The organism is Frankiales bacterium, assembly GCA_016125335.1.
Classification (GTDB): Bacteria; Actinomycetota; Actinomycetes; order S36-B12; family CAIYMF01; genus Longivirga.
Genome location: WGLY01000003.1, coordinates 57,307 through 114,314 on the forward strand (window position 1 = coordinate 57,307; position 57,008 = coordinate 114,314).

General features: G+C 74.6%; 53 protein-coding genes and 2 pseudogenes (1 of these 55 running past the window's edge). 40 read left to right on the forward strand and 15 right to left on the reverse strand.

Going from position 1 to position 57,008, the window contains the following annotated elements:
* The 4 genes in view from GC157_02050 to GC157_02065 are tightly spaced (each overlapping or abutting the next) and all read left to right on the forward strand, a layout consistent with a single transcriptional unit that may run on beyond the window.
* On the forward strand, positions 1–1,800 hold the 3' portion of the coding sequence (locus GC157_02050; protein ID MBI1376255.1) for a nitrite/sulfite reductase. Its footprint begins 171 nt before the window's first position; 1,800 of the gene's 1,971 nt are visible here — the last part of the coding sequence; its start codon lies beyond the left edge, outside the window; its stop codon occupies positions 1,798–1,800.
* Positions 1,518–2,510: a phosphoadenylyl-sulfate reductase gene (locus GC157_02055; protein MBI1376256.1), complete on the forward strand. Its 993-nt coding sequence runs from the start codon at positions 1,518–1,520 to the stop codon at positions 2,508–2,510. The genes GC157_02050 and GC157_02055 overlap by 283 nt, the downstream gene beginning before the upstream one ends.
* On the forward strand, positions 2,507–3,760 hold the full coding sequence (gene cobA / locus GC157_02060; GenBank protein MBI1376257.1) for a uroporphyrinogen-III C-methyltransferase: 1,254 nt from the start codon (positions 2,507–2,509) through the stop codon (positions 3,758–3,760). The genes GC157_02055 and cobA overlap by 4 nt, the downstream gene beginning before the upstream one ends.
* Positions 3,757–4,416, forward strand: coding sequence for a sirohydrochlorin chelatase (locus tag GC157_02065; GenBank protein ID MBI1376258.1), 660 nt, complete (start codon positions 3,757–3,759; stop codon positions 4,414–4,416). The genes cobA and GC157_02065 overlap by 4 nt, the downstream gene beginning before the upstream one ends.
* A gap of 20 nt (positions 4,417–4,436) precedes the next feature.
* Here the strand turns inward: GC157_02065 and GC157_02070 are convergent, their stop codons facing one another.
* The 5 genes from GC157_02070 to GC157_02090 all read right to left on the reverse strand — a co-directional run bounded on the left by GC157_02070 (position 4,437) and on the right by GC157_02090 (position 9,005).
* The gene (locus GC157_02070; protein ID MBI1376259.1) at positions 4,437–4,640 is read right to left on the reverse strand and encodes a hypothetical protein; all 204 of its coding nucleotides are present in this window, start codon (positions 4,638–4,640) and stop codon (positions 4,437–4,439) included.
* 253 nt (positions 4,641–4,893) lie between these two features.
* Positions 4,894–5,790: a phenylalanine 4-monooxygenase gene (locus tag GC157_02075; GenBank protein MBI1376260.1), complete on the reverse strand. Its 897-nt coding sequence runs from the start codon at positions 5,788–5,790 to the stop codon at positions 4,894–4,896.
* 120 nt (positions 5,791–5,910) lie between these two features.
* Complete coding sequence (locus tag GC157_02080; protein MBI1376261.1) at positions 5,911–6,102, reverse strand: hypothetical protein; 192 nt, start codon at positions 6,100–6,102, stop codon at positions 5,911–5,913.
* Between the two features lie 69 nt (positions 6,103–6,171).
* Complete coding sequence (locus GC157_02085; protein MBI1376262.1) at positions 6,172–6,645, reverse strand: hypothetical protein; 474 nt, start codon at positions 6,643–6,645, stop codon at positions 6,172–6,174.
* 167 nt (positions 6,646–6,812) lie between these two features.
* Positions 6,813–9,005, reverse strand: a complete 2,193-nt coding sequence (locus tag GC157_02090) for a prolyl oligopeptidase family serine peptidase (GenBank protein ID MBI1376263.1) — start codon at positions 9,003–9,005, stop codon at positions 6,813–6,815.
* An 85-nt stretch (positions 9,006–9,090) separates the two neighbouring features.
* Here GC157_02090 and GC157_02095 point away from each other — a divergent pair, with 85 nt between their 5' ends.
* From GC157_02095 to solA, 8 genes are all read left to right on the forward strand, one after another.
* On the forward strand, positions 9,091–11,007 hold the full coding sequence (locus tag GC157_02095; GenBank protein ID MBI1376264.1) for an ABC transporter substrate-binding protein: 1,917 nt from the start codon (positions 9,091–9,093) through the stop codon (positions 11,005–11,007).
* A gap of 11 nt (positions 11,008–11,018) precedes the next feature.
* Positions 11,019–12,053, forward strand: a complete 1,035-nt coding sequence (locus tag GC157_02100) for an ABC transporter permease subunit (GenBank protein ID MBI1376265.1) — start codon at positions 11,019–11,021, stop codon at positions 12,051–12,053.
* Positions 12,054–12,088: 35 nt separating this feature from the next.
* A complete protein-coding gene (locus tag GC157_02105) occupies positions 12,089–12,976 on the forward strand; it encodes an ABC transporter permease subunit (GenBank protein MBI1376266.1) in 888 nt (295 codons plus the stop codon).
* A complete protein-coding gene (locus GC157_02110) occupies positions 12,976–13,968 on the forward strand; it encodes an ATP-binding cassette domain-containing protein (protein ID MBI1376267.1) in 993 nt (330 codons plus the stop codon). Before GC157_02105 ends, GC157_02110 begins: the two co-directional genes overlap by 1 nt.
* Positions 13,965–14,966 carry an ATP-binding cassette domain-containing protein gene (locus GC157_02115; protein ID MBI1376268.1) on the forward strand — a complete coding sequence of 334 codons (1,002 nt, stop codon included), beginning with the start codon at positions 13,965–13,967 and terminating at the stop codon, positions 14,964–14,966. Before GC157_02110 ends, GC157_02115 begins: the two co-directional genes overlap by 4 nt.
* A 111-nt stretch (positions 14,967–15,077) precedes the next feature.
* Entirely contained in the window at positions 15,078–16,715 is a 1,638-nt protein-coding gene (locus GC157_02120) for an NAD(P)-binding protein (GenBank protein ID MBI1376269.1), read from the forward strand.
* 12 nt (positions 16,716–16,727) lie between these two features.
* Complete coding sequence (locus GC157_02125; protein MBI1376270.1) at positions 16,728–17,876, forward strand: Rieske 2Fe-2S domain-containing protein; 1,149 nt, start codon at positions 16,728–16,730, stop codon at positions 17,874–17,876.
* Positions 17,873–19,033 carry an N-methyl-L-tryptophan oxidase gene (solA, locus tag GC157_02130; GenBank protein MBI1376271.1) on the forward strand — a complete coding sequence of 387 codons (1,161 nt, stop codon included), beginning with the start codon at positions 17,873–17,875 and terminating at the stop codon, positions 19,031–19,033. The genes GC157_02125 and solA overlap by 4 nt, the downstream gene beginning before the upstream one ends.
* Positions 19,034–19,052: 19 nt before the next feature.
* Here the strand turns inward: solA and GC157_02135 are convergent, their stop codons facing one another.
* Entirely contained in the window at positions 19,053–19,652 is a 600-nt protein-coding gene (locus GC157_02135) for a TetR family transcriptional regulator (protein ID MBI1376272.1), read from the reverse strand.
* Positions 19,653–19,693: 41 nt separating this feature from the next.
* On the opposite strand from GC157_02135, the gene GC157_02140 reads away from it, so the two are divergent.
* Together GC157_02140 and GC157_02145 are read left to right on the forward strand one after the other, a co-directional pair.
* Entirely contained in the window at positions 19,694–20,857 is a 1,164-nt protein-coding gene (locus GC157_02140) for a Rieske 2Fe-2S domain-containing protein (protein MBI1376273.1), read from the forward strand.
* Positions 20,719–22,095, forward strand: coding sequence for an MFS transporter (locus tag GC157_02145; protein MBI1376274.1), 1,377 nt, complete (start codon positions 20,719–20,721; stop codon positions 22,093–22,095). Before GC157_02140 ends, GC157_02145 begins: the two co-directional genes overlap by 139 nt.
* A 72-nt stretch (positions 22,096–22,167) precedes the next feature.
* Here the strand turns inward: GC157_02145 and GC157_02150 are convergent, their stop codons facing one another.
* Complete coding sequence (locus GC157_02150; protein ID MBI1376275.1) at positions 22,168–24,207, reverse strand: CocE/NonD family hydrolase; 2,040 nt, start codon at positions 24,205–24,207, stop codon at positions 22,168–22,170.
* Positions 24,204–25,286 carry a S58 family peptidase gene (locus GC157_02155; protein MBI1376276.1) on the reverse strand — a complete coding sequence of 361 codons (1,083 nt, stop codon included), beginning with the start codon at positions 25,284–25,286 and terminating at the stop codon, positions 24,204–24,206. Before GC157_02155 ends, GC157_02150 begins: the two co-directional genes overlap by 4 nt.
* A gap of 65 nt (positions 25,287–25,351) precedes the next feature.
* Between GC157_02155 and GC157_02160 the strand changes: the two genes are divergently transcribed.
* The 7 genes from GC157_02160 (at position 25,352) to GC157_02190 (ending at position 35,370) form a co-directional block, all read left to right on the forward strand.
* On the forward strand, positions 25,352–26,428 hold the full coding sequence (locus GC157_02160) for a histone deacetylase family protein (GenBank protein ID MBI1376277.1): 1,077 nt from the start codon (positions 25,352–25,354) through the stop codon (positions 26,426–26,428).
* Positions 26,429–26,474: 46 nt separating this feature from the next.
* Positions 26,475–27,089, forward strand: coding sequence for a GNAT family N-acetyltransferase (locus tag GC157_02165; protein ID MBI1376278.1), 615 nt, complete (start codon positions 26,475–26,477; stop codon positions 27,087–27,089).
* Between the two features lie 94 nt (positions 27,090–27,183).
* Positions 27,184–28,140 carry an ATP-binding cassette domain-containing protein gene (locus GC157_02170; GenBank protein ID MBI1376279.1) on the forward strand — a complete coding sequence of 319 codons (957 nt, stop codon included), beginning with the start codon at positions 27,184–27,186 and terminating at the stop codon, positions 28,138–28,140.
* Complete coding sequence (locus GC157_02175; GenBank protein ID MBI1376280.1) at positions 28,137–28,937, forward strand: hypothetical protein; 801 nt, start codon at positions 28,137–28,139, stop codon at positions 28,935–28,937. Before GC157_02170 ends, GC157_02175 begins: the two co-directional genes overlap by 4 nt.
* Before the next feature lie 202 nt (positions 28,938–29,139).
* Complete coding sequence (locus GC157_02180) at positions 29,140–32,811, forward strand: multifunctional oxoglutarate decarboxylase/oxoglutarate dehydrogenase thiamine pyrophosphate-binding subunit/dihydrolipoyllysine-residue succinyltransferase subunit (GenBank protein MBI1376281.1); 3,672 nt, start codon at positions 29,140–29,142, stop codon at positions 32,809–32,811.
* A gap of 149 nt (positions 32,812–32,960) precedes the next feature.
* Positions 32,961–34,694 carry a DNA polymerase I gene (locus GC157_02185; GenBank protein ID MBI1376282.1) on the forward strand — a complete coding sequence of 578 codons (1,734 nt, stop codon included), beginning with the start codon at positions 32,961–32,963 and terminating at the stop codon, positions 34,692–34,694.
* An 85-nt stretch (positions 34,695–34,779) separates the two neighbouring features.
* Positions 34,780–35,370: a hypothetical protein gene (locus GC157_02190; protein ID MBI1376283.1), complete on the forward strand. Its 591-nt coding sequence runs from the start codon at positions 34,780–34,782 to the stop codon at positions 35,368–35,370.
* 125 nt (positions 35,371–35,495) lie between these two features.
* Here the strand turns inward: GC157_02190 and GC157_02195 are convergent, their stop codons facing one another.
* A complete protein-coding gene (locus GC157_02195) occupies positions 35,496–35,954 on the reverse strand; it encodes a hypothetical protein (protein ID MBI1376284.1) in 459 nt (152 codons plus the stop codon).
* 157 nt (positions 35,955–36,111) lie between these two features.
* On the opposite strand from GC157_02195, the gene GC157_02200 reads away from it, so the two are divergent.
* Genes GC157_02200 through GC157_02210 form a run of 3 tightly spaced genes read left to right on the forward strand, consistent with a single transcriptional unit; the run spans position 36,112 to position 38,732 of the window.
* A complete protein-coding gene (locus GC157_02200; protein MBI1376285.1) occupies positions 36,112–36,792 on the forward strand; it encodes a response regulator in 681 nt (226 codons plus the stop codon).
* Positions 36,793–36,795: 3 nt separating this feature from the next.
* A complete protein-coding gene (locus tag GC157_02205; protein ID MBI1376286.1) occupies positions 36,796–38,133 on the forward strand; it encodes a HAMP domain-containing protein in 1,338 nt (445 codons plus the stop codon).
* Entirely contained in the window at positions 38,130–38,732 is a 603-nt protein-coding gene (locus GC157_02210) for a hypothetical protein (GenBank protein ID MBI1376287.1), read from the forward strand. Before GC157_02205 ends, GC157_02210 begins: the two co-directional genes overlap by 4 nt.
* Positions 38,733–38,777: 45 nt before the next feature.
* On the opposite strand, the gene GC157_02215 is transcribed toward GC157_02210, so the two are convergent.
* Positions 38,778–39,752 carry a zinc-binding dehydrogenase gene (locus GC157_02215; GenBank protein ID MBI1376288.1) on the reverse strand — a complete coding sequence of 325 codons (975 nt, stop codon included), beginning with the start codon at positions 39,750–39,752 and terminating at the stop codon, positions 38,778–38,780.
* On the opposite strand from GC157_02215, the gene GC157_02220 reads away from it, so the two are divergent.
* Entirely contained in the window at positions 39,734–40,474 is a 741-nt protein-coding gene (locus tag GC157_02220) for a GNAT family N-acetyltransferase (protein MBI1376289.1), read from the forward strand. The two genes, GC157_02215 and GC157_02220, sit on opposite strands and share 19 nt — an antisense overlap.
* Here GC157_02220 and GC157_02225 read toward each other — a convergent pair.
* Entirely contained in the window at positions 40,471–41,811 is a 1,341-nt protein-coding gene (locus GC157_02225) for an NAD-dependent malic enzyme (GenBank protein MBI1376290.1), read from the reverse strand. The genes GC157_02220 and GC157_02225 overlap by 4 nt on opposite strands.
* Positions 41,812–41,856: 45 nt before the next feature.
* Positions 41,857–42,129 carry a S26 family signal peptidase gene (locus GC157_02230; protein MBI1376291.1) on the reverse strand — a complete coding sequence of 91 codons (273 nt, stop codon included), beginning with the start codon at positions 42,127–42,129 and terminating at the stop codon, positions 41,857–41,859.
* Positions 42,130–42,291: 162 nt separating this feature from the next.
* Between GC157_02230 and sodN the strand changes: the two genes are divergently transcribed.
* Positions 42,292–42,693: a superoxide dismutase, Ni gene (gene sodN, locus GC157_02235; protein ID MBI1376292.1), complete on the forward strand. Its 402-nt coding sequence runs from the start codon at positions 42,292–42,294 to the stop codon at positions 42,691–42,693.
* Positions 42,694–42,778: 85 nt separating this feature from the next.
* Here sodN and GC157_02240 read toward each other — a convergent pair whose 3' ends face one another.
* A complete protein-coding gene (locus tag GC157_02240; GenBank protein MBI1376293.1) occupies positions 42,779–43,672 on the reverse strand; it encodes an NAD-dependent epimerase/dehydratase family protein in 894 nt (297 codons plus the stop codon).
* Positions 43,673–43,769: 97 nt separating this feature from the next.
* Here GC157_02240 and GC157_02245 point away from each other — a divergent pair, with 97 nt between their 5' ends.
* A complete protein-coding gene (locus tag GC157_02245) occupies positions 43,770–44,396 on the forward strand; it encodes a TetR family transcriptional regulator (protein MBI1376294.1) in 627 nt (208 codons plus the stop codon).
* Between the two features lie 5 nt (positions 44,397–44,401).
* Here the strand turns inward: GC157_02245 and GC157_02250 are convergent, their stop codons facing one another.
* Positions 44,402–45,793: an amidase gene (locus GC157_02250; GenBank protein MBI1376295.1), complete on the reverse strand. Its 1,392-nt coding sequence runs from the start codon at positions 45,791–45,793 to the stop codon at positions 44,402–44,404.
* A gap of 195 nt (positions 45,794–45,988) precedes the next feature.
* On the opposite strand from GC157_02250, the pseudogene GC157_02255 reads away from it, so the two are divergent.
* The 8 genes and pseudogenes from GC157_02255 to GC157_02290 all read left to right on the forward strand — a co-directional run bounded on the left by GC157_02255 (position 45,989) and on the right by GC157_02290 (position 50,938).
* Positions 45,989–46,258 (forward strand): annotated as a pseudogene (locus tag GC157_02255) (DUF2510 domain-containing protein).
* A 40-nt stretch (positions 46,259–46,298) separates the two neighbouring features.
* Positions 46,299–46,910: a hypothetical protein gene (locus GC157_02260; GenBank protein ID MBI1376296.1), complete on the forward strand. Its 612-nt coding sequence runs from the start codon at positions 46,299–46,301 to the stop codon at positions 46,908–46,910.
* A gap of 80 nt (positions 46,911–46,990) precedes the next feature.
* Complete coding sequence (locus GC157_02265; GenBank protein MBI1376297.1) at positions 46,991–47,536, forward strand: GNAT family N-acetyltransferase; 546 nt, start codon at positions 46,991–46,993, stop codon at positions 47,534–47,536.
* 9 nt (positions 47,537–47,545) lie between these two features.
* Positions 47,546–47,935: an anti-sigma factor gene (locus GC157_02270; protein MBI1376298.1), complete on the forward strand. Its 390-nt coding sequence runs from the start codon at positions 47,546–47,548 to the stop codon at positions 47,933–47,935.
* Entirely contained in the window at positions 47,932–48,924 is a 993-nt protein-coding gene (locus tag GC157_02275; GenBank protein MBI1376299.1) for a SigB/SigF/SigG family RNA polymerase sigma factor, read from the forward strand. The genes GC157_02270 and GC157_02275 overlap by 4 nt, the downstream gene beginning before the upstream one ends.
* A 246-nt stretch (positions 48,925–49,170) precedes the next feature.
* Positions 49,171–49,350, forward strand: a pseudogene (locus GC157_02280) (hypothetical protein).
* 107 nt (positions 49,351–49,457) lie between these two features.
* Positions 49,458–50,396, forward strand: a complete 939-nt coding sequence (locus tag GC157_02285; protein ID MBI1376300.1) for a diacylglycerol kinase family lipid kinase — start codon at positions 49,458–49,460, stop codon at positions 50,394–50,396.
* A gap of 284 nt (positions 50,397–50,680) precedes the next feature.
* Positions 50,681–50,938, forward strand: coding sequence for a WhiB family transcriptional regulator (locus GC157_02290; protein MBI1376301.1), 258 nt, complete (start codon positions 50,681–50,683; stop codon positions 50,936–50,938).
* 78 nt (positions 50,939–51,016) lie between these two features.
* Here the strand turns inward: GC157_02290 and GC157_02295 are convergent, their stop codons facing one another.
* Positions 51,017–52,456: a PAS domain-containing protein gene (locus GC157_02295; protein MBI1376302.1), complete on the reverse strand. Its 1,440-nt coding sequence runs from the start codon at positions 52,454–52,456 to the stop codon at positions 51,017–51,019.
* A 113-nt stretch (positions 52,457–52,569) separates the two neighbouring features.
* Here GC157_02295 and GC157_02300 point away from each other — a divergent pair, with 113 nt between their 5' ends.
* The 5 genes from GC157_02300 to GC157_02320 all read left to right on the forward strand — a co-directional run bounded on the left by GC157_02300 (position 52,570) and on the right by GC157_02320 (position 56,968).
* Positions 52,570–53,394 (forward strand): GNAT family N-acetyltransferase, encoded by an 825-nt coding sequence (locus tag GC157_02300; protein MBI1376303.1) that lies wholly within the window; start codon positions 52,570–52,572, stop codon positions 53,392–53,394.
* A gap of 33 nt (positions 53,395–53,427) precedes the next feature.
* Complete coding sequence (locus GC157_02305) at positions 53,428–55,107, forward strand: acetolactate synthase (GenBank protein MBI1376304.1); 1,680 nt, start codon at positions 53,428–53,430, stop codon at positions 55,105–55,107.
* Between the two features lie 578 nt (positions 55,108–55,685).
* Complete coding sequence (locus GC157_02310; protein MBI1376305.1) at positions 55,686–55,946, forward strand: DUF3761 domain-containing protein; 261 nt, start codon at positions 55,686–55,688, stop codon at positions 55,944–55,946.
* Between the two features lie 25 nt (positions 55,947–55,971).
* Positions 55,972–56,688: a uracil-DNA glycosylase gene (locus tag GC157_02315; protein ID MBI1376306.1), complete on the forward strand. Its 717-nt coding sequence runs from the start codon at positions 55,972–55,974 to the stop codon at positions 56,686–56,688.
* Entirely contained in the window at positions 56,675–56,968 is a 294-nt protein-coding gene (locus GC157_02320; protein MBI1376307.1) for a hypothetical protein, read from the forward strand. Before GC157_02315 ends, GC157_02320 begins: the two co-directional genes overlap by 14 nt.
* Positions 56,969–57,008: the final 40 nt, after the last annotated feature.

The window sequence follows — 57,008 nt, forward strand, 5'->3', positions numbered from 1 at the left end:
TCGTCCGGGCTCCTCCCCCTGCTGACCCCCGGTCGGTGGGGGACGTCGTGCCGCGCGCCGCCGGTCGTCCTCGCCCCGAGGAGACGACCGATGAGCATCGACACCACCGCAGACCCGCCCGCGCAGGCGCCCGGCGCCGCCCGCTCCCGGGCCGCCCGCCCCCCGCGCGGCGAGGGGCAGTGGGCGCTCGGCTACGCCGAGCCGCTCAACGCCAACGAGCGCCTGAAGAAGGACGACGACGGGCTCAACGTCCGCGCCCGGATCGAGAACGTCTACTCCCGTCAGGGGTTCGGCTCGATCGACCCGAGCGACCTGCGCGGCCGCATGCGGTGGTGGGGCCTCTACACCCAGCGCCGGCAGGGGATCGACGGCGGCCGCACCTCGTCCCTCGAGCCGCACGAGCTCGACGACGAGCACTTCATGCTCCGCATCCGCAGCGACGGCGGGATCCTCTCGGCCGAGCAGCTGCGTGCGGTCGCCGACGTCTCGCAGCGCTACGCCCGCGACACCGCCGACATCACCGACCGGCAGAACGTGCAGCTGCACTGGGTCCGGATCGAGGACGTGCCGGCGATCTGGCAGCGGCTGGAGTCCGTGGGCCTCACCACCGCCGAGGCGTGCGGCGACACCCCCCGCGTCGTCCTCGGCTCGCCGGTCGCCGGCGTCGCGGCCGACGAGATCCTCGACGGGACGCCGGCCATCCGCGAGATCGTGCGCCGCCACGTCGCCGACCCGCGGTTCTCGAACCTGCCCCGCAAGTTCAAGTCGGCGGTGTCAGGCTCGCCCCGCCAGGACGTGGCCCACGAGGTGAACGACCTCTCGTTCGTCGGTGTCGTGCACCCCGAGCACGGCCCGGGCTTCGACGTCTGGGTGGGCGGCGGCCTGTCGACGAACCCGATGCTGGCGCAGCGCCTCGGTGCCTGGGTGCCGCTCGACGAGGTGCCCGACGTCTGGGCCGCCGTGGTGTCGGTGTTCCGCGACTACGGCTACCGCAGGCTGCGCACGCGCGCCCGCCTGAAGTTCCTCGTGCAGGACTGGGGGGTCGCCCGGCTGCGCGAGGTGGTCGAGCAGCAGTACCTCGGCCACCGGCTCGTGGACGGACCGGCCGCGCAGCCCTACGCCGGCCGCCGCGACCACGTCGGCGTCCACCCGCAGCGCGACGGGCGGTGGTACGTCGGTGCCGCACCGACGGTGGGCCGGGTGAGCGGCACCGTGCTGGACGGGCTCGCCACCCTCGCCGAGCGCCACGGCTCCGGCGAGGTCCGTCTCACTGCGCAGCAGAAGCTCGTGGTGCTCGGCGTCGGGGACGACGACATCGAGCCGCTCGTCGCGGGGCTGCACGCGCTCGGTCTCGAGGTGCGTCCCAGTGAGTTCCGCCGCGGCACCATGGCCTGCACCGGCATCGAGTTCTGCAAGCTGGCGATCGCGGAGACCAAGGGCAACGCCGCGCGGCTCGTGGCCGAGCTCGAGGACCGGCTGCCCACGTTCGACCGGCCGCTGTCGCTGCACGTCAACGGATGCCCCAACTCCTGCGCGCGCATCCAGGTGGCCGACATCGGGCTCAAGGGCATGCTCGTCCCCGGCCCGGACGGCGAGCAGACCGAGGGCTTCCAGGTGCACCTCGGCGGCGAGCTCGGGCCGGAGGCCGGCCTCGGGCGCAAGCCGCGCGGGCTCAAGGTGACCTCGGCCGAGCTGCCCGACTACGTCGAGCGCGTGGTCGGGCGCTACGTCGAGCAGCGCGACGACGACGAGTCCTTCGCGCAGTGGGCCCGCCGCGCCGACGAGGAGGCCCTGACGTGAGCACCCTCTCGCTGCACCGGCGCCAGGACCTCGCCCGCGACGGCGCCGCGCTCGTCGCGGACCTCGACGACCCCCGCCGTCAGGCCGCCGCGGCGCTGCGATGGGCCGTCGAGACCTTCGGCGAGGGGTTCGTCGTGGCGAGCTCGATGGCCGACGCCGTCCTGGTGCACCTCGCGTCGTCCGTGGCACCGGGCGTGGAGGTGCTCTTCCTCGACACCGGCTACCACTTCGCCGAGACGCTCGGCACGCGCGACGCGGTGGCCACCGCGTACCCGGTCGAGGTGAGCACGGTCCTGCCGCTGCTGAGCGTCGAGCAGCAGGACGCCCGGTTCGGGCCGGACCTGTGGGCCCGCGACCCCGACGCGTGCTGCGCGATCCGCAAGGTGGAGCCGCTGGAGCGGGCGCTGTCCGGCTACGCCGCCTGGGCCAGCGGGATGCGTCGCGACGAAGCGGTCACCCGTCGGGCGATCGACGTCGTCGGCTGGGACGCGCGCCGCGGGCTGGTGAAGCTCAACCCCCTCGCCGCGTGGACCGAGGACGACGTGGCGCGCTACGCCGACGAGCACGGCGTGCTGGTGAACCCGCTGCGTCAGATCGGTTACGCCTCCATCGGGTGCGAGCCGTGCACACGGCCCGTGGCGCCCGGCGAGGACGGCCGGGCCGGCCGGTGGGCCGGCACCGGCAAGGTCGAGTGCGGGCTGCACGCATGACCGCCTCGACGCGCGCTCCCTCCTACCCCCTCGTGCTCGACCTGGCCGGCCGCCGCGTGCTCGTGGTCGGCGGCGGCCCGGTGGCGGCGCGCCGGGCCACGGCCCTCGTGGCGGCCGGGGCCGTCGTCGAGGTGGTGGCGCCGTGGCTGTGCGAGCCGTTGGCCGCGCTCGTGGCCGACCGCGCCGTGACCTGGCACCCGCGCGAGTACGCCGACGGCGACATCGACGGCGCGTGGCTCGTGCACACGGCCACGGGCGAGCCCGGCACCGACGCCGCGGTGGCGTCGGCCGCCGAGGCCGCGCGGGTGTGGTGCGTGCGCGCCGACGACGCCGGCTCCTCGGCCGCGTGGACGCCAGCCGTGGCCCGCGCTGCCGACGGCGTGCTCGTCGCGGTGTCCGGCGGCGGCGACCCCGGGCGCGCCCGCGCCCTGCGCGACGCGGTCGCCGCGGCGCTGGACACCGGGACGCTGCCGCTGCGCGCGACCCGCCCCCGCCGCGCCACCGGCCCGGGCACGGTGCACCTCGTGGGCGGTGGCCCGGGCGACGCGGGCCTGCTCACGGTGCGCGGCCGGCGGCTGCTGGCCCTGGCCGACGTCGTGGTGGTGGACCGCCTCGCACCGCGCGGGGTGCTCGAGGAGCTCGGCCCGCACGTCGAGGTGGTCGACTGCGGCAAGGCCCCTGGCCACCACCAGCTCACGCAGGACGAGATCAACGACCTGCTCGTCGATCGGGCCCTGCGCGGTCTCGACGTCGTGCGGCTCAAGGGCGGCGACCCGTTCGTGCTGGGCCGCGGCGGCGAGGAGGCCCTGGCCTGCCGTGCCGCCGGCGTGCCGGTCGAGGTCGTGCCGGGCGTGACGTCGGCGGTGTCCGTGCCGGCAGCCGCAGGCATCCCGGTGACGCACCGCGGGATCGCGTCGTCGTTCGCGCTGGTGTCGGCGCACGACGGGATCGCACCGGTGGAGGCGGCGGCCGCGCAGCACCCGGCGTCGACGACGCTCGTGCTCCTCATGGGGGTGCGGCTGCTGCGCGACTCCGCGACCGCGCTGGTGCGGGCGGGTCGCGACGCGACGACGCCGGTCGCGGTGGTCGAGCGGGGCTGGACGTCGCGGCAGCGCACCACCGTCGGCACGCTCGCCGACATCGCCGACCTCGCCGCGGCGCGGGCGGTCGAGTCGCCCGCGGTGGTCGTCGTCGGGGACGTCGTGCGCCTGCGCGCGACGCTGGGCGCGTTCGCGGACGAACTGTCGTGACCGCCGGGGTGCTGCTCGCCCACGGGTCGCCGGACCCGAGGTCCGGCCACGCGGTGCGCGACGCGGCGGACCGGCTGGCCGCGCTCCGCGGCTCCGAGGTGGCGGTGGCGTTCCTCGAGCACGACCGGCCGACCCTGGCCGAGGCCGTCGCGCCGCTGGAGGGGCCGGTGGCGGTGCTGCCGCTGCTGCTGTCCTCCGCCTACCACCTGCGCGAGGACGTGCCCGCGGCCGTGCGCGCCGCCGGGCGGCCGGTGCACGTCGCGGACGCCGTGGGTCACCCGCCGGACGTGCTCGACCTGCTGCTGCGCCGGGCCGCCGCGCCAGCGGTGGTCGTCGCGGCCGGCACCCGCCGGCGCGCCGAGCGCGAGGCGTTCGCCCGTGCCGTGGCGGCGGCGTCGCGACGTACCGGCGTCGTGGCGCGCGCGGCCTTCGCGACCGGTCCGGGTCCGCGCCTCGACGACGCCGTGCCGGGGCGCGCCGTGGTGCCGTGGCTGCTGGCACCGGGCCGGCTGCTCGACCGGGTGCGGGACTGCGCCGCCCGGCACGAGCAGCCCGTCGTGGGCGACGGGCTGCTCGCGGAGCCGGCGTTCCTGGCGGTGCTCGACGGGCGCCTCCAGGACGCGTCCGTAGCGCCTCGGGCCGGCGTCGCGTCGTGACGCTCCGCCTCCCGCGCGGGTCAGGCGGGGACGGTGGCCATCGCCGACACCCAGAGGACGAAGGTGCCCACGGCACCGGCGCCCAGGGCCGTCGCGCGGCGCAGCCACGCGGGGTGCCAGTCCGCGCCGGTGTGGCGGGCGGCCACGACGGCGGCGGTGACGCTGCCAGCGACGAGCACGATCAGGAGCAGTCCGAAGACCAGGTTCAGCGCGATGGAGCTCATGGGGGGTCAACTCCTTCGGTTACGCCGTTGTCGGCGCGTTCGACGTTAGGCAGGTGTCGTCGCGCTTCCGGCCGGACCTGACCCAAGGATCGGCGAAGAAGGGGGACAGATTCGTCGGTGGGCGCGCGATCCCTTGCTACCGAAGGGAGATGGGCGCTCGGTCGGGACGCGGTCTGAAGCGGGTGAGAGCCGCGCCGACCGCTCGGAGCCACCCGGACGGCGTACCGCGCCACCCGGACGGAGCAGCGGTGCGTCAGACGCCGACGGGGTGCTCGTGGCGCAGGCGCTCGATGCTCTCGTCCGTGGCGGAGTCGAAGAAGCCGCCCACGACGTCGACGACCTCGCTCCACGACCGGGCCGCGAACAGGATCGGCTGGTAGTGGGTGATGTCGTAGGTCTGCACGCCCATGCGCGCGATGTCGACCGGGCGCAGGTCCGCCTCGACGAACTCCTCGATCTCGCCGTACGACGACAGCAGCCCGGCCCCGTAGGCCTTCGGGCCGTCGGGCTCGTGCACGACGCCGAACTCCAGCGAGAACCAGAACACCTTCGACACGAACTCCAGCGCGTCGGCCGACTCCACCCGGCGGGCCGCGCGGCCGGCCGCGACGTACAGCTCGGCGAAGGTGGGCTCGGCGAGGGTGATCGCGTGGCCGAGCACCTCGTGCACGACGTCCGGCTCCGGGGTGTACAGCGGCACGGAGTGGTGGCGGATGTACTGGGTCGACCAGAAGGACCGGTCGGCCAGCGACCCGTAGAACTCGCGCAGCGGCACGAGCCCGGCCGCCGGCAGGTAGGTGAACCCCGTGAGCGGGGCGAGCGCGGCCGTGACGTCGGTGAGCTGCGGGATGTGGTCCGTGGGCAGCTCGATGCGCTCGCGGCCGGCGCGCGCGGCGGCGCAGGCGAGCCGCTCGTGCTTGCGGGCGAGCTCGGCGCTCACCACGCGCCACACCTCGTGCTCCTCGTCGGTATACTCCGCGACGGGCATGGGCCGCTCGGGGGTCCAGTCCAGCGCCAGCGAGGCGATGGTGTTGCGGCGCGCGCGGTACTCGGGGTCGCCGACACCGGGGTGGTCGGAGCCGAGCTCGACGACGACCTCGCCGCCCTCGGTGGTCACGACGGGTGCGTACAGCTGGCCCTCGTTGAACATCCACCTAGGGCAGCATCACCTGACCTGATGCTCAACACCTGGCCGACACGCTGGACAACCTGACCAGCCATCGAGGCTCTCCCGGCGTGAGTTGCGCAGCCGTGGCCGGAGCGGCGGCCGTCACCTGTCGTCGGTCGCCGGCCCCCCGTGCCCGGCCAGGCACCACGGCGTGCACAGCGGGCCGCACGGCTCGGGGACGACCACCGCCCCCGCGCGGCACAGCCGGGGGTCGGAGTCGAGGTCGAGCGGGTCGCGGCGGCACAGGTCGGCCAGGGCCGGCCGGCCGGCGGTGCGGGTGCCGCTCGCGTCCACGGGCCGAGTGTGGCGCGCCGGAAGCGGGGCGAGAAGGGGATTCGGCCGGATACGCCGCGGCCCGGCCGGTCAGGCCGGGCCGTGGTGTGTGGCCAGCGCCGCGGTCGACCCGGCCGCCAGCGCGTCGGCCACGTGGCCCAGGCCCGCCTCGATCGTGGCCCGGTAGCCGTCCTCGGGCAGGGCGTCGAGCGCCCCGCGCGCGAGGGCGAGGTGCTCGCGGGCGGCGGCCTCGTCGCCGAGCCGGCGGTGGTCGTCGGCGAGGTTGAGGTGCAGCGAGGGCAGGAAGCCGCGCACCTGCAGAGTGGAGTGGTAGGCCCCGGCGCGCTCGTCGGTGAGATCGCCGGCGGCCTCGAGGGCGCGCCGGTCCCACGCGAGCTCGTCGACCGGGTCGTCCTGCAGGTCCGCCTGGTAGTGGGCGAGCACGCACCGGTGGAAGGGGTCGCCGTCGTCGCCGAGCTGCGCCCAGACCGCGTCGAGGGCCGCTCGGGCCGCGGCCCGCTCGCCCGAGCGGCCCGCCTCGACGGCGGCCATCACCCGCGCCATGACCTCGTCCGCAGCGGGAGGGGGCGCCTGGCCGGCGTCCCCGTCCGTCGCGCCCTGCCGATCCTCGCCCGCCGTCGTCCCGCTCATCGCCCCGCCTCGTCGTCGACCGCCGGCGACGCTCGCCGGACCACGGGCCGCAGCCTGCCCGGCACCTCCGACGCTGCGGCTCAGCCGACACCGAGGGCGGCCAGCACCCAGGCGTGGACCTCCGCCTCGTACTCGAGCTCGGCGTAGCGCCCCGACGGCCCGCCGTGCGCGCCGGCCCCGGTCTCGCAGCGGAACAGCACCGTGCGCGGCGACACGGGCGAGGAGTCGTCGTCCCCCGCGCCGTTCCCGGGGTCGCTCGCCCGCAGCCGGGCGACCCAGCGGGCCGGCTCTCGCACGAGCACACGCGGGTCGTGCACGGCCCCGGTCACCAGCAGCGGCGGCCGCTCCGCGACGTCGGGCAGGTTCAGCACGGGCGAGTACGCCGCCATGAACTCGTGCTGGGCCGGGTCGCGCGGGTCGCCCCACTCCAGCAACTCCTGCGCCGTGAGGGGCAGGCTCGCGTCGAGCATCGTCGTGACGACGTCGACGAACGGCACCTCGGCCACCACGCCCGCCCACAGCCGCGGCCGGCGGCCGTACAGCGCGCCCTGGAGCAGCCCGCCCGCGGACAGCCCGCGGGTCACGACCGCGCGCACCCGGCCGTCGAGCAGGTGCTCGGCCACCGCCGCCTGGTCGTCGAACGTGTGGTGCTTGGCCGCGAGGTGGCCGTCCTCCCACCACCGGCGTCCCATCTCGCCGCCGCCGCGCGGGTGGCCGACGGCGAAGACGACGCCGCGGTCGAGCAGCGAGGGCAGCGAGCGCCACCAGTCGATGCCCCAGTCGGGGTCGCAGCAGGCCTCGTAGGAGCCGTAGCCGTACAGCAGGCAGGGGGCGGTGCCGTCCAGCGGCGTGTCCCGGTGCCGCACGACCACCACCGGCACCTCGACGCCGTCGGCGGGGGCGAGCAGCCGCTCGCAGACGTACGCGTCCAGGTCGACGCCGACGCTCTCGCGGCGGTGGCGCTCGGTGCGGCTGCCGTCCCAGCCCAGGCCGAGCTCGACGGTCGGGTGGACGAACGAGTCCGTGGCCACCACCACGACCTCGGCGTCCCAGTCCTCGTTGCGCGCCAGGCGCACCATGCCGCCGGCGTGCTCGGGCAGGACGTCGTACGCCGGGGCGTCGCGCGGCACCACGCGCACGGTGGCCGCGCCGTCGCGGCGAAGGCTGAGCACCACGCCGCGGGCGAACGCGTCGACGGCCCACACCCGCTGGGCGGGGTCCTCGTCGAGGTGGGGCAGCCAGGTGGCCACGTCGTCGACGGGCGCCCATGCCACCCGGAACTCCGCGGCGTCGAGGTTGGTGGTCACGAGGAACCCGTCGGCGCCGTCGGGCCCGTGGCCGGGCGCGTGCTCGACGGCGTACTCCACGCCGAGCTCGCGCGGACGCACGAGCCGGGGCGGCGTCGTCACGTCCGCCGCCGGCACGAGCCACTCCTCGGTGAAGCCGCGACCGAGCAGCGTGATCACGAGCCAGTCGCCGGACCGCGACGCGTGCACCGTCGCCTCGAGCCGCTCGTCGAGGTCCTCGAGCACCAGCACGTCCTGCTCCACCGGGGTGCCGAGCCGGTGGCGCCACACCTGGAAGGGCCGGTAGGCGTCGTCGTGCACCACGTAGAGGAACGTCGCGGAGTCGGCCGACCAGGCGCCGCCGTAGTAGGTGCGCGGCACGACCTCGTCGAGGTCGGTGCCCGTCGTCAGGTCCCGGAAGCGCAGGGCGTACACCTCGTCGCCCTCGTGGTCGACCGACCACGCCAGCCACCTGCCGTCCGGGCTCACCTCGAGCAGGCCCTCGTGCGTGTACTCGGCGCCCGCGTCGTCGTGGACCCGCTGAAGGTCCAGCAGCACCTCGGCGGCAGCGTCGGCCGCGCCCGCGGGCCGGCGCTCGAGCCGGTCGTACTCGGCCCCCGGCGGCGTGCGCCGGCGGTAGGTCCAGCCGCCCTGCTCCCACGGGGCCGAGGGCTCCTCGTCCGGCACGCGCGCGCGCATCTCGGCGGCCAGCCGCTCCCGGGTGCCGGCGAGCCCGGCCACGCGGGCGTCGTGGTAGTCGCGCTCGGCCTGCAGGTACGCCGCGGTGACCGACTCGGCCGGGTCGGCGAGGCCGCCGTAGGGGTCGACGACGACCTGCCCGTGGACGGTCGTCGTCACGGGCAGGGACGGGGCGATCGGCGGTCGGAGCACGGCCTGACCGTAATTCATCCGGCGGGAGGGCCGTAACGCCGACGAAACATTCGTCGGGAACGAACATGTCACAAACCTCCCCATTCGGGCCCCCATGAGGTAGGAATGCCGCACGCCGGACTGACCCACGGGTCAGTTGCGACCGGGTGGAGGGCCCGGCGGCGTCACGGAGGGAACGAGCATGAGAAGGCCGGCCCGCACCACCCGACTCCTGGCCGCGCTCGCGGTCACCACGCTCGCGACGGGGGTGCTGCTGACCGGACCGGCATCCGCCGACGACTCGTCGTCCCCGACCCCCGCCACATCAAGCGCCCCCACCGTCTTCACGGTCGGCATGACCGAGGACATCGACTCGGCGAACCCGTTCACCGGCATCGCCGCGGTCTCCTACGAGATCTTCCAGATGGAGTACCCGACGCTCACCGAGTACGCCGCGTCGGACTTCTCCACCGCACCGGGGCTCGCCGAGTCCTGGACGGAGTCGGCCGACCACAAGACCTGGACCTACAAGATCCGCTCCGGTCTCACGTGGTCCGACGGGCAGCCGCTGACCGCGCACGACGCGGCCTACACGTTCAACCGGATCCTCAAGGGCAAGTACGAGCAGACCAACTACAGCTCGTACACCGACAACATCGTGAAGGCCGTGGCGCCCGACGACACCACGCTGGTGCTCACCGTCAAGCAGCCCTCGCCGATCATGGAGAAGCTCGCGGTCTACATCCTCCCCGAGCACATCTGGAAGAACATCGACGAGAAGGCCGTCAAGAGCTACAAGAACGAGGGCACGCCGGACTCCCCCACGGTGGGCGCCGGGCCCTACGTGATGGTCGAGCGCCGGGTCGGCCAGTTCATCCGGATGCAGGCCAACCCGAGCTTCTTCCGGGGCAAGCCCGCCGTGGACGAGGTCGTCTTCAAGATCTACAAGAACCAGGACGCCCTCGGGCAGGCGCTGAAGAAGGGCGAGATCGACTTCGCCGACTCGCTCGAGGCCAACGTCTTCAAGTCCCTGCAGAACCAGCCCGGAATCACCACGCTGTCCGCCACCTACTCGGGGTTCAACGAGCTCGCCTTCAACACCGGTGCGGCGCTCGACAACGGCACCCCCATCGGTGACGGCAACCCGCTGCTCAAGGACAAGAAGCTGCGCCAGGCGCTCGGCTGGGCCATCGACCGGCAGACCCTCGTCGACAAGGTGCTCGGCGGCGGCGGCTCGGTCGGCTCCACGATCATCCCGCCGATGTACGCCTCGCTCCACCTCGACCCGGCCGACCCGGTCACCTACGACCCGGAGAAGGCCAAGACCCTCCTCGACGCCGCCGGCTACAAGGTGGGCCCAGACGGCATCCGCACGGACGCCAACGGCAACCGGCTCGAGTTCCGGCTCTTCGGCCGCACCGACTCCTCCGGGAACGCGTCGCAGAAGGCCGTGCAGTTCATCAAGGGCTACCTCAACGCCGTCGGCGTCGCCGTCGACGTGAAGATGATGTCGTCGGACAACCTCACGACGATCATCGGCGAGGGCAACTTCGACATGTTCGAGTGGGGCTGGGTCGTCGAGCCCGACCCGAACTACCAGCTCTCGACGTTCACCTGCGCGAACCGGTCGTACAAGGACGGCGGCACCATCTACGCCAACCTGTCCGACTCGTTCTACTGCAACCCGGCCTACGACAAGCTGTTCCAGCAGCAGTCCGTGACCACCGACGTCGCGGCGCGCACGGCGATCGTCAAGCAGATGCAGCAGATGCTGTACGACGACTCCCCGTACATCGTGACCTACTACTACGACAACCTGGAGGCCTACCGGTCCGACCGGTTCACCGGGTTCGTCAACCAGCCCTCGCCCGACGGCTCCCTGCTCTTCCAGTACGGGACCTGGTCGTACGAGAACATGAAGCCGGTCGTGGCCTCGGCCCCAGCCTCGCCCACCCCGGGGCAGACCATCGCCCAGGGCGACGTCGTCCAGCCCACGTCCTCCACCAACTGGGCGCTGATCATCGGCATCGTGGTGCTGGTGCTGCTGGCGCTCGGCGGCGGTGTGTGGCTCGGCCGCGGGCGCAACCGCGACTTCGCCGCCGACGACGACCGCGAGTAGGGCACCGGCGCGTGGCCCTGCTCACCGACGCACCGTCCCACTCCGCCGCCCCCGGGCGGCGGAGTGGGCGGCTGAGCCCCGGCGTCCGCTACGCCCTGCGGCGGACGCTCACCGCGATCAGCACGCTCGTGTTCGTCGTGCTGTTCAACTTCTTCCTCTTCCGTGTGATGCCCGGCGACCCGATCGGGCTCTACACGCGCGGGCGCAACGTCGACGCCGACCAGATCCGGGCGCTGCGCGAGGCGCTCGACAAGCCGCTGATCCAGCAGCTGTTCGAGTACCTCAAGAACCCGTTCTCCCAGGGCGTCGACTCGGTGAAGTACTCCCAGCCCGTCTGGGACGTCATCGGCCCGCGCGTGTGGCCCACGCTGCTGCTCGTGGGCAGCGCGACCGTCATCGCGACCGTCGTCGGCGTGTGGCTGGGCATCCGCAGCGGCTGGCGCCGCGGCGGCCGCTTCGACACGGTGGCCACCAACGTCACGCTGGTCCTGTACTCGATGCCCGAGTTCTGGTTCGGCATGATCATGCTGATCGTCTTCGCGGTCGGCGTCGGCCCGATCCCCGGCATCTTCCCGATCGGCGGGCTGTCGACCCCGGGCGTCGACACCTCGTCGCCGGCCGGCTGGCTCGACGTCGCGTTCCACCTCGTCCTGCCGGTCACCACCCTCGCGGTGATCTACCTCGCGGAGTACTCGCTGATCATGCGCGCGTCGATCATCGAGGAGACCTCCCAGGACTACCTCCAGACCGCACGGGCCAAGGGGCTCATGGACAAGCGCGTGCGCCAGCGCCACGCCGTGCCCAACGCGCTGCTGCCCACCATGACCCTGGTGTTCCTGAACCTCGGGTTCGTCGTGGGCGGCGCGATCACGATCGAGTACGTCTTCTCCATCGACGGGCTCGGCTCGCTGACCGTCGACGCGCTCCAGGGCCCCGACGTGCCCCTGCTCCAGGCGCTGTTCCTGCTCTTCTCGGCCGCCGTCATCTTCGCCAACCTGGTGGCCGACCTCATGTACGGCCTGCTCGACCCGCGGGTGCGCACGTGAGCGCGCCGGAGGCGGCGCCTCCCACCACCTCTCCCATGTCGGCCCGCGGGATCGTCTGGGCCCGTCGCCGGGCCGCGACCCGGCGGTTCCTCGCGGCGTTCGGCCGCAGCCGCAGCGGCATGTTCGGCCTCGCCGTGCTGGCGTTCTTCGTCGTCGTGGCGCTCATCGCCCCGATCGTGTTCCCGCGCAGCGTGCTCGACGTCATCAACGCCACCGGCGAGCCGTTCTCGCCGCCCTCGCTGGAGTTCCCCCTCGGCACCGACGACTCGGGCCTCAGCGTGCTCGCGCTGGTGATGTGGGGCGCCCGGATCTCGCTGCTCGTCGGCCTGGCCGCGACCGTGCTCTCCATGCTGATCGGCACGACCGTCGGGATCTCCGCGGGGCACTACCGCGGATGGGTCGGCGGCGCGCTGGACCGCCTCACGGACTGGTTCCTCGTCATCCCCTACCTGCCGCTGGCGATCGTGCTGGCGACGGTGCTGGGCCGCTCGCTGCTCAACATCATCATCGTCATCGGCGTCACGTCGTGGCCGGGCACCGCGCGCATCATCCGGGCGCAGACCCTGTCCGTGGAGGGCCGGCCCTACCTCGAGCGCTCGAAGGCCCTCGGGGCGGGCAACGTCCACCAGATGACCCGGCACGTGCTGCCGAACGTGATGCCGCTGGTCCTCGCCAACACCACGCTGGCGGTCTCGATCTCGATCCTGTCCGAGACCACGCTGTCCTTCCTCGGCCTCGGCGACCCCGACAACGTGTCGTGGGGGTCGATCCTCGAGCAGGGCTTCGCGCAGGGCGCCATCTCGCAGGGCGCGTGGTGGTACCTCGGCGCACCCGGTGTGTGCGTCGTGCTCGTCGTCCTGGCGTTCAACCTCATCGGGCGCGCCATCGAGGGGATCCTCGACCCGCACGGAGAGGCTGCCTGATGGCCCTGCTCGAGTTCGACGACGTCAGCGTCACCTACCGCTCGCGCGGCGCCGACGTGCCGGCGGTGCGCGGCGTCACGCTGTCGGTGGACGCCGGGGAGACCCTCGGCATCGCCGGGGAGTCCGGCTGCGGCAAGACGACGCTCACCAGCACCGTCCTGCGGCTGCAGCCCAAGTCGGCCCGGGTCACCGGCGAGGTGCGGCTCGACGGCAAGGACGTCCAGAAGCTGAGCTGGGGCAAGGTGCGGGCGCTGCGCTGGGCCAAGGCCTCGATGGTGTTCCAGGGCGCCATGCACGCGCTCAACCCGGTGCAGCGCATCGGCGACCAGCTCGCCGAGCCGATCCTGCTGCACGGGCGCGGCAGGGTGAGCCGGTCGGCCGCGGCCGCGCGCGTCGGCGAGCTGCTGGAGATGGTGGGGCTGCCCGCCCGCCGCGCGCGGGCCTACCCGCACCAGCTCTCGGGCGGCCAGAAGCAGCGCGTGATGATCGCCATGGCGCTCGCCTGCGAGCCCGCCCTCATCGTCGCGGACGAGCCCACCACGGCGCTCGACGTCATGGTGCAGGCGCAGGTCCTCGACGTCCTCAGCGCGCTGGTGCGCGACCTCGGCGTCGGCATGGTGTTCATCAGCCACGACCTGTCCGTGCTGTCCAGCACCTGCGACCGGATCGCCGTCATGTACGCGGGCAAGGTGGTCGAGGAGGGGCCGGCCGGCTCGGTGTTCGACGAGCCCCGCCACCCCTACGCCGGTGCGCTCGCCGGCGCGTTCCCGCGCATCGGCGACACCCGCTACCGCTACGCCCCGGCCGGCCTGCCCGGCGACCCGCCGTTCCCAGGCGACCTGCCCGAGGGCTGCACGTTCCACCCGCGGTGCCCCGTCGCCGTCGACGCGTGCCGCACGACCGAGCCGCCGCTCGTCGAGCGCGACGGCCGGCGCACCGCGTGCCTGGTCGCCAACGGACAGGCCGCCCCGAGCCAGGAGGTGCCCGCGTGAGCGCGCAGCCCACGACCGCCACGGCAGCCGCCCTCGAGGCGCGCGGGGTCGCAGTGGCCTTCCGCGGCCGGGGCGGCGGCGGGACCGCGTGGGCGGTCGACGGCGTCGACCTCGTGGTGGGCCGCGGCGAGATCGTGGCTCTGGTGGGCGAGAGCGGCTGCGGCAAGACGACCCTGGCCCGCACCCTGCTGGGGCTCGAGCAGCCGACGTCGGGGCAGGTGGCCGTCGACGGCGTGCCGCTCGCCTACTCCACGCGCGCGCTCAAGGCCGCCCGCCGCCGTCTCCAGCTCGTGCTCCAGGACCCCACCGGCGCGCTCAACCCGCGGCACACCGTGTACGAGGCCGTCGCGGAGGGCCTGCGCATCCACGGCGTGGAGGGCGACGAGCGCGAGCGGGTGGCGACCGCCCTCTCGCTGGCCGGGCTGCGCCCGCCGGAGCGGTTCTTCCTGCGCTACCCGCACGAGCTCTCCGGCGGCCAGCGCCAGCGCGTCGTCATCGCCGGCGCCCTCGTGCTCGAGCCCGAGGTGATCGTCGCCGACGAGCCCGTGTCGAGCCTCGACGCCTCCGTGCGCGGCGAGATCCTCGCCCTGCTGCTCCGGCTCCGCGACGAGCTCGGCCTCTCGCTGCTCGTGGTGACCCACGACCTCGGGCTGGCCTGGAACATCGCCGACCGCGTGGCGGTGATGTACCTCGGGCGCATCGTCGAGCAGGGCCCGACCGAGGAGCTGCTGTCCGACCCGCGCCACCCGTACACCCGCGCGCTGCTCTCGGTCGTGCCCGAGGTGGACCGCATCGAGCCGGTGGTGCTCACCGGGGAGCCGCCGGACCCCACCAAGGTGCCCAGCGGCTGCCGGTTCCACCCGCGCTGCCCGGTCGTCGCCTCCGGGGAGGCGGCCCGGCTGGGGATCGAGGACCGCTGCCGCACGGTGGCGCTCGACGTCCTGCCCTCGGCCCCGGGCCACTCCGCCGCGTGCCACGCGCTGCAGCTCCAGGGCTGAGTCCCGGCGACCGCCGGCGTCCAGAGCCCGGAGAGCAGGGCGGCGAGCCCTTCCGCAGGCGCCGAGGCAAGGCCATACTTACTGACTGGTGAGTCAGCAGGAGGAGGCCGGGTGACGCAGGAGTACGACGTCGTCGTCGTCGGCGGCGGCCACAACGGGCTGGTCGCGGCCGCGTACCTCGCGCGTGAGGGGCTGCGCACCGTCGTGCTCGAGCGCCGTCACGTCGTCGGCGGCGCGGCCGTGAGCGAGCAGCCGTTCGGCCCGGACTTCACCCTCACGAGCCTGTCGTACGTCGTCTCGTGGCTGCCGCCCGCGCTCGTGCGCGACCTCGACCTCGTGCGCCACGGCTACCACGTCTACCCGCAGGGCCCGTACTTCGCGCCGCGCGTCGACGGCCGCTACCTCCAGCTGCCCGACGACCCGGCCGCGCGCCGGGAGCAGATCGCGAAGTTCTCCGTGCGCGACGCCGACGCGATGCCGCGCTGGGACGCCTGGATGGACGGCCTCGGGCGCGTGCTCGGCCCTCTGGTCACCGAGATCCCGCCGAAGGTCGGCTCGCGTCGTCCCGCCGACCTCGCGCGGCAGGCGCTGCTGCTGCGCCGGCTGCGCGGCGTGGACGAGCGCACCGCGGTCGACCTCACCCGCCTGCTCACCAGCAGCGCGGCCGACCTCATCGAGGACACCTTCGAGTCCGACGCCGTGCGCGGAGTGCTGTCGGTCTCCGCGGTGATCGGCTCGTGGGCCGGCCCGCGCACCCCGGGCACGGCGTACGTCATCGCGCACCACCACATCGGCGACCTCGGCGACGGGCGGATCGGCGCCTGGGGCTTCCCGCGCGGCGGCATGGGCGGGGTGACGCAGGCGCTCGCCGCGGCGGCCCGCTCGTTCGGTGCCGAGATCCGCACGCAGGCGCCGGTCGCCCGCATCACGACCCGCGACGGCAGCGTCACCGGCGTCGCACTCGAGGACGGGACCGAGTTGACGGCGGGCACGGTCGTCACCACGGCGCACCCGCAGATCTCGTTCCTGCGCCTGCTCGACCCGGCCGAGCTGCCGCCCGGCTTCGTCGACGACATCCGCCGCTACAAGTCGCGCAGCGGCACGGTGAAGGTCAACGTGGCGCTCGACCGGCTGCCGGAGTTCACCAGCCGGCCCGGCTTCGACCCCGCGGTCCACGGCGGCACCATCGTGCTGTCCGAGAGCCTCGACGAGGTCGAGGCGTCGTTCCAGGAGGCGGCCGCCGGGCAGCCGAGCACGCTGCCGTTCGCGGACATCTGCATCCCCAGCGTCTTCGACCCCACGCTGGCGCCCGAGGGCAAGCACGTCATGAGCATGTTCACGCAGTGGGTCCCCCACACGTGGAACGCCGAGCCGCACCGGGCGGAGCTCGACGCCTACGCCGACCGCCTCTTCGCCCGCATGGACGCCGTGGCCCCCGGGTTCAGCGACTCCGTGCTGCACCGGCAGGTGATCGGGCCGTACGACATCGAGCACGAGTACGGCCTCGTGGGCGGCAACATCTTCCACGGCGAGCTGACGATGGGGCAGATGTTCCACGCCCGTCCGGCCGCGGGGTACGCGGACCTGCGCACGCCGGTGCGCGGCCTCTATCAGGCCGGCTCCGCCACGCACGGGGGCGGCGGCGTCACCGGAGTCCCGGGGCGCAACGTCGTGCACCAGATCCTCGGCGACCGGCGCCGCGCGCAGTGGCGGTCCCGCGCGCACCTGCCGTCGCGGCGCGGGGGCTGACCCGTGGTCGCGATGCAGGCGGCGCTCCCCCGGGAGCACTACGTCGACGCCCGCCTGCACGCGGTCGAGCGCGACCGCGTGCTGGCCCTGGAGTGGACCTGCGTCGGCCGCCTCGACGACCTCGGCCTCACCGATCCCGGCTCCACCACGCTGCGCCCCGAGCGCCTCGCCGTGGTGGACCTGCACGGCGAGTCCGTGCTCGTCACGACGGACGCCGACGCCGTCCTGCGCGCCCACTACAACGTGTGCCGCCATCGCGGCTCGCAGGTGGTGCCGGCGCCGCCGGACGAGCCGGCCCCCGCGCCGTGCGCGGCGCGGTCGCTGCGCTGCCCGTACCACTCCTGGACCTACGCCACCGACGGCCGGCTGCTGCACGCGCCGCACACGGACGGCGTCGACCTCGACCCCGCCGCCTTCGCGCTGCACCCGCTGCGCGCCGACCGCTGGGGCGGCTGGCTGTGGCTGAGCCTCGCCGCTGACGCCCCGCCGGTGCGCGAGGCGCTCGCCCCCGTGCCCGAGCGCGTGCGCCGCTACCCGCTCGAGTCGCTCGTCGTCGGGCGCCGGCTGCGATACGAGGTGGCCGCCAACTGGAAGGTCGTCGCGGAGAACTACAACGAGTGCTACCACTGCGGGCCCGTGCACCCGGAGCTCTCGAGGCTGGTGCCCGCCTTCGCCGGCGGCGGCGCGGACCTCACCTGGGACGACGGCGTCCCGCACCGCGAGGGCGCCTGGACCTTCACCATGTCCGGCACCAGCGACCGTTCCCCGTTCCCCGACCTCGACGACAACGAGCGCGTGCGGCACAAGGGCGAGCTGGTCTACCCCAACCTGCTCCTGTCGCTGTCGGCCGACCACGTCGCGGCGTTCGTGCTGCGCCCTCTGGCCGTCGACCGCACCGAGGTGGTGTGCGACCTGCTGTTCGCCCCGGACGAGGCGGCGCGCGACGGCTTCGACCCCTCCGACGCCGAGGAGCTGTGGGACCTCACCAACCGCCAGGACTGGCGGATCTGCGAGTCGGTGCAGCGCGGCATGACTTCGCGCGCCTACGCCCAGGGCTGGTACGCGCCCATGGAGGACGCGTCGCTGGACATCCGCCGCTGGCTGCTGCCGCGGCTCGCCGCCGCCGGCGTCCCGGCGTCCGACCCGGGGGAGCAGGCATGAGCGGCACGTACGACCTCGCGGTGGTGGGCCTGGGCGCGCTCGGCTCCTCGACCGCCTGGCACGCCGCGCGACGCGGCCTGTCCGTGGTGGGGCTCGAGCGCTTCGAGCTCGGTCACGAGCGCGGCGCCTCGCACGACTCCAGCCGGATCCTGCGCCACAGCTACCACACGCCCGCCTACGTCGACCTCACCTTCGCCGCCTACGACGACTGGGCCGACCTCGAGGACGCGTCGGGCCGGTCGCTGGTCACCGTCACCGGCGGCGTCGACCTCTTCCCGCCCGGCGCGGTGATCGACGCCGCCGACTACACCTCGTCGATGGACGCGCGCGGCGTCCCGCACGAGCGGCTCGGCGTCGCGGACGTCGCCGCCCGCTGGCCGCAGCTGCGCCTCCCGGACGGCACCACGACGTTGTTCCAGGCGCGCACCGCGATCGTGCCCGCGGCGCGCGGCACGGCCGCGATGCAGGAGCGCGCGAGGGCCCACGGCGCGGTGCTGCGCGACAGGGTGACCGTGCGCTCCCTCGCCCCGCGGGCCGACGGCGTCGACCTGCTCACCGACGACGGCGTCGTGTCGGCGGCCCGGGCGGTCGTGTGCGCGGATGCCTGGACCTCCGCCCTGGTGGAGCCGCTCGGCGCCCGGCTGCCGCTGACCGTCACCGAGGAGCAGGTGACCTACTTCGCGCCCGAGGACCCGGAGGCGTTCCGCCCCGGCCGCTTCCCCGTGTGGATCTGGATGGACGAGCCGAGCTTCTACGGCTTCCCGACCTACGGCGAGGACACCGTGAAGGCCGCGCAGGACTGCGGCGGTCCCGAGGTGACCGGCGACGAGCGCTCGATGCACGAGGACGCCGCGATGCTCGAGCGCCTCGGCGGCTTCATGGCGCGAACGTTCCCCGGATCCGGGCGGCCGGTGCGCTCCAAGCGCTGCCTCTACACGCTCACCCCGGACCGCGACTTCGTCGTCTCGGCGGTGCCGGGCGTGCCCCAGGTGGTGGTGGGCCTGGGCGCCGCGCACGGGTTCAAGTTCGCCCCCACCTTCGGCCGGCTGCTGACCGACCTCGCCACCGAGGGCACGACGGCCGCGGACGTGTCCGCGTTCGGCCTGGACCGGCCCGGGCTCACCGACCCGGAGTTCGTCGCGAACTGGATGGTGTGACGTGACGGGGACGGCCGCGTCAGGCGAGCAGTGCGGGGTCGACGCCCAGCTCGTGGGCCGCAGCCCCGCGCACCCACTCCGCGAGCTGCTTCTTGGTGAGGTTACGGTGCACCGTGACCTGCACGGCGAGACCGTCGAGCAGCGCCGAGAGCCGCCAGGCGGCGGAGTCCGGGTCCGGGCAGCGGAAGGTTCCGTTGTCATTGCCGCGGCGGATCATCTCGGCCAGGACGTCCTTCCACCGCACGTCGAGCCGGCGGCTCATCGCGCGCATCTCCGGCTCGCGCAGCGACTCCGACCACGCGTCCACCCACACGGTCCAGCCGTTCGCACTGCCCTCGGGGGCCCACAGCCGCAGCATGCGGCGCACGCCGTCCACCGGATCGGTGGTGCGCTCCACCACACGGTCCAGCCGCGCCATGTCGCGGCGCACGGCGTGCTCGAGCGCCTCCGCGAACAGCTTCTCCTTGGTGCCGAAGTGGTAGAAGACCAGAGCCGTGCTCACGCCGAGCGCGTCGGCGACGTCGCCCACGCGCGTGCGGGCGAAGCCGCGTCGCGTCACCTCGGCCTCGGTCGCGGCGAGGATCTCCTCGCGGCGCACCTCGACCTTCCGTCTCGCCACGGTCGCGACGATACTGTCGCCCCGATCAGCAGGAGCAGCTCATGAGCACTCTCGACGACGTGTCGTCGCTCTCACCGCTCGCACCGGTCGACGCCGACGGGCTCGGTCGCGCACTGCTCCCCTTCGGCCGCAGCACGATGCTCCCGGCCGAGTCCTACACCTCCCCCGAGGTGCTCGCCTGGGAACGGCGCAACCTGGTCGCGGGGTCGTGGGCGTGCGCCGGCCGGCTCGAGGACCTGCGCGCCGGCAAGGCCACGCAGAAGGCGCTCGTGCTCGGCGACATCCCCGTGCTGCTGACCTTCGACGGGGACTCGGTCCGGGCGTTCGCCAACACCTGCCGCCACCGCGCCCACGTGCTGCTCGAGGACGACGCGTCGTCCACGAACCGGTCCGTCCTCTGCGTCTACCACGCGTGGACCTACCGGCTCGACGGGTCGCTGCAGGGCGCACCGGGCTTCCGCAACGACGTCAACCTCGACATGGACGCGCACGGCCTCGTGCCGCTGCCGCTCACGGTGTGGCGTGGCTGGGTGTTCGTCAACGCCACCGGCACGGCGCCGCCGTGGGACGAGCACCTCGGCGTCCTCGACGAGCTCGTCGGCCCCTACCGGCCCGAGGACCTCGTGCTCCGGGCGCGGCACACCTACGAGATCGCTGCCAACTGGAAGCTGGTCTCGGAGAACTACCACGAGTGCTACCACTGCCCGCTCATCCACCCCGAGCTGTGCCGCGTCTCGGTGCCGACGTCGGGCGACAACCTCACCCTGCCCGGCGCGTGGGTCGGCGGCACCATGCTCTTCCGCGACGACGCGGAGACGATGTCGATCGACGGCCGCTCGGCGGGTCGCCCGATCGAGGGGGCACCGCAGGACGTGGTGCTCTACGTGCAGCTGTTCCCCAACCTGCTCGTCTCGGCGCACCCCGACTACGTCATGACCCACCGCGTGCTGCCGCTGGCACCGGACCGCACCTGGATCGAGTGCAGCTGGTACTTCCCCGGCGAGGACGTCGACCCGTCGTACGCCGTCGACTTCTGGGACCTCACCAACACCCAGGACTGGAAGGCGTGCGAGCTCGTGCAGCGCGGGCTCACCTCGCCGCACTTCTCCCCCGGGCCGTTCGCGCCCAACGAGGACGCGGTGCACCAGTGGGTGCAGATGGTCGGCCGCGGCTACCTCGGGATCGCACCGCACGTCGCACCCTGACCGGACGACGCTCCCGCCGGCACCCGGCTCCGTGCCAGGATCTGCCGGTGGCGCAGAGCACCGGGACCGGCGTCGGCACCGTGCCCGTGGGCCGCGGCCAGGCGCTGGCCACCGCCGCCGTCTTCGCGCTCAACGGCACGCTCATCGCCGCGTGGATCTCGCGCATCCCGGCGACCCGTGACCGCCTCGACGTCGAGGTCAGCACCCTCGGCGTCCTGCTGCTGCTCATCGGGCTCGGCTCGCTGCTCGCGATGCCGTTCGTGGGCCGGGCCGCGTCGCGGTTCGGCTCGCGCGCGGTGGTGACCGTGACCGCGCCCGTGGCGGGCCTCGCGCTGGTGTGCGCGGCCCTGGCCCCGGGGCCGATCGGCACCGGGGCCGCACTGCTGGCCATGGGCGCGGCGTACGGCTCGTGGGACGTCGCGATGAACATCCAGGGCTCGTACGTCGACCGCCGGCTCGGGCGCGACTACATGCCCCGCTACCACGCGTGCTGGAGCGTGGGCCTCGGCGTCGGCACGGCGTTCGGCGCCCTGGCCGCGCGCCTGGCCGTCCCGCTGCCGGCGCACTTCGCCGTGGCCGCGCTGGTGTCGGCGGGGGGAGGCGTCCTGGTGGCGCGACGCTGGTACGTCGACGACCGGGAGGGTCACCGGGCGCCGGCGCCCGGCCAGGCGAGCGACCGGCCGCACCGGCTGCTCACGCGGCGCGTGGTGCTCATCGGGCTGATCACGCTGTGCGGCACGATGCTCGAGGGCTCGGCCGGCGACTGGCTGGCGCTGTTCCTCCACGACGAGCGCGGCGCGCTGCCGAGCACGGCCGCGCTGGGCTACGCGGTGTTCGCCGTCACCATGGCGGCGAGCCGCTTCGGGGGCACGCCGGTGATCGCACGGCTCGGCCGGGCGCGGGCCGTGCGGGTGGCCGGCCTGTCCGCGGCGCTCGGCGTCGTCGCGGCGCTGGCCCTGCCCGCGATGCCGGGGATCCTGATCGGGGTGGCGCTGTGGGGCGCGGGCACCGCGCTGGTGTTCCCCGCGGCGATGAGCGCGGGCGGCGAGCAGCCGGGGCGCGCGGCCGACGCGATCGCCACCGTGTCCACCATCGGCTACGGCGGCTTCCTCATCGGGCCGCCCCTCATCGGGTTCCTCGCCGGCGCGCTGGGGCTCGGCACGGCCCTGTGGGTGCTGCCGGTGCTCGCGGCCGGCGTCGTCGCGCTCGCTCCCGTCGTCGCCCCGCCGCCCCGGTGACCGCGTCGTCAGTGCCCGGACGTCAGGAGGCCGTGCCGGTCTCCGAGGTGCGCGGCGGTGGCGTCGAGCGGCTTAGGCGAGGTCGCGGGGGAAGCGCCGCTCCCAGGTGCGCTCCCCCACCACGGTGTCGCCCTCCCGCGCGGTGAGCCGGATCGTCGCGTCATAGGTGACCGGGCCGGCGTGCACCTCGAGCACCGAGCGCACGTGCACCGACACCGGCTCGCCGGAGCCGTCGTCGTCGTAGCGCAGGGTGAACGACACGTCCGACGCCGCGGTCTGCGCGAACGAGCGCGTCCACACCTGCACACGGCCGGCGTAGTGCTCGACGACGTCGCCGTAGGGCGCGTCGTAGGCGGACCCGTGGTCGACGACGCACGCCGTGGTGCGTGCGAGCACGTCGCGCTCGACGCGCCACACCACCCCGTGGGCGTCCTCGCCGGACGCCGGGTCCCCCGGCGAGAAGTCCGGCGGCGGGGGCGCCCCGGCGGGGTCGTACGCCGGGAGCTGCAACCGTGCCTCGCGCACCGTGAGGGTGACCGGCTCGGGCGGCACGGTGGTGTTGGGCCAGTCGGCGCCGGCGAGCGCGACGCGCAGCAGGTGCCCCGGACGCCACTGCCACGCCGTCGCCTCGAGCTCCACGACCACGTCGTAGGCACGGCCGGGCTCGAGCGGCTCGGCGGTGCCCATGCCTCCGCGCCGGGTCAGGTTGAGCACGCCGCGGGTGACCAGCGTGGACGTGCCGTCGCGCGCGACGTCGGTGAGCCGCACCGCAACCGTGGCCACCGGGGCCGACGCCGACACCGAGAGGAGCAGCCGCGGGTTGCCGGCGATCTCGAGGCCGTCCGGGTCGAGCTCCCAGGTGAGCGAGTCCGCGTCGTCGTGCCGCTGGTCGAGCGGCTGCCCGTAGGGCAAGTGGCCCGCGCACGAGATCCATGCGGCGGTGCCGACGTCGGGACGCACGTCGTAGGGCGGCTTGCCGGTGAGCGGGTACTCGACCCACGAGGAGCGCGCGGAGGGCCAGGAGTCGGCGCGCCACTGCCCGGGCACCTCGTCGAGGTCCGGCTCGGGCCGGTGCGACGCCCGGCTGTACCAGACCGCCTCGGGCTCGCGGTCGACCCCGTTGTCGACGCCGCGCAGCCACCGGTCCCACCAGCGCACCATCTCCGGCACGAGGTCGATGCGCGGTCCCGGCAGCGACGACGACGTCGCGGCGTGCGACCACGGTCCGGCGAGCAGGCGCCGCGGAGTGCCGTTCTCGCCCAGCCGCTCCATCGTGCGGAACGTGTTGTTGCGGTACCCGTCCGCCCAGCCCGCGACGATCATCGTGGGGCCGGCGATGCGGTCGTACGCCGGACGCACCGAGCCGTGGCGCCAGTAGTCGTCGTCGCGGGGGTGCGCGAGCCAGGTGAACAGCCACGGCTCGTGCTCCGCGATGCGCGCGCGCCACTCGTCGCGCCAGGTGGGGCCGAAGACGGCCGGCACCGGCGGGAGGGCGTTCATCGGCGTCATGTAGTGGCAGTAGTCGACGAGGTCGAGCCAGCGGCGCAGGCCGCCCATGAGGTGCACGTCGTCCGTGTGCCGGTCGTCGGTGGCGTAGATGGCGATGACGGCCTTGAGCTCGGGCGGTCGCTCGCAGGCCATCTGGAGCGAGTTGAACCCCGAGTAGGACGTGCCGTACATGCCGATGCTGCCGTCGCACCACGGCTGCGCCGCGAGCCAGGCGAGCACCTCGGCGAGGTCGCGCTGCTCCTGCTCGGGGTACTCGTCGGTGGCGCGGCCGCCGCTGCTGCCCGTGCCCCGCAGGTCCAGGCGCGCGACGGCGTAGGAGTGCTCGTCGCGGAGCCGGACGTACTCGGGGCGGTAGGACGAGGTGAGGTCGTCCTTGCGGTAGGGCAGGGCCTCGAGCACGCACGGCTGCGGTCCCAGGGCCGGATCCGGGAGGTAGAGCGTGACGGCGAGGAACACGCCGTCGCTCATGGGGATCCAGGCGTCGGCCTTGGTGCCCGGTCGGGCGGCGCGGCGCTCGCCGGCGCCGGGCTGCGCGACGGTGCCCGACGCGGTCGAGGACTCGGCCGCGGACCCGTCCGCGCTCTCGTGCAGGTGCTCGGTCACCGCTGCCGCCCTTCCGCCAGGATCCGGCGCACGTCGTCGACCGGCAGCGCCGGCACTGTCCGACCGTGCGCGCCCGTCACGTCGTGCGCGGCGAGCATCGAGGCCAGCACCGCCTCCTCGCTCGCGTCGACCACGGCCTCGAAGTAGCGGTCGAGCAGGCGCCCCGCCACGGTCGGGCCGGTGGGCGGGCCGCTCTCGCGCGGCGCGCGCAGCCCGAGCGCCGCCGCGAGGAAGATCTCGCCGGAGCCGTGCGTGGCCACCGAGCCGGTGCGCGCGAGCCCGAGCCCCACCCGGCGCGCGAGCCGCTCGCAGGCGGCGTGGTCGAGCGGCGCGTCGGTCACGACGACGCCGAGGCAGGACCCCGCCGGAGGCGGCGGGACGTGCGCCGGGCGGCCCAGCGCGCGGCCCACCGCGACCCCGTCGACGGTGAGGCGGTCCCACGAGCCGAAGTTCGTGAGCAGCACGACGCCGACGACGTGCCCGTCCGGCAGCACGCGCGACGAGGTGCCGATCCCGCCCTTGTGGTCGAACACCGACATCCCGGTGCCTGCACCGACCGCGCCCTGCTCGGGCGCGGTCGCGGACCCCGCGCTGCTGCGGGCCGCGGCGAGCGCCGCCGCGACGTGCTCGTCCGTCACGTGCATGTGGCGGGCGTCGTTGAGCCAGGAGTCGTCGCACTCGCCCACCGCCGGGATAACGACGTCGTCGACGCCGATCCGCGGCTGCTCGGCCATGAGCAGGCGGCAGGCGGCGTCGTAGACGCGCCCGGTCTGCATCGTCGAGGTGAGGAACACCGGCGTCTCGAGCAGCCCCCACTCGTCGATCTGGGTCCGCGCCGTGAGCTCGCCCGCGCCGTTGAGCACGGCGACCCCGGCGACGACGGGCTCGGCCCACGCGTCGCGGCCGAGGTCGACCACCGTCACCCCGGTGCGCGCGACCCCGCGGCCGAAGGGCGGCGGCGGGTCGTCGTACACGACGGTGGCGTGACCGAGACCGACACCGGGGACGTCGACGACCGAGTTGGTCGGCCCGGTCGGCAGCGACCCGATCCTGACTCCCAGATCAGCAACGGAGGTCATCCCCGCATCCTGCCGCAGCACCCGGCCGCCGCGGGAGGGGCGCGCGGCAGGGTCGCCGGTTTGCCATGCTGACCCGCGTGACCCCCTGCCCCGTCGTGCGCAGCGACGCCTGCCTGCTCCACGTGCCGTCCGCCGAGATCTGGGTGGGGGTGCGCACGCCGGGCACCGAGGTTCCCGAGCGCGCGACGGCGATCGAGGCGGCGCTGCGCGAGGCGGGTCACGACATGCGCGACGCCGTGCCGCACGGCGACGACGTGCTCCTGCGCGTGCACGAGCCGCGGCTCGTGGAGCACCTGCGCACCGTCCACGCCCGGTGGATGGCGTCCGGGATCCCGGAGCTGGTGGGCCAGGACCGCGTGGTGCCCTACGTGATGCCCACCGCCGGCATGCTCGACGGCCTGCCCGAGCGCGAGCCGGCCGCCGTGCACGGCGCGGCAGGCCGCTACTGCTACGACACGATGACCCTCGTCGGCCCCGGGACGTGGGAGGCGGCCCGGGCCGCGGTGGACGTGACGCTCACGGCGGTCGACGCCGTCGTCGGCGGCGAGCCGCTCGCCTACGCGCTGGTGCGCCCTCCCGGGCACCACGCGACCCGCGCGGCGTACGGCGGCTCGTGCTACCTCAACAACGCGGCGGTCGCGGCCGACGCGTTGCGGGGGTCCGGGCACGAGCGCGTCGCCGTCATCGACCTGGACGCCCACCACGGCAACGGCACGCAGGCGGTGTTCTACGAGCGGCCCGACGTTCTGTACGCGTCGCTGCACGTCGACCCCGCGGCGGGCTGGTTCCCCCACTACGCCGGCTACGCGGACGAGACCGGTCGCGGCGCCGGCGCCGGCGCGAACCTCAACCTCCCGCTCGCGGAGGGCACGGGCGACGCACCCTGGCTCGACGCCGTGGAGGCGCTCTGCGACGCCGTCGCCCGGCACCGCAGCACGGCGCTCGTGGTGAGCCTCGGGGTGGACGCCGCCGCGGACGACCCGGAGTCGCCGCTGCGGGTGACCGCCGAGGGGTACGCCGAGGCGGGGCACAGACTCGCGGCGCTCGGCCTGCCCACCGTGGCGGTGCAGGAGGGCGGCTACCACCTGGCGACGGTGGGCCCGCTGGTGCGCTCGGCCCTGGCCGGGCTCGCCTCCCGCTAGCGCGCCGCCCTCAGCCCGGGCCGCGGCGTACGGCATCCTGACGCCCATGCCGGAGCGCGTGGTGGGTCACCGCCCCGACGTCGTCGACCCCGACCGTCCCGACATCCTGCTGCTCGGCACGCTGCGCGGCGGCCTGCGCGTGGCCATCCGGCCCCTGCACCCGCAGGACCGAGAGCAGCTCGCCGACGGCTTCGAGGGCCTGTCCGAGCGCAGCCGCTACCTGCGGTTCCTCACCGGCAAGGGCCGGCTGTCCGAGACCACCCTGCGCTCGATGGTCGACCAGGTCGACCAGCACGACCACGTGGCGCTCGCCATGTGGTGGGTGCGCCGCTCGCGGGCCGACATCCTGCTCGGGGACGCCCGGTTCATCCGGCTCGCCGACGACCCGGAGACGGCGGACGTCGCCGTCACCATCGCCGACGAGCTGCACGGCCAGGGCGGTGCCGGCCTCATGCTGCAGGCGCTCGTGCTGCGCGCCCACCAGGAGGGGGTGCGCCGCTTCTCGGCCGTGATGGCCCCGGACAACGCGGCCTCGCACCGGATGATCGCCCGCCTGGGCACGGTGCTGCGCGACGAGATCACCGACGGCGTCCGCGAGATGCTCGTCGAGCTCGACGTGCCCTCGGTGCTCGGCGACCTGCTCGCGCCGGCGGGACCCTGAGGGTCCACCCCGGCCCGGCCCGCGGGCCGGCTCAGGGACGGGCCGGGGTGCTACCCGGTGGCGATGCGGACCGCCGGGGTGATGGGCTGGGGCCATGACCGACGCACCCACCACGGCCGGGGCGCCCCCGGCGCCAGGTGTCGCGGCGCAGCCGGGCGAGCCGATCGAGGTCAGCGGCCTCACCAAGCGGTTCGGCTCCGTGCTCGCCGTCGACGACCTCACGTTCTCCGTCGCGCCCGGCCGGGTCACCGGCTTCCTGGGGCCCAACGGCGCGGGCAAGACCACCACGCTGCGCTGCCTGCTCGGCCTGGTCACCCCCACCTCGGGCCAGGCCACCATCGGCGGGCGGCGCTACGACCACATCCCCGCGCCGGTGCGCACGGTGGGCTCGGCGCTCGAGGCGACCGGCTTCCACCCCGGCCGCAGCGCCCGCAACCACCTCCGCATCCTGGCCCGCGCCGGCGGCGTGGAGGAGCGCCGGGCCGACGAGACCCTCGCCCTCGTGGGGCTCGAGGACTCCGCGTCCCGCGCGGTCGGCGGCTTCTCCCTGGGGATGCGCCAGCGGCTCCAGCTCGCCGCGGCGCTGCTCGGCGACCCCGGCGTCCTCGTGCTCGACGAGCCCGCGAACGGCCTCGATCCCGAGGGCATCGCGTGGCTGCGCGCGTTCCTGCGCCACCTCGCCGGCCAGGGCCGCACCATCCTGGTGTCGAGCCACGTGCTCAGCGAGGTCGAGCAGACCGTCGACGACGTCGTGATCATCGCCCGCGGGCGGCTGGTGCGGCAGTGCCCGCTCACGGAGCTGACCGAGTCCAGCCACGGCGTGGTGGTGCGCACGCCGCAGACCACGGAGCTGGCCGCCGCGCTCGCCGCGGCCGTCCCCGGCGCCACGGTCGACCCGCAGCCCGACGGCTCGCTGCTCGTGCACGGCGTGGACGCGCCGGCCGTGGGCCGGGCGGCCCTGGCCGCCGGCGCCGAGCTGCACGAGCTGCGCGCCGCGACCTCGGACCTCGAGCAGGTCTTCCTGTCCCTCACGAGCGGAGCCGCGTCATGACCGCCCTCGCCCCCGCCGCCGCCCCGCTGCGCCACCGCCCCCGGCTGGTGAGCGCCGAGCTGCTCAAGGTGACCAGCACCAAGATGTGGCTCGGGATGCTCGGCGGCGTCCTGGCCTTCATCGCGCTGGGGATCGTCTCGAGCATCTTCGCCCCGGACCCGCAGGGCAGCGGGGTGACCGTGCCGCGGCTGAGCACCGACGCCGGCATGCGCAACCTGTTCGCCAGCGCGGGTGCGGCGTACGTCTTCGCGATCATCATCGGCGCCCTCGGCATGACCCAGGAGATCCGCCACCAGACGCTGTCCTCCACGTTCCTGGCGCAGCCGCACCGCAACCGGGTGTCGGCCGCCAAGATGGCCGCCTACCTCGGGGTCGGGGCGTTCTACGGCCTCGTGGGGGTGGTGTGGGGCTACGCCCTCGCCTTCGCGCTGCTGCCGCTCAAGGAGCACGCGGACATCCCGGTGACCGCGCTGTGGCAGATCGCCGGCGGCGCCGTGCTGGGCTCGGCCCTGTTCGCCGTGCTGGGGGTGGCGGTCGGCACCCTCGTGCGCAACCAGATCGCCGCGATCCTCGGCATCCTCGTGTGGGTGCTGCTGGTCGAGCGCCTGATCGTGGCCTTCCTCCCCGACGTCGGCAAGTGGCTGCCCGGCGGCGCGCTCGACGGCGTCCTGCAGACCACGGGCATCAACAACACGACCTACCTGCCGGTGTGGGGGGCCGCCCTGGTCCTGGTCGCCTACGCCGTGGGGTTCGCGGTCGTCGCGGCCCTCACCACCCAGCGCCGCGACATCACCTGAGCGTCCGGGGGGCGTCCGTGTGGCCGGTGCCACCCGGGCGCCCCCGCCCGCCCCGCCGCGGCCGGGCGTAGGCTCGTGGCCTGGCCCGGCGGATCCGCCGGGCTCTCCACGGTGGTCAGCGAGGGATCGTCGGATGTCGACGTCAGAAGTGTCGGAGCGCGCGTCCTCGAGCGGGAACGGCGGCGGTGACGCCGCGGCCCGCATGGCGACGTTCGGGCCCAACGAGTGGCTCGTCGACGAGATCTACCAGCAGTACCTGAGCGACCCGTCCAGCGTCGACCAGGCGTGGTGGGACTTCTTCGCGGACTACGTGCCCACCGAGCACGCCAGCGCCGACCTGGTGGCGGCCTCCGCCGCCGTGCGGGCCGCGGCCAAGAAGCAGGCCGAGGCCGCCGAGCTCGCCTCCGACGCCGAGATCGCCGCGCACGAGGCGCCCCGCACGGTCGTCGCGCCCCCGGTCGAGACCCCTCCCCCGCCGCCCGCGCCGGTGGTGCCGGCCCCGGCCGCCCCGGCACCCACCGCCGTTGTGGCGGAGGCCGTCGAGCCCGCGGTCCTCAAGGGCGCCGCGGCCCGCGTCGTGGCCAACATGGAGTCCAGCCTCACCGTCCCGACGGCCACCAGCGTCCGCGCGGTGCCGGTGAAGCTGCTCGTCGACAACCGCGTCGTCATCAACAACCACCTCGCCCGCGGCCGCGGCGGCAAGGTCTCGTTCACCCACCTCATCGGCTGGGCCATGGTGCAGTCGCTGCTGGCCCACCCGGAGATGAACCACGGCTTCGCCGAGGTCGGCGGCAAGCCCGCCGTGGTGCGCAACGAGGCGATCAACCTCGGCATCGCCATCGACCTGGCCAAGCCGGACGGCACCCGCCAGCTGCTGGTGCCCAACATCAAGAACGCGCAGGCGATGGACTTCGCCACCTTCTGGTCCACGTACGAGGAGGTCGTGCGCAAGGCCCGCGCGGGCAAGCTGGAGGTCAGCGACTTCCAGGGCACCACCGCCAGCCTCACCAACCCCGGCGGGATCGGCACCGTCCACTCGGTGCCCCGGCTCATGCAGGGCCAGGGGCTGATCGTGGGCGTGGGCGCCATGGAGTACCCGGCCGAGTGGCAGGGCGCCGCCGCCGAGACCCTGTCCCGCCACGCGATCAGCAAGATCACCACGCTCACGTCCACGTACGACCACCGCATCATCCAGGGCGCGCAGTCCGGCGAGTTCCTCCGCCACATGCACCAGCTGCTGCTCGGCGACCACGGCTTCTACGACGGCGTGTTCCAGGCGCTGCGCATCCCTTACGAGCCCATCCGCTGGGCCGCCGACATCGCGACCGCCCACGACGACGACCTCGACAAGACCTCCCGCGTCCACGAGCTCATCCACGCGTTCCGCGTGCGCGGCCACCTCATGGCCGACACCGACCCGCTCGAGTACAAGCAGCGCAGCCACTCCGACCTCGACGTCTCCAGCCACGGCCTCACGCTCTGGGACCTCGACCGCGAGTTCGCCACCGGAGGGTTCGGCGGCAAGCCGTTCATGCGGCTGCGCGACATCCTCGGCGTCCTGCGCGACGCGTACTGCCGCACCATCGGCATCGAGTACATGCACATGCAGGACCCGGAGCAGCGCGCGTGGATCCAGTCCCGCGTCGAGCGCCGCTACGACAAGCCGGTCCGCACCGAGCAGCTGCGCATCCTGCGCCGGCTCAACGCGGCCGAGGCGTTCGAGACGTTCCTCCAGACCAAGTACGTCGGGCAGAAGCGCTTCTCGCTCGAGGGCGCCGAGTCGGTGATCCCGCTCATGGACGCCGTGCTCACCGCGGCCGCCGAGGACGACATCGACGAGGCGTGCATCGGCATGCCGCACCGGGGCCGCCTCAACGTGCTCGCCAACATCGCCGGCAAGTCCTACGGGCAGATCTTCCGCGAGTTCGAGGGCGACTACGAGGTCGAGGGCTCGGTGCAGGGCTCCGGTGACGTGAAGTACCACCTCGGCACGAGCGGGGTGTTCCGCACCGAGGACGGCCTGGAGATCCCGGTCTACCTCGCCGCGAACCCGTCCCACCTCGAGGCGGTCAACCCGGTGCTCGAGGGCATCGTGCGCGCCAAGCAGGACCTCCTGCCCCGCGGCCGGATCTTCTCCGTGCTGCCGATCCTGCTGCACGGCGACGCCGCGTTCGCCGGCCAGGGCGTCGTCACCGAGACGCTCAACCTCTCGCAGCTGCGCGGCTACCGCACCGGCGGCACCGTGCACATCGTCGTCAACAACCAGGTCGGGTTCACCACCGCCCCGGAGGCCTCGCGGTCCTCGGTCTACGCCACCGACGTCGCGCGCATGGTGCAGGCGCCGATCTTCCACGTGAACGGCGACGACCCCGAGGCGGTCGTGCGCGTGGGTCGCCTCGCGTTCGAGTTCCGCCAGGCGTTCAACAAGGACGTCGTCATCGACATGGTGTGCTACCGCCGGCGCGGCCACAACGAGGCCGACGACCCGTCGCTCACGCAGCCGCTGATGTACAACCTCATCGACGCGAAGCGCTCCACCCGCAAGCTCTACACCGAGGCCCTCATCGGTCGTGGCGACATCACGATGGACGAGGCCGAGGCCGCGCTGCGCGACTACCAGGAGCAGCTCGAGCGGGTCTTCACCGAGACCCGCGACGCGATGGCGCACCCCACCGAGAAGAAGCACCCGGTGCCGCGGCCGTTCCCCGCCGTCGTCGACACGGCGATCACCCGTGAGGCCGTCGACCGCATCGTCGCGACCCAGGTCGAGATGCCCGAGGGCTTCACGGTCCACCCGCGCCTCGCGCCGCAGCTGCAGCGCCGCGCGCAGATGGTGCGGGACGGCGCGATCGACTGGGCCATGGGCGAGACCCTCGCCTTCGGGTCGCTGCTCATCGACGGGCGCACGATCCGCCTCGCCGGCCAGGACTCGCGGCGCGGCACGTTCGGCCAGCGCCACGCGGTGATCGTCGACCGGGTCACCGGCAAGGAGCACACGCCGCTCAAGCAGCTCACCGACCGGTCCGCGATGCAGTTCTTCTTCATCTACGACTCGCTGCTGTCCGAGTACGCCGCCATGGGCTTCGAGTACGGCTACTCCGTCGCGCGGCCGGACGCGCTGGTGCTCTGGGAGGCCCAGTTCGGCGACTTCGCCGACGGCGCGCAGACGATCATCGACGAGTTCATCACCAGCGGTGAGCAGAAGTGGGGGCAGACCTCCGGCGTCGTCCTGCTGCTCCCCCACGGCTACGAGGGGCAGGGGCCCGACCACTCCTCCGCCCGCATCGAGCGCTACCTGCAGATGTGCGCGCAGGACAACATGACCGTCGCCATGCCGTCCACGCCGGCGTCGTACTTCCACCTGCTGCGCTGGCAGGCGATCGCGCCGCACCACAAGCCGCTGGTGGTGTTCACGCCCAAGTCCATGCTGCGGCTCAAGGCGGCGACGTCCACCGTGGAGGACTTCACCACCGGCACGTTCCAGCCCGTGGTCACCGACTCCGCCGTCGACCCGGCCTCGGTCACCCGGGTGATCATCGCCTCGGGCAAGGTCGTCTACGACCTGCTCGCCGAGCGTGAGCGCACCGGCCGCACCGACGTCGCCATCGTCCGGCTCGAGCGCCTCGCGCCGCTGCCCGTGGAGGAGCTCACCGCGGCGCTGGGCACCTACCCGCGCGACGCGCGGATCGTGTTCGTGCAGGAGGAGCCGGCGAACCAGGGCGCCTGGCCGTTCGTCGCACTCAACCTGCACGAGCACCTCGACGGCCGGCTCCTCGGGCGGGTCTCGCGGCCCCCGGCGTCCTCGCCGGCGGTCGGCACCCACAAGGTCCACGAGCGCGAGCAGGCCTCGCTCGTCGCCGCCGCCTTCGGGTAGGCCGCGATGTACTTCACCGACCGCGGCATCGAGGAGCTCGAGGCCCGGCGCGGCGACGAGCAGGTGACCCTGGCGTGGGTCGCCGAGCAGCTGCGCACCTTCGTCGACCTCAACCCGGAGTTCGAGACCCCGGTGGAGCGCCTGGCCGTGTGGCTGGCCCGCCTCGACGACGACGAGGACTGACGCGGTGTCGCAGGTGCCGGCCACGGTGGGGGCGTGACCGCACCGGACCAGCAGCGGCGCGACGCCCCGGGCCGAGCACCGTGTGGGTGCCCACGCCGCGCCCGGAGTCCGTCGTCGCCGGGATCGAGGAGCGCGCGCCGCGCTGGGTGTGGTGGTCGGCCCGCGACACCGCCACGCACCTGGTGGCCGCCGGGGTGCGTCCGAGGGCCTGCTGGGACCTCGCGGCGGTCGGCCGCCTGGTGCACGGCTCCGCCCGTGACGACCCGGGCGCGGTCTGGGCCGCCGCGCACGACCTGCCGGAGCCCCCGCCCGGCGGCGGCGAGCTCACCCTGCTCGACCTCGCCGGCGAGGGCGGCGAGGCGGTGCGCCCCGACGGCCAGCTCAGCCGCGAGTGGGCCCGCGGGCACTGGTGCGACTCGCCGGCCGCGGCGCGGCGTTGGGCCGCGCTGGCGCTGGAGGTCCGGGCCCGTCAGGAGGCGGCCGTGCGCGCCCTGCCGGACCCACGGCCCGCGCCGGGGGCCACCTCGCTGCCCTGGCTCACGGCGCTGTCGGAGAGCATGGCCGCCCTGCTCGCCGTGGAGCTCGGGCACGACGGGCTCGCCGTCGACCGCGGAGTGCTCGACGAGCTGCTGACCGCCACGGTCGGCCCGGCGCCGCGCTCGGAGGCGGAGGAGGCGGCGTCGCGGCGCGTGCGCGACGAGCGGGTGTGGGCGCACTTCCCCGGCGACCCGGTCGACCTGCGCAACCCGGCGGCGGTGCGCGACCTGCTCGCCCGGGCCGGCATCGCGGTGCCCGACACGCGCTCGTGGCGCCTCGAGCCTTACGCCGCGTCCTCCCCCGGGGTGGCCGCCCTGCTGGCGTGGCGCAAGGCCGAGCGCGTCGCGACCACCTACGGCTGGGGGTGGGCCGGGCGCGACATCGGGCCCGACGACCGGCTGCGCGGGCAGTGGGGCGCGAGCGAGGGGGCCGGGCGGATGACGGCGTCGGCCGGGCTGCACAACCTGCCCGCCGAGCTGCGCCCGGCCGTGCGGGCACCGCACGGGCGCCTGCTGGTGCGCGCCGACCTCGGCCAGGTGGAGCCGCGCGTGCTGGCGGCGGTCTCCGGTGATCGCGCCCTCGCGGCGGCCGCCCGCGAGCCCGACATGTACGCCCCGGTGGCGGCGGCCCTGGGCAGCGACCGGCCCACCGCCAAGGTCGCCGTCCTCGCGGCGATGTACGGGCAGACGACCGGCCCCGCGGGTGCGGCGCTCGCGGACATGGACCGCGCCTACCCCGCCGCCATGGCGTTCCTGCGCGCGGCCGAGGAGCGCGGCCGGCACGGCACGGACCTGCGCACGTACGGCGGCCGGCTCCTGCGGCTGTCGCGGCTGCGCGAGGCGCTCGAGGAGGCCGGCTCGGAGTCGACGCTGGCCCACTCCTACGGCCGGTTCGCCCGCAACGCGGTGGTGCAGGGCGCGGCGGCCGAGCTGTTCAAGGCCTGGGCCGCCACGGTCCGCGCCGGCATCGCCGGGCTCGACGCCAGGATCGTGCTCTGCCTGCACGACGAGCTCCTCGTCGAGGCGGACGCCGGCTGCGCCGCCGCGGTGGCCGAGGTGGTGGAGTGCTCGCTCCAGGCGACCGCCGCGTGGTGGTGCTCGGGCAGCGGCGTGCGCTTCGTGGCCGACACCGCCGTGATCGAGAGCTGGGACCTCGCGCACTGAGGCCGGCCCGCGGGGTGACGGCCGCCGGCCGGGTTGCGTCGTCTGACACGATGGGCGCCACACGTCGCGCAGAGGAAGGAACGCCGTGAGCACCGCGGAGACGACCCCCTCGACGAACGGGGCCGACCAGGACCTGCTGCAGGTGCGGATCAACGCCCGCCTCGGCGGCCCGCAGCGGGGCGACCGCTACGAGGACCCGCTCGCCTACTGGCTCGAGCAGCGCGCGCCGGGCAGCCGGGTCACCGGCGGCGGCACGCTGCGCAGCCCCGAGGGCGAGCCGCTCGGGTGCGGGATCGACGCGCGCGTGGTGGGGGCGACCGACGACCTGCTCGACGCCCTCGTCGTCTACCTCGAGGAGATCGGGGCCCCGCGCGGCTCGGTCGTCTCGCTCGGGGGGCAGACCCGCCCGCTCGGCCGGGCGGAGGGGCTCGCGATCTACCTCGACGGCACCGGCCTGCCCGACGAGGTGTACGCCGCGCACGACGTCAACGAGTTCTTCGACCGCCTGCACGAGGCAGTGGCGGGCGTCGGGCGCCTCCAGTCGTTCTGGGAGGGACCGACCACGACCGCCGGCTACGTCTACGGGCCCTCGTACGACGCGATGCGGGCGGCGGTCGAGCCGCTCGTGACGGCCCACCCCCTGGCGCAGGGCTGCCGGGTCGAGCAGATCGCCTAGGGCGACCCGGGGCGAGCCGGCCCCGGACATGACGAGGGGCTCTCAGGGGCGGGGCGTCGGACCCCCCGCCGCGCCCCTGAGAGCCCGGTCAGTCGGCGCCACCAGGCAGCGCCGGCCGTGAGACCTCAGCCGCCGACGCCGAGGTCCACGCAGTAGGCGTCGTACACGACTGCGCGTGCGCGACGCTGGTAGGAGCGGAACAGCGCGATGACCTCGGTGGTCGCCGCGATCACGCGGGCGACTCCGCCGGACTCGCCGACCGACTGGCTGACGAGCATCCGCAGGGCGGTGAACTCGTCGACGAGCGCGAGGCGGTCGGCCTCGAGCCGGGCGAGGACGGGGGCGAGGCGGGGCTGCTCCGCCTTGATCTCCTCGTGCAGGGCCATCGTGCCCTCCGGAGCGGCGCGGTCGGCCCAGATGGCGTCGATGGTCGCCTCGACGCGGCGGGCCATCGCGGACCACCACATCCCGCTGCCCGAGCGGTCGACGAGCAGCTCCTCGAGGCGGGTGAGCTCGCGCTCCTCGGCAAGGCTGCCGACGAGCCTGTCGGGGGCTCCAGGCATGGCACCGGTGACAGCAGTCATGTCGGGGGTCTCCTTCCGTGCGGGTCGAGCTCGGTCCCCTCGACTATCACCGATCACGGACGGCTATGGGTGGTCGACAGGTCGTCGTTGTGTCGCAGTTGTGTCACCCGCCCGGCCGTCGTCCGGGGGGCCCGCAGGGGGATGGTCCAATAGGGCCATGTCCCGCTCCGTCATGCTGGTCGAGGACGACCCGGCCATCCGCATGGTCCTGCGCGTGGCGCTCGAGGACGCCGGCTACGAGGTGCTCGAGGCCGAGACCGGCGAGCAGGCCCTGATCCTGGCCATGGACGAGGCCGCCGACGTCATGCTGGTGGACCTGCGCCTGCCCGGGATCCACGGGCTCGACGTCGTCCGCACCGTGCGGGGGTCGAGCCGGGTGCCGATCATCATCCTCACCGCGCAGACCGAGAGCCAGGACGTCGTGGCCGGCCTCGAGGCCGGCGCCGACGACTACGTGACCAAGCCCTTCGTCACCAGCGAGCTGCTGGCCCGCATCGGCGCCCAGCTGCGGCGCTCGCAGACCCCGGAGGACAGCGGCGGCACGCTCGAGTGCGGCCCGCTCGTCCTGAGCCCGGACGTCGGCGCCCTGTATGTGAACGGGACGGCGATCCCGCTCACCCGCACCGAGTTCAAGGTCCTCCAGGAGCTCATGGTCGCGCGCGAGCGGGTGCTCAGCCGCGACTACCTGCTCAAGCACGTGTGGGGCTACCAGCACGCGGGCGACGGGCGGATCGTCGACAACCTCATGTACCGCCTCCGGAACAAGATCGAGGCCGACCCGGCGCAGCCCGAGCACCTCGTGACCGTCCGCGGCTTCGGGTACCGGCTGAAGGCCTGAGCCATGCAGCTGGGGCTGAGGTCCCGCGTCGCGCTGGCCTTCGGCCTCATGAGCTGCGCGGTGGCGGTGGTGGTGTCGCTGTCGACCTACGCCGTCGCGCGCAACTACCTCGTGGCGCAGCGCGAGTCGTCCTCGCTCACCCGGGCCCTGCTCGACGCCCGCGCCGTGGAGGCGGACCTCGCCAACGGCACCGAGCCCGGCGACGCGCTGGCCGCGGTGCCCTCGATCGGCGAGTCCCAGGCCATGGGCCGGGTCAACGGCGTCTGGTACGGCGGAGGGGTCACGGTCTCGCCGTCGGACCTGCCCGCGAGCCTGCTGTCGGAGGCGGCCGCCTCCGGCGCGGCACAGCAGCGCTTCCTCGTCCAGGGCGTGCCGTTCTTCGGCGTCGCGGTCTCCGCGCAGCACGGCCTCTACCTCGAGCTGTTCCCGCTCGACGCGTTGGACCGGTCGCTGCGCATCGGAGCGTGGTTCCTCAGCTTCCTCGCCCTGCTCGCCCTCGCCGGCGGCATCCTCGTGGGCCGCTGGATGGCCGCACGCCTCATGCGGCCGGTGGCCTCGCTCGGCTCCGGTGCCACGACGATCGCGTCGGGCGACCTCACCGCACGGATCGAGCCCACCGGCGACCCGGACCTCGACCCGCTCGGCCAGGCGTTCAACGAGATGGCCGACTCCGTGCAGGACCGCATCAACCGCGAGCGCAGGTTCGTCGCGAACGTCAGCCACGAGCTGCGCTCGCCGGTCACCGCGATCGTGGGCACGGCGTCGCTGCTGGAGGACCACAGCGCCACGTTCGCCCCGCGCGACGCCGAGCTGGTGAGCAGCCTGGCCTCACGGGCCCGCGCGCTGTCCAAGACGCTCGTCGACCTCCTCGAGCTCGGCAGCGGCCCCGGGTCCGCGCCGGTCCAGGAGGAGCCCATCGACGTCGCCGCGCTCACCGAGCGGCTGCTCGAGGAGCGCGGGATCCCCTTGCTCATCAAGGGTGATCGGCCCATAGTGCGCACCGATCCCCGCCGGGTCGAGCGGGTGATCGGCAACCTCGTCGACAACGCCGAGCGCCACGGCGAGGGGCTCACGATGGTGACGATCGAGCGCTACGCCGACAAGGTGGAGATCCACGTCGACGACGCCGGCCCCGGCATCGACCCGGTGGACTACGACCGGCTCTTCGAGCCCTTCGTGCGCGGCGAGCACAGCGGCCCGGTGGCGCGCAGCGGCGGAGCCGGGCTCGGCCTGGCCATCTCGCGCGAGTGCGCCGACGCCATGGGCGGCGAGGTGCTCGTGGGCGCCTCCCCCGAGGGCGGGTCGCGCTTCACCCTCGTGCTCCAGGACGGCGTCTCGTGAGGCGGCTCGTGGCCCGGGCCCTGGCCGGCACCGCCGCGGTGGTCGCCGCGGCCGTCCTGGCCGGCTGCGGGGTGCCCGTCTCCGACACGGCCGAGCCCGTGAAGGACTACCAGCCGCCGCCCACCGCACCGCCGAGCGCGTCGAGCACGGCGGGCGCCAACGAGGTGTCGCTGTGGTTCGTCAACGGCGACCACCTCGAGCGCGCCCGGACCGCCGCACCCGTGCCGGTGACCCCCACCGAGCTGCTCACCCTGCTCGCGGAGCCGCCGGCCTCCGGCGACCTGCAGACCCTCGTGGGCGACCCGCAGGGCGGTGCCCCGCTGGCCTCGGTCGAGCCGACGCCGGCCACTCCCGTGCCCGCGGGCACGGTCGTCGTGGCGCTGTCCGACACGTTCCTGCGCCTGGCCCCGCCGCAGCAGATGCTGCTCATCGGGCAGGTCGTGCTCACCCTCACCGACGCGGGCGCGACCTCCGTGGTGTTCAACGACGTCCACGGTGCGTCGGTGACCGTCCCGCTGCCCGACGGCCGGCTGGTGGAGGCGCCCGTCACCCGGGCCGACTACCTCACCCTCACCAGCGCGGCACCCAGCAGTCCCTGATCCCGGGGCCGGGTTCCCGCGCCCGCGCCGGGCAGTGCGCTCGCCCTACGCGGCGCGGGTGAGGACCAGCTTGCCCATGACGTCGCCGGAGGCCATGCGCGCGAGCGCGTCCCGCGCCTCGGTCAGCGCGAACGTGGAGTCGATCGTCGGCCGCAGGCCGGTGTCGACGAGCAGCGCCATGAGCGCCTCGAGCTCGTCGCGGGTGCCCATCGTCGACCCGTGCACGTTGAGCTGGAGGAAGTACACGCGCGAGAGCTCCGCGCTCGGGTTGAAGCCGCTGGTCGCACCGGACACGACGACGGTGCCGCCGGGGCGCAGCGACCGCAGCGAGTGCGGCCACGTCGCCTCCCCCACGGTCTCGATCACCGCGTCGACCCGCTCCGGCAGCCGGGCTCCCGACTCGAACGCCTGGTCGGCGCCGAGCTCGAGCGCGCGGGCGCGCTTGGCCTCGTCGCGGGAGGTGGCCCACACCCGGTAGCCCATGGCGTCCGCCAGCTGGATCGCCGCGGTCGCGACCCCGCCGCCCGCGCCCTGCACGAGCACGGTGTCGCCCACCCGCAGCCCGGACCTGGTCGCGATCATGCGGTAGGCGGTGAGCCACGCCGTGGGCAGGCAGGCCGCCTCCTCGAACGTGAGGTCGTCGGGCTTGGGCAGCACGTTGCGCGCCGGCACGGCGACGGTGTCGGCGAAGGTGCCGGGGTGCAGCTCCGAGAGCAGGGTGCGCCGCGGGTCGAGCGTCTCGTCGCCGCCGCCCGCCTCGGGATCGCCGATGACGCCGTGCACCACGACGGCCGAGCCGTCGTCCAGCACCCCGGCGGCGTCGCAGCCCAGGATCATCGGCAGCCGCTCGGCGGGCAGGCCCACCCCGCGCAGGCTCCAGAGGTCGTGGTGGTTGAGGCTGGCCGCGCTCACGTGCACGCGGACCCAGCCCTCGGGCACCTCGGTGTCGGGCAGCTCCCCGACGGTGAGCCCCGCCAGCGGGTCGTCGGGATGGAGCGAGGATGCGTAGACGGCGAGCACGTCCCGACAGTACCGACGCGCGGCCCCCGGGGCACCGGCGCCGTCCTGGGCCGGGCGGTTACGGCGTCGACGGGGCATCGCGACGCACCTACGCTCGGCGGCGCGGGTCGTCGGACGGAGGGGTTCGCGTGGCAGAGGCGCTGCGGGACGCGCGGGTACGCCCGGTGCTCGGCACGGATGCGGCGGCGGTGCGCCGGGTGGTCGAGGCGGCCTTCGGCGACGAGGGCCTGGCCGTCGCGGCCCTCGCCGAGGCGCTGGCCGCGCGCCCCCGCGGCGCCGGCTTCGTCGCCGAGCACGACGGCGAGGTGGTCGGCCACGTGCACCTGAGCTGGGGCTGGCTCGACGCCCCGGACCGGCTCGTCGACGTGCTCGTGCTGAGCCCGCTGTCGGTCGCACCCGCGGTGCAGCGCCGCGGGCTCGGGGGCGCCCTGGTGGGCCGCGCGATCTCCGCCGCCGAGGAGCTGGGCGCGCCGCTGCTGTTCCTCGAGGGCGACCCGGCCTACTACTCGCGGTTCGGCTTCGTGCACGCGCGGCCGCTCGGGCTGGTGCGGCCGTCGGTGCGTGTGCCGCACTCCGCGTTCCAGGTCGTCGTCCTGCCCGCCTACGACGGCAGCATGACCGGGGCGCTCGTGTACCCCGACACGTTCTGGGCCCACGACTGCGTCGGGCTGCGCGGGGAGCGGCTCGCCGCCGTGCGCGCGGCCAGCGGCGAGGACGCCTAGCGCCCCACCTCCGCGGGCGGTCGCCGGACGACGCCGTCGCGCTCGGCGGCGGCGGCCACGGCCGCGCTCACCGCGGGCACCAGCCGCGGGTCGAACGGGTCCGGCACGACGTGCTCGGGGTCGAGGTCGCCCGCGACGAGCCCCGCGATGGCCTCGGCCGCGGCCAGCTTCATCCCCTCGGTGATCCGGGTGGCGCCGGAGTCGAGCGCGCCGCGGAAGATCCCCGGGAAGGCCAGCACGTTGTTGATCTGGTTGGGGAAGTCGCTGCGGCCGGTGGCGATCACCGCCGCACCACCCGCCCGCGCCACCGACGGGTGGACCTCCGGCGTCGGGTTGGCCAGGGAGAACACGATCGACCCGGGCGCCATCGTCTCGACCACCTCGGCGGGGACGGTGCCGGACGACACGCCCACGAAGACGTCGGCACCGCGCATCGCCTCGAAGAGGCTCCCCCGCGCGCCGGCCCGGTTCGTGGTGCGGGCCAGCATCGCCTTGACGTCGGTGAGGTCGTCGCGGTGCGGGCCGATCACACCCTTGCGGTCGCACACCTGGACGTCGCCCACTCCGGCCGAGAGCAGCATGCGCGCGATCGCGACGCCCGCGGCGCCGGCCCCGGACATCACGACGCGCAGGTCGGCGAGCCGTCGCCCGGTGACCGTGGCGGCGTTGGTCAGGGCCGCGGTGACGACGACGGCGGTGCCGTGCTGGTCGTCGTGGAACACCGGGATGTCCAGCCGCTCCTGGAGCCGCCGCTCGATCTCGAAGCAGCGCGGGGCGCTGATGTCCTCGAGGTTGATGCCGCCGTAGGCCGGCGCGATGCGCGCGACCGTGTCGACGATCTCGTCGACGTCGGTGGTCGCCAGGCAGATCGGCACGCAGTCGATGTTGGCGAACTCCTTGAAAAGCAGGGACTTCCCCTCCATCACCGGGAGCGCCGCGACGGGCCCGATGTCGCCGAGGCCGAGCACCGCGGTGCCGTCGGTGACGATGAGGATCGAGTTGGAGCGCCACGTGTAGCGCCACGACAGCGACTCGTCCTCCGCGATCGCCTGCGACACCCGGCCGACGCCGGGCGTGTAGGCGAGGGCGAGCCCCGCGTTGTCGCGGACGCGCACGGTCGGGCGCACCTCGATCTTGCCCAGGACGTGCAGGGGGAAGGCAGGATCGGCGTCGTGGGCCGCGTAGCGGTCGGCGTCGTCCTGGCGCTCCGGAGTGGACGGCAGCACAGGAGGTCCTTCGGGACGTGGTCGGCAGCGGGGGCGGTCGGGACCGGGGCGCACCGGTGACGCGGACTCCGGTTCTGGCTGCGACGCGGGGGTCACCCGCGCCGACAGCATGGCACAGGGCGCTCCCCCGCGCCGTGGGCCGGCGCGTCGCCCTCGTCACACCCGACGGGGCCGGGGCCACAGCCGCAGGACGACCCGCGCGACGACCGCGGAGTCGGGCACCGGGCCGAACACCCACGAGTCGTGCGAGCCCTGCTCGTGGTCGCCCTCGAGCCACCACCCGCCGCGGTCGCGGTGCACGGCGCGCTTGACCACGAGCAGTCCCGGCCGGTCCGGCCGGTGCGCGACGACGACCTGCCCGGGACGCACCTCGCCGCCGTCGGTCGTGCGGCACAGCAGCCGGTCGCCGGCGCGCAGGGTGGGCTGCATCGACGAGCCCTCGACGCGGGCGAGGCTCCACGGCAGCAGCGGTCGCGGACCCTCGTCCCCGCGCGTCCGCACCGCTGCCTCCTGCCGCTGCCGTCGTGCACCGTCGGGGGTAGTGTCGCCGAGAGAGTCCCTGGATCGTCCGACCCCCGACGAAAGGCCACCATGATGCGCCGTCTGCTCGCCCCGACCGTGACCGTGCACGCGCACTGCGACCTCCCGTGCGGCGTCTACGACCCTGCCCAGGCACGGATCGAGGCGCAGTCCGTCAAGGCGTGCATCGAGAAGTACCACGCCAGCGACGACCAGGTGTTCAAGGACCGGGCCGTCTCCATCAAGGAGGAGCGCTCGGACCTCGTGAAGCACCACCTCTGGGTGCTGTGGACCGACTACTTCAAGGCCCCGCACTTCGAGAAGTACCCGCAGCTCAACTCGCTGTTCAACGAGGCGACCAAGCTCGCGGGCGCGGGCGGCACCAAGGGCTCGCTCGACGTCGCCGTCGCCGACCAGCTGCTCGCGAAGATCGACGAGATCGCCGAGATCTTCTGGGAGACCAAGAAGGCCTGATCCGACCTGCTCGTCCTGGAGCCCCGTACCGCTCGTCGGTGCGGGGCTCCGTCGTGGTACCGGGGTGCATGCTCCCGATGCGTCCTCAGAGCCCCGCGGTGTAGAGACCGGCGTCGAGGTCGGCGATCAGGCCGGGGTTCGTCGGACGCCAGCCGAGCAGGGCCTGGGTGCGCTCGCTCGAGGCCGGCACATCGGCACCGAAGAACATCCCGATCCAACCGAAGTGGTCCGTCGCGCGCTCGCGAGGGACCGAGACCACCGGCAGGCCGAGGTTGCGCCCGATCGCCTCGGCGATCTCCCGGCTCGGGATCCCCGGCTCCGCCGTGGCGTGCACCGCCGAGCCGGGGGGCGCCTGCTCCACCGCGAGACGCACCAGCTCCGCCGCGTCGAGGCGGTGCACCGCGGGCCACCTGTTCGCGCCGTCGTCGACGTACGCCGACACGCCCCGCTCACGGGCGGCCGCGACGAGCGCCGCGACGAAGCCGCGGTCGCCCGGGCCGTGCACGGTGGGGGCGAACCGCACGACCACTCCGCGCACGCCACGATCGGCGAGGGCCGCGACGGCGTAGGCGCTCGCCGAGCGCGGATGCGCGCTCGGGTCGGGCACGTCCCCCTCGGTCCCGACCCGGCCGGGTGCCAGGCCCATCGTTCCGGAGGCCACGACCAGCGGGCGCCCGCTGCCCTCGAGTGCCTCGCCGAGTGCCGTGATCGCCTCGAGATCCAGCCGCGCCGCGTCGGCGATCCGGGAGAAGTCGTGCAGATAGGCGAGGTGCACGACGCCGTCGGAGTCCGCGGCGCCGGCGCGCAGCGAGTCGAGGTCGGTGAGGTCGCCCCTGCGGGCCCTGGCACCGAGCCGTTCCACGGTCTCGGCAGATCCGGTCGAGCGTGCCAGGCCGACGACCTCGTGACCTGCAGCGAGCAGTGAGCGGACGGTGGCCGAACCGATCCAGCCGGACGCTCCGGTGACGAACAGACGCATGAGTCCCTCCAGGTCCGCGCTGGGCGCGAAGCGATGTCATTGTGTGTCATCACTCTAAACCTGATGTCACATCATGTCATCCCCTAGGATCTCGGCCATGGCGAGATGGGAACCGGACGCGCGCGGCCGCCTGGCCGTCGCGGCCCTGGACCTGTTCGAGGAGCGCGGCTACGACGACACGACGGTCGCCGACATCGCCGAGCGCGCCGGAGTGACGGCACGCACCTTCTTCCGGCACTTCCCGGACAAGAAGGAGGTGCTGTTCTCCGGCTCCGACCGGCTCCAGGAGGGGCTCGTGGCCGCCGCCGAGGACGCCGCCCGCACGGGCGGTGCGCTCGACGCCGTCGCCGCCACGCTGGACGTGGCCGCGGAGCTCCTGGGCGCGGACCGCGACTTCTCGCGACGTCGCCACGCGGTGGTCTCGGCCAACGCCGAGCTTCGGGAGCGCGAGCTCATCAAGATGTCCCGCATCGCCGACGGCCTAGCCGCCGCGCTGGGTCGGCAGGGCATCCCGACGGCCGATGCCCGCCTCGCGGCTGAGTCAGGCATCGCGGTGCTGCGCGTCTCCTTCGAGCAGTGGGTCGCCGCACGGCGCGGGCCGGCGCTCGCGGCGCTCATGCGCACCAACCTCGGGCGGCTCACTGACCTCGCCGCGGCGGCGGCGGGCGCCGCACCAGGTGCCGACCCGCGCCGGCACGGCCGCCCGGGCGCCGGCACGCGCTGACCCGGTCACAGCGGGGGGAGCTCCCAGGGCTGCGCGGTCTGCACGGCCTGCGCGACGCGCAGCACGAGCCGGTCGTCGAAGTGGCGGCCGACGACCTGCATCGAGAGCGGGAGGCCTTCCGTGGAGAGACCGACCGGCACCGCGGCCGCGGGGTGCCGCGTCATGTTCACCGGGTACGTGAACGGCGTCCAGTCGATCCAGTGCTCCTGGGTGCTCGGGTCGGCGACGTCCTGGCCCACCGGGAAGGCCTGCACCGGCACGGTGGGCGACACGAGGACGTCGTAGCGGGTGAGCAGCGTGGAGAAGCGCAGCGTCGACTCGGCGCGCACCGCGTCCGCGTCGAGGAAGGCGTCGGCGCTCAGCGACTCGCGACGCCGGGTGGTCGCCACGAGCCCGGGGTCGCTGCGCTCGAGCGCCTCAGGCGGCAGGCCGCGCAGCGCGCGGCCGAGGGCGCCGTCCCACAGCGCGAGGAACGCGTCGCGCACGTCGGCGCCGGGCGCCTCGACCTCGTCCACCTCCGCGCCGAGCCCGGCGAGCACGTCGACCGTGCGGCGCACGGCGTCGGCCACCTGGGGGTCGACCTGCGCGCGCGGCCACGTCGGGGTGAACGCCACGCGCAGACCGCGCACGCCGTCGTCGAGACCCTCGATCCAGGACCGCCCGTCGAGCTGCGACGGGTACACGTCGCGGTGGTCCGGACGCGCGATCGCCGCCATGAGGTGCGCGGCGTCGCGGACGTGGCGCGTGATCGGCCCGACGTGGCTGAGCAGGCCCGAGACGGCGGCCGGGTGGATCGGCACGACGGAGTGGGTCGGCTTGAGCCCGAAGACGCCGCAGAAGGCCGAGGGCATGCGCACCGACCCGCCGCCGTCGGTGCCGACGTGCAGGACTCCCATGCCGGTCGCGGCCGCCGCGGCGGCGCCCGCCGACGACCCGCCGGTGGTGCGCGAGGTGTCCCAGGGGTTGCGGGTGATGCCGGTGAGCGGGGAGTCGCCACCGCCCTTCCAGCCGAACTCCGGCGTGGTGGTGGCTCCGAGGACGACGGCGCCCGCCTCGCGCAGCCGCTCGACCGTCGGCGCCTCCTCGGTGGCCGGCTCGGTCGAGGTGTGCACCGACCCCTTGCGGGTGGGGCGCCCCCGCCAGGGCAGCAGGTCCTTGACCGTGGTGGGCACGCCGTCGATCGGCGAGCGCGGCGTGCCGGCCCGCCAGCGCTCCTCGCTGGCCCGCGCCTGCTCGAGCGCGTCGTCGCCGTCCACCCAGACGAACGCGTTGACCACGGGGTCGACCCGCGCGATGCGATCCAGCGCGGCACGCGTCGCCTCCACCGGCGACACGACGCCGGACCTGAAGGCGAGGGTGAGCGCGTCGACGCTCCAGGTCCGCGGGTCGTCCGCCAGGTCGGGCACGAGCCCTCCTCCACCTCGTCCGGCGTCCCGTCGACGCCGGCTCCCGACCGAGCATGCCGCACGTGCCGCCGGCCGCAGGCGCGGACGCCGCGGTCACCCGCACGGTGGTCCGGTGGCCGGGTGCGCCGGGCGACGGAGCCGGGCCGCTACGGTGGCCGGGACCACCGAGTCGTGAGGGGGGACGCGATGAGCGACGACACCGGGCGAGCGCCGGCCGATCCGGTCGAGGGCGGCGACCCGATCGACCCCTGGACACCGCCCGTGGCCGGAGGCGCCCCCTCCCCGCCGCCCCCTCCGCCGCCGCCCGCCTCGTCACCGTCTCCCGCGCCCGGCGCCCCGCCTGCGGCGGTCGCCCCGCCCGCGGCGTACTACCCGGACCCCACCGACCCGACGGTCGAGCGGTTCTGGGACGGGACCGCGTGGACGGCGGTCTGGCGCTACCCCCGACCGCCGCCCGGACTACTGGACGCGCTACCGCCGGCGGTGGGGATGGTCGGTGCTGGGCTGGTCCGCGCTGGTGTCGGCGACCTTCGCCCTGCGCACGGACCTCTACCCGGGCACCGCGGTCCAGGGCGAGCAGGCCGCGTTCCTCATCGGCGGGCTGGTCGGCCTGCTCATCGCGGGCAGCGCTGTCGCGCTCCTCGTCGCGATCCCGCGCGGCGGTGCGCCGGGCGGGACGCCGACACCGCTGTGGCGGTTCCCGGCCGTGGGGGCGGTCACCGGTGCGGTGCTGCTGGCCGTGGTCCTGGGCTGGTGGACCGGTCGCGCACCCGAGACGCGGACCTTCGTCATCGGCAGCCCCGCGGACGGGTGCCGCTCGTTCACCGCGCTGCTCCTCGGAGCCGTGAAGGACCACGAGTCCGACGCCGCCATGCGCGCCGACGTCACGGCGCTGCGCGACGCGGCGCAGATCCACGACCCGGACCTGGCCACCGATCTCGAACCCCTCCTGGCCGACCTGTCCGACCCTGCTCTCGCCGGCGCCGTCCAGGCCGACTCGCAGACCGCCGCGAAGAACATCTACGGCCGCTGCCTCAAGGAGGGCTGGATGACCCCGCAGGAGGTGACGGCGGTCGGCGACCAGCTCAACAGCCTGCTCGGGCGATAGCGCAGGATGTGCCCGTGACCGACGACACCACGGGCCGCGTGCGCCCGGCGCTGCCGGGCGACGTCCCCGAGATCCTGGCGATGATCCGCGAGCTGGCCGAGTACGAGCGCGCGGCGCACGAGGTCGAGTCGACCGAGGAGCAGCTCACGGCGCTGCTGTTCGGCGGCACGGCGCACGCGCCGGGCACGGAGTCCACCACGCCCAGCGGCGCGCCTGCCGCGTACGCGCACGTGGTCGAGCACCCGGACGCCGAACACGGCACCCGCCTGGGGGCGTTCGCGCTGTGGTTCCTCAACACCTCCACGTGGACGGGGACCCACGGGGTCTACCTCGAGGACCTCTACGTGCGCCCCCACCTGCGCGGCACGGGCTACGGCACCGCGCTGCTGCGCACGCTGGCCGCGGTGTGCGAGGAGCGCGGCTACCGCCGGCTCGAGTGGTGGGTGCTGGACTGGAACGAGCCCGCGCTCGGCTTCTACCGCTCGATCGGCGCGGTGCCCATGGACGAGTGGACGGTCCACCGCGTCACCGGGGAGGCGCTGACGGCGCTCGCGCGCGGCGGTGCGGTGCCCGGCGCGGCGCCGCAGCCGGGCGACGACGGCGACGCAGGGGCCGCGGCGCGTTAGCCTCGCGGCGTGAGCTCCCCGATCCGGCTGCGGCTCCCGGCGTCGAGCGCCTGGGTGGTCCTGGCCCGCACCACGGCCACCGCCTGCTGCGCCCGGCTCGACTTCGACATCGACCGGCTCGAGGACGTGCGGCTGGCCGTCGACGAGGTCGTGAGCATGCTCATCGACCGCGTGGAGCCCGGCGCGGACCTGCAGTGCGTGTTCACGCCGCACGACGACGGCCGGCTCGACATCGCGATCTCCGCGCGCACCTCGCGCGGGAGCCTGCCCGAGACCGGCACCTTCGCGTGGGCGGTGCTCACCGCCCTCGTCGACGACATCACCGCCACCGTCGACGCCCACGACGTCACCGTGGTGCTGCGCACGTCGCGGTCGGCGGCGAGCGCGGTCGAGGCATGAGCGCCGGCGACGAGGACGACCGCGTGGCGTCCGTGCCGGCGCAGGCGCGGCGCGACGACGGGCAGGCCGCGGTGACGGAGCCCGTCACCGACGGGACCGGCGACGAGACCGGCACCACCACCGAGACCGAGACCGAGACCGCCACGGGCACGGACAGCGACGCCGACGCCGAGCCGGGCCCGGACGCCGACGCCGCGGTCCCCGAGCAGCGCACCTCGCGGTGGGGACCCGAGCAGCGCCGCCGCGAGCGCGAGCTCATCGACGTCATCGCCTCGACCCCGCCGGACGACCCGGCACGCCGCCGGGCACGCGACGAGCTGGTCACGCTGCACCTGCCGCTGGTGCAGTACCTGGCGCGGCGCTTCCGCGACCGCGGCGAGCCGCTCGAGGACCTCGTGCAGGTGGGCACGATCGGACTGATCAAGGCCGTCGACAGGTTCGAGCCCGAGCGCGGGCTCGAGCTCTCGACGTACGCCACGCCCACGATCGTGGGCGAGATCAAGCGCCACTTCCGCGACAAGGGCTGGGCCATCCGCGTGCCCCGCCGGCTCCAGGAGCTGCGCATCGCGCTGGGCCGGGCCACCGCCGAGCTCGCGCAGAAGACCGGGCACTCGCCGACGGTGGCCGAGCTCGCCGCGCACCTCGAGATCACCGAGGACGAGGTGATCGAGGGGCTCGAGGGGGCGCAGGCCTACAGCACCCACAGCCTCGACGCCCAGCTCGGCGACGGCAGCGACGACGGGGTGAGCCTGGCCGACCGGCTCGGGGCGGACGACGTCGACCTCGAGGCGGTGGAGTACCGCGAGTCGCTCAAGCCGCTGCTGGCCGCGCTGCCCTCGCGCGAGCGGCGGATCCTCGCCCTGCGCTTCTTCCACGGCATGACGCAGAGCCAGATCGCGGAGGAGGTCGGGATCTCGCAGATGCACGTGTCGCGGCTGCTGGCCCGCTCGCTGGCCACCCTGCGCGAGGGCATGACGCAGGACGACTGAGACCCGGGGACGGGCTCCTCGCCCTGCCTGTCCCGCTCGGCTCGACCTAGCGGTCGAGCTCCTCGCCGAGCGCCGGGCTCACCACGAGCGCGATCCCGAGCACCGACACCGCGAGCACGGCGTACCCCACCCGATGGGTGAGGTCGCCGTCCCCCTGGGTGAGCGTCCAGCCCACCACGAGGCCGAACAGCTGGATGACGCCGAAGGGCGTGCGCGCCGCGCGGCGCCGCTGCGCGAGGGCCCGGCCGCACACGGCGATCCCCGCGGCGAAGGCCAGGTAGATCACGGCGAGCACCGGCGTGGCGGCCACCGAGCCCGGTTCGCGTGCGCCGGACACCACGATGCCCACGGTGTAGCCGACGATGGCCAGCGCCTCCACCCAGGCCACCACCACGGCGGCGAGCAGCGCGCCCGGCATCCGCCGGCCGGCACCGGCCGGAGCCGCGGTCGGCTCGTCCTCGGGGTCGTGTCGGGCCACGCGGCCACCCTGCCAGACGCCGGGGCGCCCCGGCGTCACCGGTTACCCTCGTCCCGTGCGTGGTCTGCTGGTGGTCAACCCGAGGGCCACGACCACGAGCGCCCGCACCCGTGAGGTGATCGTCCACGCGCTCTCCTCCGCGCTCGACCTCGACGTCGCCGACACCACCCACCGCCGCCACGCCACCGCGCTGGCCCGGCAGGCGCGCCGCGACGGGCTCGACGTCGTCCTCACGCTCGGCGGCGACGGCACTGTCAACGAGGTGGTCAACGGGCTGCTCGCCGACGGCCCCGGCCACGACGTGCCCACCCTGGGCACCGTCCCCGGCGGCAGCGCCAACGTCTTCGCCCGGTCGATCGGGCTGCCGGAGGACCCGGTCGAGGCCACGGGCGCGCTGATCGAGTCGATCGAGCACAAGCGCTCGCGCACCATCGGCCTGGGCACCGCCGCCTACGACGGACGCACCCGGTGGTTCCTGTGCAACGCGGGCCTCGGCGTCGACGCCGAGATCGTCGAGGAGATGGAGCGCCAGCGGGCCGAGGGCAAGGAGGCCACGCCGGCGCGCTACTTCCAGACCGCCGTGCGCCAGGTGCTGCTGCGCACCGAGCGGCGCGAGCCCGCGCTCACCGTCCGCCGGGCCGGGGTCGCCGACGTCGAGGGCCTGTTCCTCACGATCATCGCCAACTCCTCGCCGTGGACCTTCCTCGGCCCGCTGCCGGTCGACCCCTGCCCGCACGCGTCCTTCGACACCGGGCTCGACGTGTTCGCCCCGCGCAGCCTCGCGGTGCTCCACGCCCTCGGCCACGTGCGGCAGATGCTGGTGCGGCGCCCCCGCCGCTACCCGTTCGGCGGCCTGCTCACCCTGCACGACCAGTCCGAGCTCGAGGTGCTCGCCTCGCGGCCGACGTCGCTGCAGATCGACGGGGAGGCGGTGGGCGCCGTGGCGTCGGTCACGTTCCGTTCGCGCCCCCGCGCGCTCAGCGTGCTCGTGTAGGCGGGGCCGGCGGAGTTCCGCCACTCTCTGTGAGCAAGGTGACAGCGGTTCAGAGCGTGCTCTCAGCGAAAAGTCTGGACGCGGCCCCCGCGGTGTGTGAGGGTCGTACCCGTCGGCCGGCCCCGCTCGGGCGTGCCGGCGTCCACGCGCGCTCCGTCGACGGCGACCTGCCGCCGGGCCGCGCGCGGGGACGGGCTCGTGACGGCATTCACAAGGTGCCGGAGCGGACCCCCGCACCCACCGGGAGCAACCCCCCGCTCCCGGCTCACCAGGAGGACGCACGCATGGACTGGCGCCACGAGGCAGCCTGCCGTGACGAGGACCCGGAGCTGTTCTTCCCGATCGGGAACACCGGCCCGGCACTCATGCAGATCGAGGAGGCGAAGGCCGTGTGCCGTCGCTGCCCCGTGATGGAGACGTGCCTGGCCTGGGCCCTCGAGAGCGGCCAGGACGCCGGTGTCTGGGGCGGGCTGTCGGAGGACGAGCGCCGCGCTCTCAAGCGCCGCAACGCCCGCGCCCGCGCAGCCCGCGCAGGCCTGTAGAGACCGACGTCGCAGGAGGGCCGGGACCACAGGGTCCCGGCCCTCCGCGCGTGTCCTGACCCGCCCGACCCGGTCCGGTCAGCGCCCCAGCGGCACGACCACCTGGGCGCGCGTGCCGCGCCCGTCCGGGCCCGGTCCCAGCTCCAGCGTCCCGCCGAGCTCCTCGGTCACCAGCGTGCGCACGATCTGCAGTCCCAGGCGGTGGGTGGCGAACGGGTCGGCGCCCTCGGGGAGGCCGGGCCCCTCGTCGTCGACGGACACCGAGAGCCGGCCGTCCTCGCGCGCGGCGACCAGCCGCACGTCGGCGCCCTTGCCGTGCTCCACGGCGTTCTGCAGCAGCTCGCCGAGGGCCATCGCCAGCGGGGTGACCACCTCGGCGGACAGGATGCCGAAGGAGCCCACCCGGGTGACCGACACCGCGCGCGAGGTGACGGCCATGTCGCGCACGAGCGCGACGAGCCGGTCGGCGATCTCGTCGGCGTCGACCTTCTCCCCCGGGGTGTGCGCGAGCGTCTCGTGCACCGCGGCGATCGCGCCGACGCGGCGCACGGCCTCCTCGAGAGCGGCCCTGGCCTCCGGGGTGTCGATGCGGCGCGCCTGGAGCCGCAGCAGGGCGGCGACGGTCTGCAGGTTGTTCTTCACGCGGTGGTGGATCTCGCGGATGGTGGCGTCCTTGCTCAGGATCTGCCGGTCGCGGCGCCGGATCTCGGTGGCGTCGCGCACCAGCACCAGCGCCCCCACGTGCACGCCGGACCGGCGCAGCGGCACGCCGCGCAGGGTCACCACGGCACCCGCGTTCTCCACCTCGGCGCCGCCGGCCGCGCGGCCGGACGCGACCACGGCCAGCGCCTCGTCGACCGGTCCCGGCCGGCGCGCGAGCTTGGCGCTCGTGCGGGCGAGGTGCACGCCGAGCAGGTCGGTCGCCAGCCCGAGCCGGTGGTAGGCCGAGCGGGCGTTGGGGCTGGCGAAGACGACCATCCCGTCGGGGTCGACGCGCACGAGCCCGTCCCCCACACGGGGCGGAGAGCCGGTGCGGGCCAGCGGCTGCGCGGGCGGGAACGTGCCGTCCACCACCATCACGGCCAGCTCGTCGGCCGCCTCGAGGTAGTGCTGCTCGAGCGCCCCGACGTCGCGGCCGGACAGCCCGGAGTGGCGCTCCACGACGCCGAGCAGCCGGCCGGACCGGATGACCGGGATCGCCTCCACGGGCGCCGGCCCGGACACGCCGCGGTCGGCCACGACGGCCCGCGCGGCCACCGCGCGGTCGAGCAGGGGACGGCGTCCCCGCGCGGCGTACTGGCCCACGATGTCGTCGAAGAGCACGGTCGGCCCGGTGGTGGGACGCACCTGGTCCGCCGCCACGAAGCCGCCGCCGTGCCACGTGGGCAGCCAGAGCACGAGGTCGGCGAAGGCGAGGTCCGAGAGCAGGGTCCAGTCCGCGACCAGGGCGCGCAGGTGGTCGAGGTCGGCCTCGGACAGGTCCGTCCGGTCCCGCGCGACGTCGTCGAACCTGGCCACGCCGCAACGCTACTGGTCCACCGCAGGGCGGGCGGCACCGCGCGCGCGGGAACCAGGTCGACGCCGCGGCCCGCGGCAGGCGACCATCGCCGCACCAGGACAGGGGGTACCTCGTGGAGCTGCGCACCTCGCCCGACGCCCGGGCGTTCCTCGCGGAGACAGCGGCCTACCGCGCCGCCGACCCGGTACGCACCAACGTGCTCGGGTCGGTGGCGACCGGCGTGGCGCAGGGCCGGCGCTACGAGAGCGAGACGTGGTACGTCGTCGAGCACGACGGCGCGGTGGCCGGCGCGGCGCTGTGGACCGAGCCCTACCGCCTGCTCGTCGGGCCCATGGACGCCGCTGCCGCGGACGCGCTCGCGGCGGGGATCCTCGCCTCGGGCCGCCGTCCGCCCGGCGTCATCGGCCCCTCCGAGGTCGCCCACCGGGTCGCCGCGTCGGCCGGCTGGGTCACCGCCCCGCGGATGCGCGAACGGCTGCTCGTGCTCGGCGAGTTCGTCCCGGCCGCCGGGGTGCCCGGCGAAGCCCGGGCGCTCGGCGAGGACGACGTCGACCTCGCCGCCGACTGGATGCGCCGGTTCGCCGAGGACGCCGGGACCTTCCTGCCGGACCCGCGCGAGTCCGTGCTCGCCCGGCTGGACAGCTTCCGCTTCTGGGAGGTCGACGGCGTCCCGGTGTCGATGGCCGGGCACGCGCCCCTCGTGGACTACCCCGGCGGCGCGGTCGCGCGGATCGGGCCGGTCTACACGCCGGCCGAGCACCGCCGGCAGGGCTACGCCGCGGCGGTCACCTCCGCGGTGGTGGCCGACGTCCTCGGGCGCGCGAGCACCGTGATGCTCTACACCGACGCCGCCAACCCCACGAGCAACGGCGTCTACGAGCGGCTCGGCTTCGCCGTGGTCGCCGAGGTCGCCGACCTCGACGTGACAGGACCCTGACCCCGCTCGTTACCCGCGGGTAGGTTGTCGGCCATGACGGACGAGACCCTCCACGGCCACGGCGGCACGCACGCGGTGGCGGCCGCCGCCGCGCACGGCGTCACCACGATGTTCACCCTCTCCGGGGCGCACGTGTTCCCGCTCTACGACGCCGCCGTCGGCGGCAAGGAGGGCGTCGCGTCCGGGCAGGCGCCGTTGCGGCTGGTCGACGTGCGCCACGAGCAGACCGCCGTGTTCGCCGCCGAGGGCACCGCCAAGCTCACCCGCACGCCCGGGCTCGCGGTGGTCACCGCGGGTCCCGGCGTCACCAACGCCGTCAGCGGCATCACCACCGCGCACTTCAACGGCTCGCCGCTCGTGGTGCTGGGCGGGCGCTCGCCGGACAACCGCTGGGGCTCCGGGGCGCTCCAGGAGCTCGACCAGCCGCCGCTGCTCGCCCCGGTCACCAAGCACGCGGCGACCGTGCACGACCCCGCTGCGGTCGGGTCCGCGGTCGCCGACGCGTTCGCCACGGCCGCCGCGCCCCACCGCGGGCCGGTGTTCCTCGACGTCCCGATGGACGTGCTCTTCTCCTACGCCGACTCCCCGGCCCCGGTCGCGGCGGCTCCCGCCCCCCAGGCGCCGGACCCCGACGACGTCGACGAGGCGGTGCGGCTGCTCGCCGAGGCCGCGCACCCGGTGCTCGTGCTGGGCGGTGACGTCTGGGCGGGTGGCGCGGAGGACGCCGCCGTGCGCCTGGCCGAGGGGGCCGGCATCCCGGTGATCGCCAACGGCATGGGGCGCGGCGTCCTCCCCGCCCGGCACCCATTGCTGGTCACCCGGGCCCGCGGCGCCGCGTTCGCCGGCGCCGACGTCGTCGTCGTGGTGGGCACGCCGCTGGACTTCCGCCTCGGCTACGGCGTCTTCGGGGGCAAGGACGGGTCCGCGCCGGCGCGCGTGGTGCACGTCGTCGACGCACCGGACCAGCTCGCGGCGCACCTCGAGCTCGGCGCGGGCGTCGTCGGCGACCTCGGGCTCGCCCTCGACGCCCTGCGCGAGGGCCTCGAGCACCAGCTGCGGACGCCGTCGTACGCCGACTGGGCCGGGCACCTCGCCGGCATCGCGGCGGCGGCGCTCGACAAGGACGCCGACGACCTGCGCAGCGACCGCGACCCCATCCACCCGGCCCGCATCTACGGCGAGCTGCTGCCCCGCCTCGCCGAGGACGCCGTCGTCATCGGCGACGGCGGCGACTTCGTCTCCTACGCCGGCAGGTACGTCGAGCCGTCCCGCCCCGGCGGCTGGCTCGACCCCGGCCCCTACGGGTGCCTCGGCACCGGGCTCGGGTACGCAGTGGCGGCGCGCGTCGCCCGGCCCTCCAGCCAGGTGGTGCTGCTGCTCGGCGACGGCGCGGCCGGGTTCTCGCTGATGGACGTCGACACCCTCGTGCGCCACGGGCTGCCCGTGGTGATGGTCGTGGGCAACAACGGCATCTGGGGCCTGGAGAAGCACCCCATGCAGTTCCTGTACTCCTACGACGTGGCGGCCGAGCTGACCCCGGGCACCCGCTACGACCAGGTGGTCACCGCGCTCGGCGGGGGCGGCGAGACGGTCACCGACCCGGCCGAGGTCGGGCCCGCGCTCGACCGCGCGTTCGCCAGCGGGATCCCCTACCTCGTCAACGTGCTCACGGACCCGGCGATCGCCTACCCGCGCTCGACCACCGGGATCTGACCGCGCCGGCCGGGACCGGGTGCGTTCATGACCGCCGGCCCCTCGAACCCCGCTTGCGGGCCGGGCACGGCGTACGAGCGGATCGGCCACGGCTACGGCGGCCGGCGGCGCGAGGACCCCACCTGGCGTGCCCTCATCGGGTCCGCGCTCGGCCCCGTCGGGTGCTCAACGTCGGCGCGGGCGCCGGGTCCTACGAGCCCCGCGACCGCGCCGTCGTGGCGGTCGAGCCCTCGCGCGTCATGCTCGCCCAGCGCCCGCCGGGCAGCGCGCCCGCCTCTCGGGCCGTGGCCGATGCGCAACACGGCAAACTACATATGTGAGTGGGGCCCCAATCCCTGGGTCTCCTCAACGCGCGGAGGAGCCCTGATGGCGAGCCAGTCCTGCCCCATCCGTGGGGACGAGGTAGAGGTGCCTGCGACCGAAAACAGGTGGGATTCCGACCCCCATGGCCACCTCTCGTACTCGGACGATCACCGCTGCGCGGTCTGCGGTGTACCTGCCGGTGAACACCCGCTCGCATACGACGTGCAAGGGGATCGGCTGAAGGACGTAGATCACGAGTTCGAGGGCGGGATCTGATGACCAAGATCATGACTCCCCGGACTGACGCAATCGTCAAGGTCTCCCTGGCGCTGGTGCCTGTGGCAGCGTCGCTTGTGGCGTGGAAGTGGCCATCGGCGCGCAAGGCAGCGACCGTGGTCGCAGTGGCAGCCGCCGCGGCCCCGCTGGCTTTGCCCGCGCCCGAGGGTGCCACTGCGCTGCTGAACGACGGCACGTACTCGTTCGCGCGGGGCCACGGGACCGGCAGCCACCACGGCGGCGTGAAGGAATGGCTGTGAGACCGGCTGCGGCTGCCGAGAGTTCGTGGTGAGCATTGACTTCGAGGCCCTGGACGGCCTGCCCGCCGAGGAAGCCGACGACATCGCCGCCCACGCTGCCGCTCGGTGGCCCTGGTACGGCGTGCTGCCAGAGCCGGTGAAGGAACTGCACCATGTACGACAGGCGCGGCACCGCGGTCCGGTGTACCCGAGGGACGGGCTGGAGTTCGCCGCGCTCAACGCGACGGCCTTCGAGGACGTGCGGGTGGTGCTTCTCGGCATCGACCCGTACCCGGATGAGCGGGCCGCCATCGGCCTTGCATTCAGCCTGCCCGCCGGGATGCCGTTTGGACGCCGTGCTGCGGTCCGTAACCTGCGCAAGGCCGTGCTCCACGACTTCCCAATCGACAGCAGCCCCGTGCCGAACCTGAATGGCGATCTGTCGGCCTGGGCAGGTCAGGGCGTGCTGCTGCTGAACCGTGCGCTGACCTACTCGCCCGCCGAGGGCACCTACGGTCACGCGCACATCTGGGAGACCTACACCGACCGGATCATCCGGCTGCTGGACGAGCGCCCGGATCCGCCCGTGTTTGTGTTGCTGGGTGAGCCCGCCAAGCGGATTAGCCCCCTGATCCGGTACGGCGCAATGGTCGAGCGATGCCACCCGAGTGCGCCAGGGCTCCAGCGTGAGTTCGTCGCCAGCGGTCTATACCGCGAGATCGACTCCCACGTGAGCGGCGAGCGGATCGATTGGTGGCAGTGATGAGCGAGACGCCGAAGCTCCGCATCGGGGTTACACCCGCATCTCCAAGGACCGCGAGGGCGCGGGTCTCGGCGTCGAGCGCCAGGAGACCGAGGGCCCGGCGCCGGCTCGTCGGCTCGGCTGGGAGGTCGTGGCGACCTTCTCCGACAACGACCTCAGCGCGTACTCCGGCGAGCCCCGGCCTGGCTGCCGGGCGCTGCTAGACGCGGTGCGCTCCGGCCAGGTGCAGGGCGTGCTCGCCCGGCACACCGATCGGAGCGGGTCAGTTCGGCAGTCCTAGCGACCCTTCGCTCGTGGCCGCTGTGCGGCCTACATCGCCG

Bases quoted from the DNA above. Each gene is read 5' to 3' on its own strand.
- GC157_02055 (MBI1376256.1), top strand. From the start codon at position 1,518: ATGCCCCAACTCCTGCGCGCGCATCCAGGTGGCCGACATCGGGCTCAA.
- cobA (MBI1376257.1), top strand. From the start codon at position 2,507: ATGACCGCCTCGACGCGCGCTCCCTCCTACCCCCTCGTGCTCGACCTG.
- GC157_02070 (MBI1376259.1), bottom strand. From the start codon at position 4,640: ATGAGCTCCATCGCGCTGAACCTGGTCTTCGGACTGCTCCTGATCGTG.
- GC157_02075 (MBI1376260.1), bottom strand. From the start codon at position 5,790: ATGTTCAACGAGGGCCAGCTGTACGCACCCGTCGTGACCACCGAGGGC.
- GC157_02085 (MBI1376262.1), bottom strand. From the start codon at position 6,645: ATGGCGCGGGTGATGGCCGCCGTCGAGGCGGGCCGCTCGGGCGAGCGG.
- GC157_02090 (MBI1376263.1), bottom strand. From the start codon at position 9,005: ATGGGGGCCCGAATGGGGAGGTTTGTGACATGTTCGTTCCCGACGAAT.
- GC157_02095 (MBI1376264.1), top strand. From the start codon at position 9,091: ATGAGAAGGCCGGCCCGCACCACCCGACTCCTGGCCGCGCTCGCGGTC.
- GC157_02105 (MBI1376266.1), top strand. From the start codon at position 12,089: ATGTCGGCCCGCGGGATCGTCTGGGCCCGTCGCCGGGCCGCGACCCGG.
- GC157_02110 (MBI1376267.1), top strand. From the start codon at position 12,976: ATGGCCCTGCTCGAGTTCGACGACGTCAGCGTCACCTACCGCTCGCGC.
- GC157_02125 (MBI1376270.1), top strand. From the start codon at position 16,728: ATGCAGGCGGCGCTCCCCCGGGAGCACTACGTCGACGCCCGCCTGCAC.
- solA (MBI1376271.1), top strand. From the start codon at position 17,873: ATGAGCGGCACGTACGACCTCGCGGTGGTGGGCCTGGGCGCGCTCGGC.
- GC157_02140 (MBI1376273.1), top strand. From the start codon at position 19,694: ATGAGCACTCTCGACGACGTGTCGTCGCTCTCACCGCTCGCACCGGTC.
- GC157_02155 (MBI1376276.1), bottom strand. From the start codon at position 25,286: ATGACCTCCGTTGCTGATCTGGGAGTCAGGATCGGGTCGCTGCCGACC.
- GC157_02160 (MBI1376277.1), top strand. From the start codon at position 25,352: ATGCTGACCCGCGTGACCCCCTGCCCCGTCGTGCGCAGCGACGCCTGC.
- GC157_02165 (MBI1376278.1), top strand. From the start codon at position 26,475: ATGCCGGAGCGCGTGGTGGGTCACCGCCCCGACGTCGTCGACCCCGAC.
- GC157_02170 (MBI1376279.1), top strand. From the start codon at position 27,184: ATGACCGACGCACCCACCACGGCCGGGGCGCCCCCGGCGCCAGGTGTC.
- GC157_02175 (MBI1376280.1), top strand. From the start codon at position 28,137: ATGACCGCCCTCGCCCCCGCCGCCGCCCCGCTGCGCCACCGCCCCCGG.
- GC157_02180 (MBI1376281.1), top strand. From the start codon at position 29,140: ATGGCGACGTTCGGGCCCAACGAGTGGCTCGTCGACGAGATCTACCAG.
- GC157_02195 (MBI1376284.1), bottom strand. From the start codon at position 35,954: ATGACTGCTGTCACCGGTGCCATGCCTGGAGCCCCCGACAGGCTCGTC.
- GC157_02200 (MBI1376285.1), top strand. From the start codon at position 36,112: ATGTCCCGCTCCGTCATGCTGGTCGAGGACGACCCGGCCATCCGCATG.
- GC157_02205 (MBI1376286.1), top strand. From the start codon at position 36,796: ATGCAGCTGGGGCTGAGGTCCCGCGTCGCGCTGGCCTTCGGCCTCATG.
- GC157_02220 (MBI1376289.1), top strand. From the start codon at position 39,734: ATGCGTAGACGGCGAGCACGTCCCGACAGTACCGACGCGCGGCCCCCG.
- GC157_02225 (MBI1376290.1), bottom strand. From the start codon at position 41,811: ATGCTGTCGGCGCGGGTGACCCCCGCGTCGCAGCCAGAACCGGAGTCC.
- GC157_02230 (MBI1376291.1), bottom strand. From the start codon at position 42,129: ATGCAGCCCACCCTGCGCGCCGGCGACCGGCTGCTGTGCCGCACGACC.
- sodN (MBI1376292.1), top strand. From the start codon at position 42,292: ATGATGCGCCGTCTGCTCGCCCCGACCGTGACCGTGCACGCGCACTGC.
- GC157_02240 (MBI1376293.1), bottom strand. From the start codon at position 43,672: ATGCGTCTGTTCGTCACCGGAGCGTCCGGCTGGATCGGTTCGGCCACC.
- GC157_02245 (MBI1376294.1), top strand. From the start codon at position 43,770: ATGGCGAGATGGGAACCGGACGCGCGCGGCCGCCTGGCCGTCGCGGCC.
- GC157_02265 (MBI1376297.1), top strand. From the start codon at position 46,991: ATGATCCGCGAGCTGGCCGAGTACGAGCGCGCGGCGCACGAGGTCGAG.
- GC157_02275 (MBI1376299.1), top strand. From the start codon at position 47,932: ATGAGCGCCGGCGACGAGGACGACCGCGTGGCGTCCGTGCCGGCGCAG.
- GC157_02290 (MBI1376301.1), top strand. From the start codon at position 50,681: ATGGACTGGCGCCACGAGGCAGCCTGCCGTGACGAGGACCCGGAGCTG.
- GC157_02305 (MBI1376304.1), top strand. From the start codon at position 53,428: ATGACGGACGAGACCCTCCACGGCCACGGCGGCACGCACGCGGTGGCG.
- GC157_02310 (MBI1376305.1), top strand. From the start codon at position 55,686: ATGACCAAGATCATGACTCCCCGGACTGACGCAATCGTCAAGGTCTCC.